The sequence below is a fragment of the Hydrogenophaga taeniospiralis CCUG 15921 genome (assembly GCF_001592305.1).
GTDB lineage: Bacteria > Pseudomonadota > Gammaproteobacteria > Burkholderiales > Burkholderiaceae_C > Hydrogenophaga > Hydrogenophaga taeniospiralis.
This window is the reverse complement of the sequence record NZ_BCWR01000025.1, coordinates 1-44,482: the sequence shown is the minus strand read 5'-3', so window position 1 is coordinate 44,482 and position 44,482 is coordinate 1. Positions and strand designations below refer to the sequence as shown.

The window sequence follows — 44,482 nt, the reverse complement described above, 5'->3', positions numbered from 1 at the left end:
AAAAAGTCTGATCCTTGATCACCGATCCCTATTTCTATCTGGTGGCGATCCCCGCCGTGCTGCTGCTGGGGGTGAGCAAGAGCGGCTTTGGCGCCGGCTTCGGTTCGCTCGCCGTGCCCATGATGGCGCTGGCGGTCACGGTGCCGCAGGCCGCGGCGATCCTGATGCCGGTGTTGCTGGTGATGGATCTGCTCGGCATGGCGGCGTTTCGCAAGAACGTGGACCGCCGGTTGCTGCGTTTTCTGCTCCCCTTCGGTCTGCTCGGCATCGTGATCGGCGCGCTGCTGTTCAAGCTGCTGGACGCCAAGGTGGTGGCCGGCATCGTGGGCGGCTTCACCCTGCTGTTCTTGGCGCAGCGCCTGCTGTTCCCGCCGAAGGCCGACAGCCCGCCGCCGCCGCAATGGGTGGGCGCCATCCTGACCGCCACCTCCGGTTTCACCAGCTTCATCGCCCACGCGGGCGGCCCGCCGATCAACGCCTATGTGATCCCGTTGCGGCTCTCGCCGGTGCTGTTCACCGGCACCATGGCCTTCTTCTTTTTCTTCATCAACATCGCGAAGTGGATTCCCTACGCCTGGCTGGGCCTGCTGGACCTGCGCAATATGCTGACCTCGCTGGCGCTGCTGCCATTTGCGCCGATCGGGGTCTGGGTGGGGGTGCGCATCGCGCACCGCATCAAGCCGCTGCTGTTTTACCGGATGGTCTACGCCGGCATGTTCCTCACTGGTGTCAAGCTGGTGTGGGACGCGTGGCGCTGAGGGGCTGGCGATACCATAGGGTCTGTTTTCAGACAACGAGGAGGTCGGTATGCCTATCGTGGTGGTTGCGAATCCCAAGGGGGGTGTGGGGAAGTCCACCCTGTCCACCCATGTGGCGGGTTACTTCGCCGCCCAGGGCCATGCCGTCATGCTCGGAGACGCCGACCGCCAGCAGTCGTCACGCCTGTGGCTGCAACTGCGCCCGCCGGCCGCGCGCCCCATCCGCACCTGGGAGGTGTCCCACGACCTGATTGCGCGCCCCCCGCGCGACACCTCCCACGTGGTGCTGGACACCCCCGCCGGCCTGCACGGCTGGCGTTTCAAGGACGTGATGCGCATGGCCGACAAGGTGCTGGTGCCGCTGCAGCCCAGCATTTTCGACATCTACGCCACGCGCGCCTTTCTCGACGAAATCGCCGGTTTCCGCAACGCCGACAAGCTCAAGATCGGCATCGTGGGCATGCGGGTGGATGCGCGCACCATCGCGGCCGACAAGCTGCAGGAGTTCGTCTCCGGCCTGGGTCTGCCGGTGCTGGGTTACCTGCGCGACACGCAGAACTACATCCACCTGGCTGCGCGCGGGCTCACGCTGTTCGACGTGGCGCCGGGCCGTGTGGAAAAGGACCTGCTGCAATGGCAGGGCATCTGCGACTGGCTGGACCGTTGAAACACCCCCGCCGCGCTGCGCGCGACCCCCTCAAGGGGACGGCATTGGCCGTCTGGCAAGGCCGGCCCGGCGGTGCCCTGGGTTGCACCGTTTCGTGCGTCGCGTTGACGCTCCGGCGACATGGACGGCTGGTGGCGACACTTGTCGCCGGGCCGACACCCGCCGCCAGCCTGGCAGGCTAGAGTCGCCTCCCATGAAAACCTTTGAAACCCTGGCCGATCTGGCGGCCTGTGTGGGCCAGGAAGTGGCGCTCAGCGACTGGGTCACGATCACCCAGGAGCGTGTCAACCAGTTTGCCCAGGCCACCGGCGATCACCAGTGGATCCATGTGGACGTGGAGAAAGCGAAGCAGGGGCCGTTTGGCGGGACGATCGCGCACGGCTTCCTGACGCTGTCGCTGCTGCCGGTGTTTCTGGAGTCCGCGTTCGTGGTGCGCCAGTCCGGCATGGGCCTGAACTATGGGCTCAATCGGGTGCGCTTCACGGCGCCGGTGCCGGTGGGCAGCCGCCTGCGTGCGCGCCTGACCCTGCTGGCCGCGGAGCCCATCGAGCACCAGGGCTTGCAGCTGACGTGGTCGGTGGTGGTGGAGCGCGACGGTGCCGACAAGCCGGTGTGCGTGGCCGAGTCGCTGGTGCGGCTTTATCCCTGAGTCTTCCGCCGGGGCATTCAGCGGATTTTGACCAGTTGCTTGCGGTCCAGGCTGCCTTCGAACGCCCGGATCAGGTCGTTGATACGTTCGGCGGCAATGGACTGGTTGTGGCGTTGGGAGATCAGCTGGTAGGCGTCGTTGCGCAACATCCAGAGTTCCTGGGGCGTCTTGGCGTTGTCGATCTTCAGGCGCAAGCGTTGCGCGGGCAGGCTGATGCAGTCTTCGATGCACGACAGCAGGGCCTGCCGGATGGTGGCCAGATCCTTCATGCTGACCGGCTTCCGTGCGCTTTGGCGCGGTGTCAGTGCGGCCTGAACGATGCGTGCAATGGTGGGAATCAAAACGGTCTCCAGGCGGCCGATCGGGTCGCGGGTGTCGGGTGGGCCACCAGCGTTCGTGACGGGTGGCGCGGATCGGGAAATGCAAGCATTGTGCGACCGTTACAGGAGATCGGGTGGGGTGTTCAGTTCAACAAGGAGTGAACTGCGTCACGCCGACGGGGTGCCAAAGCCCTGCTGTCGCCAGGCCTCGAAGACCACCACCGCCACCGCATTGGACAGGTTGAGGCTGCGCTGGCCCTCGATCATGGGCAGGCGCAGCCGCTGCGTCGGGGCGAAGCTCTCGCGCAGGTCGGCGGGCAGCCCCCGGGTTTCGGAACCAAAGACCAGCCAGTCCCCGGGCCGGAAGCGGTTGTCGAACACCGACCGCGTGCCCCGGGTGGTGAGCGCGAACAGACGGTGCGGGTCGGGCTGTTCGGCGTGCAGGAAGCTGGCCCAGTCGGCGTGGCGGCGCACCTCGGCGTACTCGTGATAGTCCAGCCCCGCGCGCCGCATCTGCTTGTCGTCCATCGAAAAACCGAGCGGCTCGATGAGGTGCAGGGTGCAGCCGGTGTTGGCGCTGAGCCGGATCACGTTGCCGGTGTTGGGCGGGATTTCGGGCGCAACGAGGACGATGTGGAACATGGTTGCGCGCAGAGGTCCGGTGTGCGTGAGAGAAATTGGAGCGGGCCAGTGGTCTGGTCTGTGGGCTCTCCCTGCAAGGCCGCGATGATAACGTTGGAATCGCACCCCACCAGACCGGGTGGTCCACCGTGGCGGGGTGGCTGTCGTTCAGTGCGGCGGCGTGCGGGCCAACACCAGCGCATCGACCCGCTGGGCACCCGCCTGCAGCAGGGCCTGGGCGGCGGTCTGAAGGGTCGCGCCTGTGGTGGTCACATCGTCCACCAGCAGCACACGGGCCTGGGCCAGCCGCTGCCGATGCAGCGGGTGGGCGGCGAACGCGCCGCGCAGGTTGTGCAGGCGCTGCTCGCGCGGCAGGCTGTGCTGGTCCGGCGCCTCGCCGATGCGCAGCAGGGCATCGGCCAGTGCGGGCGGCATGGGCGTTGCCGTTGCGGCGGCTTGCCGGCGCAGGGCTTTCACCAGCTCCCAGGCCTGGTTGTAGCCACGGTTGCCCAGGCGCGACGGGGTGAGCGGCACCGGCACCACCAGATCGTAGGGGCCGGACGGCGGTTGGGCTTGGTACGCGCGCCACATCAGGGCGGCCAGGGGACCGGCCCAGCCGGGTTCGTTCCGGAACTTGAAGCGGGCGATCAGGGTGTCCCAGGGGTAGCTGTAGTCCACGGCCGCCACGCAGCGGTGCAGCGCCGCGGGTGCCTTACGGGTCTGGCAGGCACCGCAGAGCCCCGGGCCATGGGTTGCCAGCGGTGCGGCGCAGGCGCTGCAGCGGGGTGCGGGGGCGGCAAAACGCTGCTCGCAGGCCGTACACACCGCCCGTGCCGGCCAGCCGCCACACACCTGGCAGGTGGCGGGCAGGTGGCGCGTGAGGCGGGTCCACGTGTTGAACATGGGGCCAATATACTGGGCGTGCGGGCGATGCCGCCCGTGTCCCCACCCTCCCTGGTTTTCCCTTGAACAACACGCCCGAAGCCGAAACCCCCGTTCCGGGTCTGGACCCGGTGGCCGCCCAGCGCTGGCTGAGGCATCCCCGCCACCAGAGCCCCTGGCTGCACGAAGAGGTGGCCTCGCGCATGGCCGAACGGTTGCAGTGGTTTCGCGACAAGCCCGCGAGCTGGCTGCACTGGGAACCGGTGCTGGGTGGGCTTCAGTCTCACCAGCGGGTGCGGTCCTTGTTGCCGCAGGCGCGCTGCCATGTCGCCGCACAGCAGATGCCACAAGCCCTGCTGGCCACGCGCGAACCACCGTCGGCGTCGTGGAACCCCCTGAACTGGGTGCGGGGCAAGACGCCTGCACCCGCGCAGGACGAGACCCGCGTGGCCATGTTGTGGGCCAACATGGCCTTGCACCTGGAGCCACGACCCCAGGCCTTGCTGCGGCGCTGGCACGCGCACATCGAGACCAACGGTTTCCTGATGTTCTCCTGCCTGGGGCCCGACACCCTGCGCGAACTCCGGTCGATCTATCAGCGCGCGGGCTGGCCCGGACCCACCCATGCGTTCACGGACATGCACGACTGGGGCGATATGCTGGTGCACAGCGGATTTGCCGAGCCGGTGATGGACATGGAGCGCATCACCTTGTCGTACAGCGCCGCGCCGCCGCTGTTGAAGGATCTGCGCGAACTCGGTCGCAATCTGCACGCGGACCGGTTCGAAGGCTGGCGTTCACGCGCCTGGCACGCCCGCCTGTGCGAGGCCTTGGAAAGCGAGCTGCCGCGGTCGGACGACGGGCGCTTGCAGCTGACCGTGGAAGTCATATACGGCCATGCCTTCAAGCCCGTTGCGCGGGCGCAACTGGGGTCGAACACCTCGGTTTCGGTGGACGACATGCGGGCCATGCTGCGCGCCGGGCGGCGCTGAACCAGGCGTCGCATGGCCGGTCGATGGGGTCGGTGCGGGGGTGGACGGGGAGCCCCGGCCGGCGAATCCCCCGTTTCTCGCCGCTACAATTGACATAAATCAAAGCCTTCGGGGTGTTTTCCCTGCAGGTGCGCGCGGATCTTCGGATCGGTCGCGGACATGACCAGCCATTGGTGAGTCAAACCTGCAACGCTTCCCCGTGGGCAATCCTGTCCGTCGATGGCGTGCGCTGGAGCTTGGCAGTGCAACGGTTCGGTCACGCCCGCGCAGCCCATGGCAGCGCCTGTCTTGCGGGGATGCGGGGGTTGGGTATTCCCTGAGTGGGCGGCCCTACAAAAGTTTGTTCTAATCGGCATTGATATAAATCAATACTTATATTTGAGGCGCTTAAAGTGAGTACGACGAAGAAAACGGTTGATTCCATGCGTAAACGGCTCGTCACGGTGCGCGCGGCCGCCTCCACACTGGCGCTGAGCACGGGAGTCTGGGTGACCCAGGCCGCCCATGCGGTGAACGACCTGCCCGGCGGCCCCGCCGTGAACCAGCTCAATTTCGCCCCGCCGGCCACCCGCATCGCCGAAGAGCAGCACTGGCTGCACTGGTTCATGATGGGCATCTGCGCGGTCATCTTCGTCGTGGTCTTCGGCGTGATGTTCTATTCGATCATCAAGCACCGCAAGTCGGTGGGCCACAAGTCGCAGGTGCTGGCCGAACCGATCTGGGTGGAGCTGGGCTGGACCATCGTGCCGCTGCTGATCGTGATCGGCATGGCCCTGCCGGCCACCAAGGTGCTGGTGGCCCAGAAGGACACCACCAACAGCGACCTGACCATCAAGGCCACGGGCATGCAGTGGAAGTGGGGTTACGACTACATCAAGGGCGAGGGCGAGGGCATCGGCTTCCTCTCCACGCTGGACACCACTCAGCGTGAAATGTCCAGCCAGGGCAAGCCCGAGGGCGACGACTACCTGCTCAAGGTGGACAACCCGCTGGTGGTGCCGGTCGGCAAGAAGATCCGCATCATCACCACCGCCAACGACGTGATCCACGCCTGGATGGTTCCGGCTTTCGGCGTCAAGCAGGATGCCATCCCCGGCTTCGTGCGCGACACCTGGTTCCGCGCTGAAAAAACCGGTGATTTCTACGGTCAGTGCGCCGAACTGTGCGGCAAGGAACACGCTTACATGCCCATCCACGTCAAGGTGGTCACGGCCGAGCAGTACACCGCCTGGGTGACCGAGCAGCAAAAGGCCATGGCCGCGGCCGCCGACGACCCGAGCAAGGTCTGGGCGCTGGCCGACATGGTCAAGCGCGGCGAGTCCGTCTACGCGGCCAACTGCGTCGCCTGCCACCAGGCCAACGGCAAGGGTGCCGGCCCGATCAAGCCGCTGGACGGTTCGGCCATCGTGACCGATGCCGACAAGGGCAAGATGATGGCGGTGATGCTCAATGGCGTCAAAGGCCCGGAGGCCGAGATGCCGTCGTGGAAACAGCTGTCGGACACCGAACTGGCCGCCGTCATGACCTACGCCAAGAACAACTGGTCCAACAAAACCGAGCAGGTGGTTCAGCCTGCCGATGTGGTCGCTGCCCGCAAGTGATCCGGTTACAGAAAATCATTGAGTCTCAAAGGAATCGATCATGAGTGCAGTTCTCGACCACCACGATGCGCACGGTCACGACCATGACCACCACGCCCCGTCGGGCTGGCGCCGCTGGGTCTATGCCACCAACCACAAAGACATCGGCACGCTGTACCTGCTGTTCGCCTTCACCATGCTCATGGTGGGCGGCGTGCTCGCGCTGCTGATCCGCGCCGAGCTGTTCCAGCCGGGCCTGCAGCTGGTCAACCCCGAGCTGTTCAACCAGCTCACCACCATGCACGGCCTGATCATGGTGTTCGGCGCCATCATGCCGGCCTTCGTGGGCTTCGCGAACTGGATGATCCCGCTGCAGATCGGTGCCGGTGACATGGCGTTCGCGCGCATGAACAACTTCAGCTTCTGGCTGATGATCCCGGCCGCCATCATGCTGGTGTCTTCGTTCTTCATGCCCGGCGGCGCCCCCGCCGCCGGCTGGACGCTGTACGCGCCGCTGACGCTGCAGATGGGCCCCTCGATGGACGCCGGCATTTTTGCCATGCACATCCTGGGCGCGTCGTCCATCATGGGTTCGATCAACATCATCGTCACCATCCTGAACATGCGCGCGCCCGGCATGACGCTGATGAAGATGCCGATGTTCTGCTGGACCTGGCTGATCACCGCCTACCTGCTGATCGCCGTCATGCCCGTGCTGGCCGGCGCCATCACCATGACGCTGACCGACCGCCACTTCGGCACCAGCTTCTTCAACCCCGCCGGTGGCGGCGACCCGGTGATGTACCAGCACATCTTCTGGTTCTTCGGCCACCCCGAGGTCTACATCATGATCCTGCCGGCCTTCGGCATCGTGAGCCAGGTCGTGCCCGCGTTCGCGCGCAAGAAGCTGTTCGGCTACGCCTCCATGGTGTACGCCACCGGTTCGATCGCCATCCTGTCCTTCGTCGTCTGGGCCCACCACATGTTCACCACCGGCATGCCGGTGACGGGCCAGCTGTTCTTCATGTACTCGACCATGCTGATCGCCGTGCCCACGGGCGTGAAGATCTTCAACTGGATCGCGACCATGTGGAAGGGTTCGATGACCTTCGAGACCCCGATGATGTGGGCCGTCGGCTTCATCTTCGTGTTCACCATCGGTGGCTTCACCGGTCTGATCCTGTCGGTCGCCCCGATCGACATCCAGATGCAGGACACCTACTACGTGGTGGCGCACTTCCATTACGTGCTGGTGGCCGGTTCGTTGTTCGCCATGTTTGCCGGCATCTACTACTGGCTGCCCAAGTGGACCGGCGTGATGTACAGCGAAACCCGCGGCCAGATCCATTTCTGGTGGTCGATGATTTCCTTCAACGTCACCTTCTTCCCGATGCACTTCCTGGGGCTGGCCGGCATGCCGCGTCGCTACGCCGACTACCCGATGCAGTTCGCCGACTTCAACGCCATCGCCTCGGTGGGTGGTTTTGCCTTCGGTCTTGCCCAGGTCTTCTTCTTCTTCGCGGTTGCGTTGCCTGCCATGCGCGGCAAGGGTGCCAAGGCCCCGCAGAAGCCCTGGGAAGGCGCCGAGGGTCTGGAATGGGAAGTGCCTTCGCCGGCTCCGTTCCACACCTTCGAGAACCCGCCCAAGCTGGACGCCAGCGCCACCAAGGTGATCGGCTGAGCCCGTCACGACAACGGTTGACACATGACGCCTGACCAAAAAAAGAGCAACCTGCGCCTGGGCCTGATCCTGGGTTCGGTGGCGCTCGTCTTTTTCCTCGGCTTCGTGGGCAAGCTGGTGCTGTTCGGCGGCTGATGCCCGCCGGTACGCCAGCACTTCTGAACCGGACACGCCCCATGGGACCTCGTCGCGAAAACCTCAAGATGGTGGGCAAGCTCGGCGTGATCACGCTGGGCATGTTCGCGTTCGGTTACGCCCTGGTCCCGATCTACAACGCCATCTGCGAGATGACCGGCATCAACGTGCTGGCGCTGGCCGAGCGTGAGGTGCCGGGCGCACGGCCCGCCCTGCCGGCCAACACGCAGGTGGACCGCACGCGCAGCATCACGGTGGAGTTCGACGTGAATGCCCGCGGACCCTGGCAGTTCAAGCCCGCGGTGCGTTCCCTCCAGGTGCATCCGGGCGAACTCAATACGGTGATGTACGAGTTCCAGAACGTTCAGAACCGCACCATGGCAGCGCAGGCGATCCCGAGTTACGCCCCCAAGCAGTCGGCAGCGCACTTCAACAAGCTGGAGTGTTTCTGTTTCAACCAGTACACGCTGGCCCCAGGCGAGAAAAAGGCCTGGCCGGTGGCGTTCGTGATCGACCCGAAGCTGCCCAAGGATGTGACCACCATCACGTTGTCCTACACCTTCTTCGAGGTGGGCGGCAAGGTGCCCGCTGCGCCCGAGGGCCATGCACCTCAGGTCCGCGCTGTGCCCGCTGTCTCGTTGCCGGGGGCCGTATGACGCAGCCTGTGCACCAACGCAAGGGTTCGCTCGTGGGAACGGTCAAGGCCGTGCTCTGGGGTTTTCTGGGTGTACGTCGCAATGCCGACTACCAGAACGACATCGCCAAGCTCAACCCGATCCATCTCCTGGTGGTGGGGTTGGTCATGGCCCTGCTGTTCGTGCTGGGCCTCATCCTGCTGGTGAACTGGGTCGTCGCCTGAGGCCGCACCGTCGACAGCACCACGTTTTTCTTTCAGACATTCATACAAGCGCTTAGCAATTAGGAGTGAGCATGTCAGCAGCAACACACGGCACGACGCCTTATTACTTCGTCCCCGGGCCTTCGCGGCATCCGGTGATGGCGGCCATCGGGCTGTTTTTCGTCATCCTGGGCGCCGGCCAGTGGGTCAATGGCGCGGGCTGGGGAGCGTATTCGCTGGCCTTTGGCCTGGCCTTCTGGCTGATCGTGCTGTTCCAGTGGTTCAGCCAGTCGGTGGGTGAAAGCGAAAGTGGCATGTATGGCCGCAAGATCGACCTGTCCTTCCGCTGGAGCATGAGCTGGTTCATCTTCTCGGAGGTGATGTTCTTCGGCGCCTTCTTCACGGCCCTGTGGTGGGCCCGTGTGCACTCGGTGCCCGCGCTGGGCAACATCGAAAACGCGCTGATCTGGCCCGATTTCACCGCCGTGTGGCCAAGCCGGCAAGTGGGCGCCACCGCCTCGCCGGCCGGCATCATCGAGCCGTTCCAGACCATGGGCCCGTTCTGGCTGCCCACCATCAACACCGCGCTGCTGTTGTCCTCGGGCGTGACGCTGACCATCGCCCACCACGCCCTGCAGGCCGGTGAGCGGGCCAAGACCATCGCCTTCATGTGGGTCACGGTGCTGCTCGGCATCGTCTTCCTGTGCGTGCAGGGCTATGAATACGCCCACGCCTACAGCGAACTGAACCTCAAGCTGTCCTCGGGTGTCTATGGCTCGACCTTCTTCCTGCTCACCGGTTTTCACGGCTTCCACGTGCTCGTGGGCATGTTGATGCTGCTCTTCATCACCCTGCGCCTGCAGAAGGGCCACTTCACCGCACAGCGCCACTTCGGTTTCGAAGGCGCCGCCTGGTACTGGCACTTCGTTGACGTGGTGTGGCTGGGTCTGTACATCCTCGTGTACTGGATGTGATTCACCGCCTGGGGTGGTGCGCCACCCCATCCATGCATGCAGCAAAAAAGCGCCCGCAGGCGCTTTTTTGCTGGTGGGCGGTTGCTGAACAGAATCAGCGTTGCAGTGGCAGGCCGGTGGGCTGGATCCAGCCCATCAGGTAGCTGACCAACACCACCACGAACAGCAGGATGGAAAAGCCGACGCGAAACGCCAGCGCACGCGCCATGTGGTTCTTGCGCGGTTTGTTGCCGCCGTCGGGCGAGTCCTCTTCACCCCCCCGCATCATGAAAACCAGCGCGGCCACCAGGCTGCCAAGGATGGCGACGAAGGCCGCGATGACGAGTATTTTCATGCGTGCGATTATCGGTTTCTTTTCCACCCACCCGGGCGTTCCCGCATGACTTCCCGCCGCCTGCGTTTCTGGCTCGTCACGGTCGCCACGGCCATCACCATGGCGGTGACGGCCGCCCTGGGCGTGTGGCAGCTCGGCCGCGCGGCGCAGAAGCAGGCCCTGCACGATCTGATCGACCAGCGCGGCCAGTTGGCGGCCTGGGGCGGGCCGGATCTGTTGCAGGCACCCGACCCGCAGGCCGGCCTGCACCGCCCGGTGGCGCTGAACGGGCGCTGGGTGCCCGAGGCCAGTGTGTTTCTGGACAACCGGCAGATGGGCGGGCGCTCCGGCTTCTTCCTGGTCACGCCGCTGCGCATCACGGGCAGCGAGCGGGCGGTGCTGGTGCAGCGCGGCTGGGTGCCGCGCGATTTCAACGACCGCAGCCGCCTGCCGGTCATCGACACACCCACGGGCGAAGTCCACATCGAAGGGCGTTTGGCCCCGCCACCGGGCCAGCTATACCAGCTGGGCGAGGCAGGCACCGGGACGATCCGGCAAAATATCGAGCTTGCAGCGTTTGCGCAGGAGACCGGGCTGTCCCTGTTGAACGTTTCCGTTCTGCAGACCGGCGACGCTGCCGACGGTCTGCAACGCGACTGGCCCCGTACCGGGGCCGACGTCTCCAGACACCACGGTTACGCCTTCCAGTGGTTTGGCCTGTGTGCCCTCGCGGGTTTCCTGTATGTCTGGTTCCAATTCCTTTCCCCCCGCCGATCGCGCAAACCCCATGGCACAGACTCCCGATGAACCGCTGACCCTGACCGTGCACAGCCTGCCGCAACTCGACCAGGCCAGCGCACGCGACGCAGCGAGTACGCGCGCCGGTCGCTGGAAGATGCTGGCCCTGCTGCTGGTGAGCGCCGCGCCGGTGATCGCTTCGTATGTCACCTACTACGTGGTCCGGCCCGAGGGGCGGCGCAACTACGGTGAACTGATCGACCCGCAGCGCCCGTTGCCCGCATTCAGCGGCCGCGATGCCCAGGGCCAAGCCGTGCCCCTCACCGCGCTGAAAGACCAGTGGCTGCTCATCAGCGTGGCCGACAGCGCCTGTGACGACGCCTGCCAGCAGCGCCTGTACCTGCAGCGCCAGCTGCGCGAAACCCTGGGCAAGGAAAAGGACCGGCTGGACTGGGTCTGGCTGCGCACCGGCGACACCGCGCTGCCCGAGCCGCTGCGCCAGGCCACGTCGGCGGCCCGGGTGCTGCAGGTCGACGCGCAGCAACTCGCGACCTGGCTGGTGCCCGCGCCGGGCCATCGGCTCGAAGACCACCTGTACCTGGTGGATCCGCTGGGCAACTGGATGATGCGTTTTCCCGCTCCGCTCGACCCCAAGCAGGCCAAGCGCGATCTGGACCGCCTGATGCGCGCCGCCGCGTTCTGGGACCAGCCGGGCCGGCCGAACGATGCCGCGCCGGCGCCGACCCGCTGACCCCGCCCATGCAGACCCAAGCCCTGTACGACCTCGCGCCCGTGGCCCGCATCATGCTGCTGGGTGTGGTGATCGCGCTCGGGCCGCTGGCCTGGGTGTGGCTGCGCAACCGCCGCGCCGAGCCCACGCAACGCCTGCGTGTGCTCACGCTGGTCACCCTGTTTCTCACCTTTGATCTGGTGCTGTTTGGCGCCTTCACCCGCCTGACCGATTCGGGCCTGGGTTGCCCGGACTGGCCTGGCTGCTACGGCAGCGTGAGCCCGGTGGGGGCGGGGGCGTCCATCGCCGCTGCGCAGGAGGCCATGCCCGGCGGCCCCGTCACCTTCTCCAAGGCCTGGGTCGAAATGATCCACCGCTACCTGGCCACGGCCGTGGGCGTGTTGATCCTGGTGCTGGTGATCGTGAGCTGGATTGAGCGGCGGCGTCTGGCGGTGTCCTTCGCCTGGCCGTTGCTGACCCTGTTCTGGATCTGCCTGCAGGGCGCGTTTGGCGCGCTGACGGTGACGATGAAGCTGTTCCCCGCCATCGTGACCCTGCACCTGCTGGGTGGGCTGGTGCTGCTCGCGCTGTTGCGCGCCCAGGCCGCGGGTTATGCCCATGCCGGCCCGGGCGCGGCCGCTCCGGTGTCGCTGAGCGGGCGCCTGCGCACCGCCCTGGGGCTGGTGTTTGCGCTGCTGTGGCTGCAGATCGCGCTGGGCGGCTGGGTCAGCACCAACTACGCCGTGCTTGCCTGCAGCGAGTTCCCCACCTGCCAGGGCAGCTGGTGGCCCGAGATGGACTTCCAGCGCGGTTTCGCGCTGTGGCGTGCGCTGGGCCTGGACACGCTGGGCGAGGCGATCCCCTTTGCCGCGCTCACCGCCATCCACTACGTGCACCGGCTCTGCGCCTACGGGGTGCTGGCGGCGGTGTTCTGGCTGGCCTGGCGGCTGTGGCCGGTGGCCGGCATGCGCACCACGGCGCGGCTGCTGCTGGCCCTGGCCCTGTGGCAATTCGCCAGCGGCCTGACCAACGTGGTGCTCGATTGGCCCCTGCTCGCGGCCGTGGGCCACACCGGTGGCGCCGCCGCGCTGGTGATCGTGTTGACGGGCGCGCTCTTCAGCACCCGAACCGCCACCGACCCCGTGCGTTCCGTCCCCTTCAACACCTCCCAGGCGATCCGATGAGCTCCGCGTCCTCCACCCCCGCCGCCGTTGTCCTGCCGCCCACCTGGCGGCAGTTCTATGCGCTGACCAAGCCACGCGTGATCCAGCTCATCGTGTTCTGCGCGCTCATCGGCATGGTGCTGGCCGTGCCCGGCGTGCCCACGTGGGCCGAGCTGCGGCTGGCCGCCCTCGCGTCGTTGGGCATCTGGCTGGTGGCCGGCGCGGCCGCCGCGTTCAACTGCGTGGTGGAGCAGCAGATCGATGCCAAGATGAAGCGCACCGCCTGGCGCCCGACCGCCAAGGGCCAGCTCACCAACGCCAAGACGCTCAGTTTCTCGGCCGTGTTGTGCGGCGCCGGTTCGGCCGTGCTGTACTTCTGGGTGAATCCGCTCACCATGTGGCTGACCTTTGCCACCTTCGTCGGTTACGCCGTGGTCTACACCGTCATCCTCAAACCGCTCACGCCGCAGAACATCGTGATCGGTGGCGCTTCGGGCGCCATGCCGCCGGTGCTGGGCTGGGCCGCCATGACCGGCGTGGTGTCGCCCGAAGCCCTGATCCTGTTCCTCATCATCTTCCTCTGGACGCCGCCGCACTTCTGGGCATTGGCCTTGTACCGCGTGGAGGACTACCGCAAGTCGGGCCTGCCCATGCTGCCGGTGACGCACGGCTCCGAGTTCACGCGGCTGCAGATCTTCCTCTACACCCTGGTGCTGTTCGCTGCCTGCCTCATGCCCTTCATCATGCGCATGAGCGGCTGGTTCTACCTGGTGGCCGCGGTGGCCCTGAGCATCGGTTTCTGTGGCTACGCGTTTGTGCTCTGGCGCCACTACTCCGATGCGTTCGCCCGCAAGACCTTCCGTTTTTCGCTGATCCACCTCTCGCTGCTGTTCGCGGCGCTTCTCATCGATCATTACTTGTGAAACACCCCCGCCGCGCTTCGCGCGACCCCCTCAAGGGGGCGACACCAGCGGCCCGGCAGAGCCGGTTCCGCGGTGTCCTGGGTAGCATGCCTGCCGTACTGCCATGAAACCGACATCTCTTCTCCGCCGTGGTTGCCTTGTGCTGGCTCTGAGTGGTTTGCTGCTCGCGGCCTGCTCCGACAAACCCGCCGACGCCACGGCCTCGGGCTTCTCCAGCATCGACATCACCGGCGCCGACTACGCCACCGGCTTCTCGCTGACCGACCATGACGGCAAGCTGCGCACCTTGGCCGACTTCCAGGGCAAGGTCGTGGTGGTCTTCTTCGGCTATACGCAGTGCCCCGACGTGTGCCCCACCTCGATGAGCGAGCTGGCCGAGGCCAAGCGCCTGCTGGGCGCCGACGGCGAGCGTCTGCAAGGCCTGTTCGTGAGCGTGGACCCGGAGCGCGACACGCCCGAGGTGATGAAGGCCTACATGGCCAGCTTCGATCCTGGCTTTCTGGCGCTGTACGCCGCGCCCGACGCATTGCCCGCGCTGGCCAAGAGCTTCCGCATCTACTACAAGAAGGTCGACGGCAAGACACCCACCAGCTACACCATGGACCACTCCGCGGGCAGCTACGTCTACGACACGCAGGGTCGCGTGCGCCTGTACACCCGCTACGGCAGCGGCGCCCAGGCGCTGGCCAGCGACGTGAAAAAGCTGCTGGACGAGGCGCGCTGAACCACCAGGGAGGCTGCTGGCGCCATCACTAGAATCCCTGCGGGCTCTCATGTGGAAGAGCCCTATTTTTGGGAAGCTATTGATGTCTCGTTCAATGATTCGTGCCGCTGCTCTGGTTTTGACCGCGGTGGCGTTGACCGCGTGTGGTTCCAGCCCCGACAAATCCGCGGCACCGGACCTGCCCGGCAAATACACGCATGCCTATGTTTCAACGGTCTCTGTGACCCTGCTGGACAAGAACCCCGACAACACCCGTGTGCAGGACAAACAGGTCTTTGAGAAGAGGCTGCCCGGCGTGATCCAGCAAGCGTTGAAAGAGAGCGGCCTGGAGGTGTTGAGCGAACAACCTGGTCAGCGCGAAGGCGTGGTCGTGGTCCAGGCCAAGGTCAGCTACGACCCGGGGAACCAGGCTTTGCGCTGGGTCGGCGGCATTGTGGGCGCGGGCAAAGCCACGGCCGATTTTTCCCTTGAAGCCATCGATGCCCGCTCGGGCCAGGTGGTCGCGACACAGCAGGAAAGCGACACCAAACGCGGTGGCGCGTTCGGTGGCAACTTCTACGAAGACGCGGCCGAAAAGCTGGGAGACGTGACCGAAGAACTGGCCGAGAGCCTGGCGCTCATCAAGCGCTGATCCCTGAGGAGCGGGGCCGGCCCCGCTTCCCGGTCCCCTTCAATCCACCTTCGCGCCGCTGAGCTTGACCATGCGCTGGTATTTGGCGCGCTCGCGGTTCATGAATTCGCTGAAAGCCTCGGGCGTGCTGGGGGCGGGCTCGGCCATCAGGTTGGCGAAGCGGGTTTTCACCTCGGGCGACTTCAGGGCCTCGCTGAAGGCCGTGTTGAGCTTGCGCACCGTCTCGGCCGGCGTGCCGGCGGGCACGACCAGGCCCCACCAGGTGTCGATCTCGAAACCGGGCAGGGTGGCGGCCACGGTGGGCACGTCGGGCACCACGCTGCTGCGCTGCGCGGTGGTCACGGCCAGGGCCTTGAGCTTGCCCGAGCGGATGTTGGCCGCGGCGGTGGCGAGGTTGTCGAAGTTGAAATCGACCTGGCCCGAGAGCAGGCCCAGTTGAGCCGGGTTGCCGCCGTTGTAGGGGATGTGCACGGCGTACACGCCGGCCTGGTTCTTGAACAGCTCGCCCGCAAGGTGGCCGGCGCTGCCGTTGCCACCCGAGCCGTAGTTGAGCTTGCCCGGGTTGGCCTTGCCGTAGGCGATCAGGTCGGCCAAGCTGTGGATGCGCAGGCGCGTCGCCGTCTCGGCGTTCATCACCAGCACGTTGGGCACACGCAGCATCTGCGTGACGGGCGCGAAGTCCTTGGCCGGGTCGTAGGGCAGCTTGCTGAACAGCCAGGGGTTGATGCCGTGCGAGGCAGTAGTCGCGATGCCCAGCGTGAGGCCATCGGGTGCGGCCTTGGCCACGGCGCTCACGCCGATGTTGCCGCCCGCACCCGGCTTGTTCTCCACGATCACGGTGCCCAGCGATCCCTTGACGGCATCGGCCAGGATGCGCGCCGTCACGTCGATCGGGCCACCGGGGGCGAACGGCACCACGATGCGTGTGGTACCACTGGCTTGGGCGTGCGCCAGCGTGGGCAACGCCAGCACCGAGGTGGCCAGGGCCATGGAAGTGATGAGCTGGCGGCGGTTCAGCATGGTGTGGTCTTCTGAGGGGTGGGGTCGGTGAGAGGACGCGGATGTCACGAACAGCGGGCCGCTGCCGGGACTCACACCTTGTCGGCGGCGCTGGTGAACGCGTCGGCGAAGAAGGCTTCTTCGGGCAGTCCGGCCTGCGCCACGTAGTCGCGCTTGGCCGACTCCACCACGATGGGCGCGCCGCAGGCATAGACCTGGTGGCCCGAGAGGTCGGGGAAGTCCTGCAGCACGGCCTGGTGCACGAAGCCGGTGCGCCCGCTCCAGCCGTCTTCGGGCAGGGCGTCGGAGACCACCGGCACGTAACGCAGGTTCGGCATGCTGGCGAGCTGCGCCTCGATCCAGGCGCTCTGGTACAGATCGGCCGGGCGGCGGCCACCCCAGTACAGGGTGGCGGGGCGCGTGATGCCCTTGAATTGCATGTGCTCGATGATGGCCTTGATGGGGGCGAAACCGGTGCCCGAGGCCAGCAGGATCAGCGGCAGCTCGCTGTCTTCACGCAGGAAGAAACCGCCGTAGGGGCCCTCGATGCGCAGGATGTCCTTTTCCTTCATCGCGCTGAACACGTGGTCGGTGAACTTGCCCCCTGGCATGTGGCGCAGGTGCAGTTCGAGGCCGGGCTGCGTGGCCTGGGTGTGGGGCGCGTTGGCCATGGAGTAGCTGCGGCGCTCGCCGTCGCGCAGCAGGAACTCCACATACTGGCCAGCGTGGTACTGGAAGGTGTCGCTGGCGGGCAGTTGCAGGCGCATCACGATCACATCGGGCGAAACCCGCTCCAGCGTGTTCACGCGCACCGGCATTTTCTTGATGGGGAAGGCGCCGGCCTCGGTGACCTGGCGCGATTCGAGCACCACGTCGTTCCGTGCCACGCCGCAGCAGGTCAGCACGTAGCCGGCGGCTTCTTCTTCGGCGCTCAGGGCTTTGGCCTGGTGCGCCCCGTGGACCACGTTGCCACTGAGCAGCTTGCATTTGCAGGAGCCGCAGGCGCCGTCCTTGCAACCGTAGGGCAGGCCGATGCCCTGACGGATGCCGGCGGCGAGGATGGTTTCTTCGGGGAGGGCTTCGAACGCGCGTCCACTGGGCTGGACGGTGATGGTGAATGTCATACTGGCGGTTCTGGGTGAGGTGGTGCACAAGCGGGCACCACAGCGCGCAAGCAAACAAAGATTGTCGCAAATTCGGAACTCGCATGAGCCTCATCGGCGCTTTGCCCGCACGCTTCCGGCGTGAACGGGTCTTGATCATTGGCTGCGGCGACGTGGGGCTGCGCGCGGCGCGTGCGCTGGGCGGCGGTCGGCGTGTGCGCCTGCTCGCCCTGAGCTCCACGCCCGAGCGCCAGGCGGCGTTGCGGGCGCAAGGCATCACGCCCTTGTCGGGCGACCTGGACGATGCGCGCAGCCTGCGCCGCCTGGCGGGGCTGGGTACACGGGTGCTGCACCTGGCCCCGCCGCCCTCGGGCGAGCTGGCCGACTGGCGGCTGGACCCGCGCACCCGCGCCCTGGTGCGGGCGCTGGCGCAACGCTCCTTGCCCGCCGCGCTGGTGTACGGCTCCACCAGCGGGGTCTATGGCGACCGGCAGGGCCGCTGGGTGAGCGAAGCCACTCCCGCCCAGCCGCTCACGCCGCGCGCCTGGCGCCGGGTGGACGCCGAAGCCGCGGTGCACTGGCTCGGCCGCGCCACCGGCGTGCGCACCACGGCGCTGCGCATCCCCGGCATCTACGCGCCCGACCGCGAAGGCGGCACGCCGCGCGAGCGCCTGCTGCGCGGTACACCGGTGCTGCGGGCCGAGGACGACGTGCACACCAACCACATCCACGCCGACGACCTGGCGCGCGCCTGTGTGCTGGCGCTCTGGCGCGGGCGGCCGCAGCGCAACGTCAACGTCTCGGACGACACCGAGCTGAAGATGGGCGACTACTTCGATCTCGCGGCCGATCTCTACGGCCTGCCCCGGCCGCCCCGCGTCGCGCGGGACGCGGCGGGCGACCAGCTGCCGCTGGTGCTGCTGAGCTTCATGAGCGAGTCGCGCCGGCTGCACAACCAGCGCATGAAGACCGAGCTCGGTCTGCGCTTGCGTTACCCCACGGTGGCCGAGGGGCTGCGCGGCTGATGGGCCTTGGCGGGGTCGAGTGCGGTCACGGGCTCATGGACCGCAGCACGACCACGGTGTAGATCAGGTACGCGGTCAGCAGCACCCCGGCTTCCACCCGGTTGATGCGCCCCGGGCCGCGAAAGCCCCAGCCCATCAGGAACAGCAGCACCGTCAGGCCGGCCATCACGGGCAAGTCCCGGATCAGCACTTCGGTGCCCACGTCGATCGGTGCGATGACCCCGGCCAGGCCCACCACGGCCAGGGTGTTGAACAGGCAGGAGCCCAGGATGTTGCCCAGGGCAATGTCGTCTTCCCCCTTGCGTGCGGCCGCCACGCAGGACGCCAGCTCGGGCAGCGAGGTGCCGACGGCCACCACCGTCAGGCCAATGACGAGGTCGCTCACACCGAGCGACTGCGCGATGTCCACCGCGCCCCACACCAGCATGCGCGAGCTGCCCACCAGCACCAGCAGCCCCACCACGAGCAGCACCAGCGCGCGCCGCAAGGGCATGGCGTGCGCGCGCAGCTCGGTGGCCGTCTCCCTGGCCAGGGTGTCGCCCTTGTTGCGGCGGGCCTCGACGATGGACCAGCTCACCAGTCCGGCGAACACCAGCAGCAGCCCGGCCGCGTCGAGCCGCGACAGCACCCCGTCCCAGACCAGCAGGGCGGTCAACGCGGTCACCGCCATCAGGATCGGCAGCTCCTTGCGCAGGATCACCGACTGCACCAGCACCGGCGCGAGCAGCGCCGTCACGCCCAGGATCAGCGCCATGTTGACGATGTTGGAGCCCCAGGCGTTGCCCAGTGCCAGCCCGGGATTGCCCTGCGCAGCCGCCAGCACCGACACCACCATCTCGGGTGCCGAGGTGCCAAAGCCGACGACCAGCATGCCCACCAGCAAGGGGGGCATGGCGAAGTGCCGGGCGGCGGCCGAGGCGCCGGCCACGAAACGGTCGGCGCTCCAGACCAGCAGCAACAGACCGGCAAGGATGGCAAGCGATGGCAGCAGCATGGCGGGTCGGGCGGGCGTTGTTGGACAATGCCGGGATTGTGTCAGTTGACCCACACCCCGGCCATGAAGAGACCAGCACCCCGACCGCCCAGCCGCCGGGCTTCTGGGACTCGCCCCTGCGTTCGCGGCTGGCGCTCACCGCAGGCGCTGTGGTGCTCATGCTGCTGTTGCTGTGGTGGTGGCGGCCGCTGCTGCTCATCCCCGGCACGCAGCCGCTGGTCATGTCCGGCGGCGATCCCTACCTGCGGGCCCTGATGCGCACCATCTCCGCGAGCGAATCCAACGTGCTGCGGCCCTACCACGTGCTGCACGGCAAGGACTACGTGTGGACGCTGGACGTGCACCCCAACCGCTGCGAATCCATCGGCCGGGGTCCCAACCGCGGCAACTGCTCCACCGCGGCCGGCCGCTACCAGCTGCTCTACAGCACCTGGCTGGAACTGGCGGCCCGCCACCATCCGCAACGCACGGACGACCCGCTGGACGCGACCGGCCTGAGCTTTGCCCCCGTTTACCAGGACACGGTGGTGCACGCCTGGCTCTCCGACGCGCGCTGGGGCAACCTGTCGGCGCAGCTGCGCGCGGGTCGGGTGCAGCCGGTGCTGCGCCGCCTCTCGGGCACCTGGACCAGCCTCGGCTACGGCATCGAGAACAACAGCATGAGCCGCGAACTGCCGCGCATCTACCGGGAATTGCTCAAGGAAGAACTGGCGCAGGCTGCGCAGGACGAGGCGCCGGGGCCGAAAAGCAATAAGGCCGCACAGCGTTGACTGTGCGGCCTTATTTGTGACTAGGCCGGGTTCTGCTCGCTGCCACCGCATCGCCACCGACCATTTTTGAACTTGATCTTTGATGTGCGATGACCATACGTTGCACGTGCATCCTGGCCAGTTGCAATGCCGCTTCGTGGGTGTTTGCTGATCCGGTCGCCTTGAATGGGTGATCGACCTGTCTCGACTGATACCAACCAGCGACATGGACGAGGGGCAGGAACACCCCTTCCGGTGCTTCCGCTACGCAGGGTGTGAAGGTGGTTTGCATGGCTTGCCTTTCAAGTCAGGTACTTCAACCAGGGCAATCCTATCGACGGACCGCTTCGGGATGTGCACCATGCGAAGCGCTGCGAGCCGCCACCTGACAACACAGCTCAGAGCGCACTGCTTGGTTGCTTTCGTTCCTAAGCTACAACAGCAACCGCGTGTCTCTCCCAGCCCTCGGTCATCACCCGCCAGCTTCTCTCCGGTTTCCTGACCTTGTGGAGTCAACGCAGAGGGGCAAAACACCGCCCTGTTCGATCGCAGTGCCCCCAAAATGGCCCGAATTCTGGCAAGCTTCTCCAAGTCTTGCAGCACTATCAAAGTGCCATTTTCATCGGGAAAAAGAAAAAGGCCGCACGTCCTTGGAACTGTGCGGCCTTATCTGTGGTGCCCGGGGCCGGAATCGAACCGGCACGCCATCTCTGGCGGGGGATTTTGAGTCCCCTGCGTCTACCAATTTCACCACCCGGGCTGGAATATGGGAGACGGAAATTATGGCACAGTGCGGCGTATGAACTACCCAACGATTGAAGACGCCATTGGCAACACACCGCTGGTGGCGCTGCAGCGGATTGGCGCGGCGGACAACCAGGCCCGGGGCAATGTGGTGCTGGGCAAGCTCGAAGGCAACAACCCGGCCGGCTCCGTGAAAGACCGGCCCGCGGTGTCCATGATCCGGCGCGCCGAGGAGCGTGGTGAGATCCAGCCCGGCGACACGCTGATCGAAGCCACCTCGGGCAACACCGGCATCGCGCTGGCCATGGCGGCGGCCATCAAGGGCTACCGCATGGTGCTGATCATGCCGGAGGACCTGTCGATCGAGCGCGCCCAGACCATGAAGGCGTTTGGCGCCGAACTGCTGCTCACGCCCAAGAGCGGTGGCATGGAATACGCGCGCGACCTGGCCGACAAGATGGAAAAAGAGGGCAAGGGCCGGGTGCTCGACCAGTTTGCCAACGCCGACAACCCGCGCGTCCACTACGAGACCACCGGTCCCGAGCTGTGGGAGCAGACCGGTGGGCGCATCACGCACTTCGTCAGCGCCATGGGCACCACCGGCACCATCACCGGCGTCTCGCGCTACCTGAAGGAAAAGAACCCCGCCATCCGCATCGTCGGCGCGCAACCCAGCGAAGGCTCGCGCATCCCCGGCATCCGCAAGTGGCCGACCGAATACCTGCCCAAGATCTACGACCCGAGTGCGGTGGACGAGCTGGTCTACGTGAGCCAGTCCGATGCCGAGGAGATGTGCCGCCGCCTGGCGCGCGAGGAAGGCATCTTCGGCGGCATTTCAGCCGCTGGCGCCTGCTGGGTGGCCCAGCAGATCGCGGCCCAGGTCGAGAATGCGACCATCGTCTTCGTGGTCTGCGACCGGGGCGACCGCTACCTGTCCACCGGTGTGTTTCCAGCCTGAACCCGTGAGTGCCGACTACCGTTTCTGTCCCCGCTGCGCCACGCCGCTGGCACTGATCGGCAGCGAAGAAGATGGCGGTTTCAAGGAGCGGCTGCGCTGTCCGTCCTGCGACTTCACCCACTGGAACAACCCCACGCCGGTGCTGGCGGCCATCGTTGAGGTGCAGGGTCGTGTCCTGCTGGCGCGCAACGCCGCCTGGCAGCACCGCATGTTTGGCCTGATCACCGGTTTCATGGAAGCCGGCGAGACGCCCGAAGACGGGATACGGCGCGAGATCGCCGAAGAAACCAGCCTGGAAGTGACCGAACTGCGGCTGGTGGGTGTGCATGACTTCCAGCGCATGAACCAGGTCATCGTCACCTACCACGCCGTGGCTCAGGGCGAGGTCCGGCTCTCGCCCGAACTGGTGGAGTACCGGTTGCTCGCGCCCGAGCAGGTCAAATGCTGGCGCGCCGGCACCGGCCTGGCGCTGGCCGACTGGCTGCGCAGCCGGGGTATCGAGCCGGTGTTCATGGATTGGCCGCCGTCCGACACCCCCGCAGCGCCGGCCGATCGGGCCGACTGAAGCACGACGGATCTCGCGCGCCCGTGCCACCCCGGCAGGCCGTGGCGCGGCTTAGAATCAGCGATCCAGAGGAAACCCCCATGCATGCCGACAAAGAACTTGATGCCCGTGGCCTGAACTGCCCGCTGCCCATTCTGAAGGCCAAAAAAGCCCTGGCCGACATGCACAGTGGCCAGGTGCTGCGCGTGATTTCCACCGACGCTGGATCGGTGCGCGATTTCCAGGCCTTTGCCAAACAGACCGGCAACGAGCTGCTGGAGCAGCAGACGGTGGGCAGCGATCACTTCACCCTGATCAAACGCCGCTGAGCCGCCCCTCCGCGGCTCCCCCTTCGGATCGCAGCCCACGCACCTGCCTGCGCCATGGACGTCCTGCTGGTTGATCCCCTGGTTCCCGAAGCCTTGTCCTGGTTGCAGGAGCGCCATGACGTCAGCTACCGGCCCGAGCTGGGCGACGACCCGATCAAGCTGCGTTCGCACACCTACAAGACGCGCGCCATCGTGCTGCCGCCGCATGTGGTGGTGTCCCGCGAATTTCTCGATTTTTCGCCCAAGTTGCTGCTGATCGCGCGCATGCAGATCTCCAGCGATAACACCGACCTCGAAGCCTGTGCCCGGCGCCAGGTGCGTGTGGTCCAGGCGCGCAGCGCCACGGTGCGTTCCAACGCCGAGTACCTGCTCTACGGCCTGCTCATGCTCTACCGCCGCGGCATGATCAGCGCCCTGCTGGGCCGCCAGCTCGCGCAGGTGCGCATGGGGCGTGAGCTCGCCGGCAGCACGGTGGGCCTGCTGGGGCTGGCGCCGGTGGCGCACACCCTGGCGCCCATGCTCAAGGCCATGGGCGTGCGCCTGCTGGGCTACGACCCGGCCGTGCACCACGCCGCACCGATCTGGGACAAGCTCGGTGTGGAGCCGGTCAGCCTGCCCGAGCTGTTGGCGCGCTCGGACGCGGTGTCCTTGCAGGTGGTGTACGCCGTGCGCTTTCGGGGCTGGCTCAACGAGCATGTGCTGAACCACTGCAAGCCCGGTCAGCTCTGGGTGGGCGTGAGCCGCAGTTCCCTGTTCGATCCCGCGGCGCTGGCCCACGCCCTGACCGATGGCCGCATCGACGCCTGCCTGCTCGATGGGGCGAACCCGAACTTCGCCGCCGAAGGCTCGCCGCTGTTCGGCATCCCCAACCTGCACCTCACGCCGCGCCTGGGTTCACACACGCGCGAGGCCAAACTGCGCTCCAGCTGGTACGTGGCTCACCGCGTGCATGAAACGCTCACGCCTTCGACCACCCGTGGTGACCCCGGCATCCGGGCCAGCGACTTTGCCTTGCTGGACAGCCTGGACATCGTGGGCAACGACGATCCCCAGTCGATCTCGCCCTCGCAGTGGGGTTCGCTCGAACCGCCCCGGCGATAAAGCTTCGCCGCCTGGCGGCGGCGCAGCAGCCTGTCCCGTTCCTCAGGCCCCGAGCCGCGCCAGTTGTTCGCGCACCTTGGCCAGCGTGGCGCCGAAGTCGGTCACGCGCTTTTTCTCTTGCTCGATCACGGCCGGCGGCGCCTTGGCCACGAAGGCCTCGTTGCCGAGCTTGGCGTTGGCCTTGGTGATCTCGCCTTCCAGGCGCGCGGCTTCCTTGGACAGGCGGGCCTTTTCGGCGGCCACGTCGATCTCCATGAACAGGCACAGGCGGGCCTCGCCCACCACGGCGATCGGTGCGGCCTGCGCGGCGGCGGCCCAGGCGGCCTCGTCGGTGAACACCTTCACTTCGCTGAGTTTGGCCAGACCCTGCAGCACGGCGGCGTTGGCCTGCATGAAGGCCGTGTCGCCCAGCACGTACAGTGGCAGTCGCTTTCCCTCCGGTACCTGCAGTTCGCCTCGCAACGCGCGGCAGGCGTCCACCAGGCCCTTGAGCTTGGCCACGGCCGCTTCAGCGGTTTCGTCGATGCGCTCGGGCTGGCTCACCGGGTAGGCCGCCACGCTCACCGACTCGCCGGCACGACCTGCGACGGGTGCGACCTTCTGCCACAGCTCTTCGGTGATGAAGGGAATCACCGGGTGGGCCAGGCGCAGGATGGTTTCCAGCGTGCGGATCAGGGTGCGGCGCGTGGCGCGTTGCTGCGCCTCGTTGCCGGTGTTGATCTGCACCTTGGCGATTTCCAGATACCAGTCGCAGAACTCGTTCCAGACGAAGTCGTAGACCGTGTTGGCCACGTTGTCCAGCCGGTATTCGGCGAAGCCCTGCGCCACCTCGGCCTCGACGCGCTGCAGCTTGGAGACGATCCAGCGGTCCGCGGGGCTGAAGCTCAGGTAGCCGTGCGCCTTGCCGCCCACGTCGCAGTCGGCTTTGGTGTGCTCCAGCAGGCCGCAGTCCTGGCCTTCGCAGTTCATCAGCGTGAAGCGGGTGGCGTTCCAGAGCTTGTTGCAGAAGTTGCGGTAGCCCTCGCAGCGCTTGCTGTCGAAATTGATGCTGCGGCCCAGCGAGGCCAGCGCCGCAAAGGTGAAGCGCAGCGCGTCGGCGCCATAGGCCGGGATGCCTTCGGGGAATTCCTTTTCGGTCTGCTTGCGCACCTTGGGCGCGGTCTCGGGTTTGCGCAGGCCTGTCGTGCGCTTGTCCAGCAGGGGCGCGAGCGCGATGCCGTCGATCAGGTCCACCGGGTCCAGCACGTTGCCTTCGGACTTGCTCATCTTCTGGCCCTGCGCGTCGCGCACCAGGCCGTGGATGTAGACGTGTTTGAACGGCACACGGCCGGTGAAGTGCGTGGTCATCATGATCATCCGGGCCACCCAGAAGAAGATGATGTCGTAGCCCGTGACCAGCACGGTGCTGGGCAGGTACAGGTTGTAGTCGTCGGTGGCGCTGGTGCCCTGCTCGGGCCAGCCCATGGTGGAGAACGGCACCAGCGCAGAGGAGTACCAGGTGTCCAGCACGTCTTCGTCGCGCGTCAGCGTCTTGCCCGCGCCGGCCTGGACCTGTGCCTCTTCCAGATTGCGTGCCACATAGACCTGGCCCTGCTCGTCGTACCAGGCCGGAATCTGGTGGCCCCACCAGAGCTGGCGACTGATGCACCAGTCCTGGATGTTGTTCATCCACTGGTTGTAGGTGTTGACCCAGTTCTCGGGCACGAACTTCACCTCGCCCGATTGCACGGCGGCAATCGCCTTGTCGGCGATCGATGTGCCGCTGGTGTTGTGTTCATTGCCCTTGGAGGTCATGGCCACGAACCACTGGTCCGTCAGCATGGGCTCGATTACCTGGCCGGTGCGCGCGCAGCGCGGCACCATCAGCTTGTGCTTCTTCACCTCGACCAGCAGGCCGGCGGTTTCCAGGTCGGCCACCACGGCCTTGCGCGCCACGAAGCGGTCCAGGCCGCGGTACTTCTCGGGTGCGTTGTCATTGATGGTGGCGTTGAGCGCCAGCACGCCGATGATCGGCAGTTGGTGGCGCTGGCCCACCGCGTAGTCGTTCGCGTCGTGCGCAGGCGTGACCTTCACCACGCCGGTGCCGAATTCGCGGTCCACGTAGGCATCGGCGATCACCGGGATCTCGCGCTCGCACAGCGGCAGCTTCACGTACTGGCCAATGAGCGCGCTGTAGCGCTCGTCTTCCGGATGCACCATCACGGCCACGTCACCCAGCAGGGTTTCAGGCCGGGTGGTGGCCACGGTCAGGTGACCGCTGCCGTTGACCAGCGGATAGGCGATGTGCCAGAGGAAGCCGTCTTCCTCTTCACTCTCCACTTCGAGGTCGGACACGGCCGACATCAGCACCGGGTCCCAGTTCACCAGGCGCTTGCCGCGGTAGATCAGGCCCTGCTGGTACAGCTTCACGAAGGTGTCGGTGACGACCTTGCTGAGCTTCTCGTCCATGGTGAAGTACTCGCGGCTCCAGTCCACGGAATCGCCCATGCGGCGCATCTGCGTGGTGATGGTGTTGCCGCTTTCTTCCTTCCATTCCCAGACCTTGGCGACGAAGTTCTTGCGCGCCTCGGCGGGCGTGGGGCCCATGTCGTGGCGGCTGATGCCCTGGGCCTGCAGCTGGCGCTCCACCACGATCTGCGTGGCGATGCCCGCGTGGTCGGTGCCCGGTACCCAGACCGTGTTGGCGCCGCTCATGCGGTGGTAACGCGTGAGGCTGTCCATGATGGTCTGGTTGAACGCGTGGCCCATGTGCAGCGTGCCGGTCACGTTGGGTGGCGGCAGCTGGATGGCGAAGGACGGCGCGCCTTCCTTGGGAGCGCCCGTGCCGCGGTAACCCGCCACGCCGTGGCCCTGCTGTTCCCAGAACGGTCCCCAGTGGGCCTCGATGGCCGCGGGTTCAAAGGATTTGGACAGGCTGTTGAGGCCGGGTTGATCGGGGGTGTTTGACATGCTGGTTCCGGGGGAGGGTTGCCGCGCCGAGCATGGCCCATGGAATGCAGGGCCACGCGGCGGAACCCCCGATTTTACGGGCCCGCCCGCGCTGCCACCGGGCACGCGCTGGCACTGTCAGACTTCAGCGCGCCGGTCCGGCTGGGGCTGAGCCATCGGGCAGAATGGCCCGCTTGGTGGCGCCGGCCCGCTGGCCGCGCCGCGCACACCCGGGAGACACACGATGAAGAAGGCTGGAATCGCTCTGTTGCTGCTGCTGGCGCTGCTGGTGGTGTATCTGCTGCTCTGGCCGGTGCCGATCGCTGCCGCGAGCTGGGCGCCCCTGGCGCCTCCGGGTTACCAGGGCGCGCATGCGGCGAACACCCGGCTGGCCGGTCTGCGTCTGATCGATCTGGGGGGTGAGGAAGGCCCCGAGCATGTGCGGATCGGTCCCGACGGCCTGCTCTACACCACGGTGGTCAGTGGCAAGGTGCTGCGCATGGCCCCCGATGGCTCGGGCCTGCAGACCCATGTGAACACGGGCGGGCGGGTGCTGGGCTTCGATTTCGACCGCGAGGGCCGCCTGATCGCGGCCGATGCCATGCGCGGGCTGCTGCGCATCGGCGCCGGCGGCGAGGTCCAGGTGTTGAGCGACCGGCTGGGCGAGGATCCGATCCGGTATGCCGACGCGGTGGTGGTCAGCCGCGACCCGGCCGCGCCGCAGCAGATGTTCTTCACCGACGCCTCCACCCGCTTTGGCGCGCGCGAGTGGGGCGGCACCTTCGAGGCCAGCGTGCTCGACATCCTGGAGCAGTCGGCCACCGGCCGGGTGCTGGTCTACGGTGACGCCGATGGCCGCACCGCGCTGGTGGCCAAGGGCCTGTCGTTCGCCAACGGCATCGCACTCTCGGCCGACGAGCAGACCCTGTTCGTCGCCGAAACCGGGCGCTACCGCATCTGGGCCATTCCCGCCTCGGCCCGAGGTCTGGACCTCAGCGGCGGCCCCACGGGCGGCGCGCGCATATTGCTCGACAACCTGCCGGGCTACCCCGACAACCTGATGCGCGGCGACGCTGGCCGCCTCTGGGTGGGCCTGGTCAAACCCCGCAACCCGGTGATTGACAACATGGCGGCCAAACCCTGGCTGCGCGAGATGACACTGCGCCTGCCGCGCTCGCTGTGGCCGGTGCCCAAGGCCTACGGCCACGTGGCGGCGTTCACCGAAGACGGCCGCATCGTGGCCGACTGGCAGGACCCCTCGGGCCAGTACCCGGACACCACGGCCGTGACCGAAACGGCCGACCGGGTCTACATCCAGAGCCTGCACGCCCACAGTCTGGGCTGGATGCCGCGCCCGTCCACGCTGCCCTGAACTCGGGCTCTCGGCCTCGCGTTCAGGCGGTGGTAGGAGGCAGCTGGCGCGCCGCGTCGATGCACTCTTTCAGAACGCGCGCTTCGCCCACCTGGTTGGCCAGCAGCAGGATGAGCCGGGCGTTGAACAGCTCGGCCTCTTCGCGGCTCAGGCCCGCGTGGGCATCGAGCAGCTGTTCGTAGAAGGCGTCGGCGTCCTGGAAATGGGGGTTCTGTTTCATGGGGTGTCTCCGCGCAGACCCAGGGAGCGCTCAATGGCCGACACCAGGTGGCCGTCGACCGATTCACCGGTGGCGGCCAGGTAGCCATCGGGCCGCACCAGCGCCCAGGCATGGCCGAACACGTGGCAGGCCCCCTGCAGGTGGCCGTGTGGGTCGCGCACATGTTCGAGCACCTGCGCAGGGGCGTCGGGGCCGAGCACCTGCACGCTGCGCACCGGCGAGTCGAAACACAGGCGGCGCAGGCGCTGCAGGGCCGCGGCCGAGACGTCGCCAAACACCAGCACCAGCAGGTCGCCCAGGGCCCAGTCAAGCAGGTCGTTCACGCAGCCGTGATTGCCGTCGGCCCAGGCAAAACGCACGTTCTGCACCGACAGACCGGCACCGCCGCCGGGCGCGTAGGTGCAGGCGCTGGAATGGCTGTAAGGGTTGGCCACTGCCATGCGGCCGGTGTTGATGAGCGAGCGGGCGAACGGGAACTGCCGGGCCAGGCCGATTGCGGCCTGGCGGAACAGGCGCTCGGCGCCGTCGGCCGGGCGCAGGAAACGCGCGGTGCGGTTGGTCACGCACACGTTCTGCTGCGCGGCTTCCAGCCGCTCGTCGTTGTAGCTCGTCAGCAGCGAGGCGTCGGCCTTGCCGCGCAACACGGCGGCGAGCTTCCAGGCCAGGTTGTCCGCGTCGGCCACGCCGGTGTTGCCACCGCGTGCGCCAAACGGACTCACCACCTTGGCCGAATCACCCATCAGGAACACACGGCCGTGGCGCATGGCGTGCACGCATTCGCTGCGGTAGGCGTAGGGGCCGACCCAGACGATCTCCACCGCCACGTCGGGCCCGAACTGGCGCGCCAGCCGCTCGCGCACGGCCGACTCGCGGCCCACCTGCTCGGGGTCGCTGTCGGGCGCCATCTGGTAGTCGATGCGCCAGACGTCGTCGGCCATCAGGTGCTGCCAGACCGCGCGGTTGTCGTTGAACGGCGCTTCGATCCAGGTGTGGCGCTCCACCGGCGGGTGCCGGGAGAAGCGCACGTCGGCGATGCACCAGCGGTCGTCGCCTCGGCGCGAATCGAAGGGCACCTTCAGCCACTGGCGCAGCGGGCTGTGCGCGCCCGTGGCGTCGATCACGTGTTCGGCCTCGATGCGATAGCTGCCGGCGGGGGTTTCCACCGTGAGCGTGGCGCAGTCGTCGTTCTGCTCGAAGGCCACCAGCCGGTTCTTCCAGCGCAGTTCCACGTGGCCGAGTTCCAGGATGCGCTCGACCAGGAAGCCCTCGATGTAGAACTGCTGGATGTTGATGAACGGCGGCTGGCGCGAGAGGTGGAAATTGCCCTGCTGGCGCAGATCGAAGCTGTAGATCTCGTCGGCGCCGGCAAAGGTGCGGCCCACGCTCCACTGCACGCCCCTGGCCGCGATGCGCTCGTAGATGCCCAGTCGCTCGAAGATCTCCAGCGACTTCTGCGTGTAGCAGATGCCGCGCGATGACGCGCCCTTGACGCCCACCGTGTTGTCCTCGTCGATCAGCACCGCGCGCACGCCCAGGCGCGCCAGCGAGCAGGCCAGGGTCAGGCCGGTGATGCCACCCCCGACGATCACCACCGGGTGGCGCACCGTGGTGCCGCTGTGCAGCTCGGGCGGTGGCTCGAACGGGTATTGCGGCAGCTCGTACCCGGAGCCGCTGGTGAACTGGTAGCCGCTGGTGTGGGCCGTTTCCCGGTAGGCTTGGGGTGTGCTGCTCATGGGGGGCTCCCGCCTCAGTGGGGGGTGTGGGCGCGCGCCGCCACCTCGGGGCGGTCGTTCTGCTGCGGCTTGAGCGGCGCGCTGGCCTTGCCCTCGGCGCGCTCGCGGCGCCACTGCTCCTTGCGCGCGTTCCAGGCGGCCAGCCGGGCATGGGCGGTCTTGCTGTCTTCGAGCATCTCGAACGCGTTGGCCAACTGGGCCGTGAGCTCCAGCCGGATGCCGTTGGGATCGAAGAAATAGATGCTCTTGAAGATGTGGTGGTCGGTCACGCCCAGCACCTCGATGCCGTTGGCCTCCAGGCGGGTCTTGGTGTTTTCCAGCTCTTCGACGGTGTCGACACGAAAGCTGATGTGGTTGACCCATTTGGGCGTGTTGGGGCTGGGCAGGGCGGCCTCGTCGTCGCCGAGGTCGAAGAAGGCGATGAACGAACCGTCCTGCAGGCGGAAGAAGAAGTGGGTGTAGGGGCAGTACTCGCCGGTGCTGGGCACAAAGTCGCTCTGGATGATGTGGTAGAGCGGCAGACCCAGGATGTCTTCGTAGAAGCGGCGCGTTTCTTCGGCGTCGCGCGCGCGGTAGGCGTAGTGGTGAAGCTGCTGGATGGGGGCCGGCGGGGGCAAGGGGGTGACGGTGGTCATGGCGGTCTCCTGATATTCACCTATGTGTAATTGATTTAACCCATCGAAATTCTAGAGGGGTGGTGAAGTGCTGTCAGTTTGAGGGTTTCCGGCGGCGCTGTCGATGATGTTGAGAATTGTTATCAAAGCTATCGCGTTCATAGTCATGAACAATGTGTCACATAGCCCAGAACAATTAGACGGCCCCGTGCAAGGGGCGTAAGGTTTGCCGGTCCCATCGGGCTGGGCCTGTTCCGGGTCTCTCGCTGGGCGCTTCGTTTCTTCAACCACGACTAGGAGATACCCCATGGCCGCATTGAAAGGCTCGAAAACCGAGCAGTGCCTGAAAGACGCCTTCGCCGGTGAATCCCAGGCCAACCGCCGTTACCTGTATTTCGCGAACAAGGCCGACGTGGAAGGCCAGAACGACGTGGCGGCCCTGTTCCGCTCGACCGCCGAAGGCGAAACCGGCCATGCCCATGGCCACCTGGAGTTCCTGGAGCAATCGGGCGACCCCGCTACCGGCCTGCCCATCGGCCCCACGCGCCAGAACCTGGAATCGGCCGTGGCCGGCGAAACCCACGAGTACACCGACATGTACCCGGGCATGGCCAAGACCGCGCGCGAAGAAGGCTTCGACGAAATCGCCGACTGGTTCGAGACCCTGGCCAAGGCGGAGCGCTCGCACGCGAACCGATATACCAAAGCTCTGAACGAGTTGGTGGACTAACCCCCCGCGCCGCGCCTAAGGGCGCGTCACCCCCCAGGGGGCGACACCTGCGGCCCGGCAAAGCCGGTTCCGCGGTGTCCTTGGTTGAACTCCCCCTCACTGCGGGGGAGTTTTTGAAAGCGCTGCAATGGAGCGCTTTCAAAAACCCACGATCAAACCCGCACAGACGAGGAGCGAGCATGGCCACCGAAGGCAACCTGCAGGCGCCCACCCGGCACGCGCTGGACTGGAAGAACCCCGACTTCCACGACGAGCAGAAGTGCTTCGTCGAGCTGGAACGCATCTTCGACATCTGCCACGGTTGCCGGCGCTGCGTGAGCCTGTGCGGCGCCTTTCCCACCCTGTTCGATCTGGTCGACGAGAGTTCGACCCAGGAGGTGGACGGTGTCGCCAAGGCCGACTACTGGAAGGTGGTGGACCAGTGCTACATGTGCGACCTGTGCTACATGACCAAGTGCCCGTACACGCCGCCGCACGAATGGAACCTGGATTTCCCGCACACCATGCTGCGCGCCAAGGCCATCAAGTTCAAGCAGGGCGGGGTCAAGCTGGCCGAACGTTTCCTCGCCTCCACCGACGTGCACGGCCAGTTCGCCGGCATTCCCATCGTGGTGCAGGTGGCCAACGCGGTGAACAAGACCCAGGCCATGCGCAGCGTGATGGAAAGCGTGGCCGGGGTGGACAAGAACGCCTGGCTGCCCGAGCTGGCCACGAAAAAATTCCGCTCCGGCACGCCGCAGGCCACGGCCCGCAACGTGATCGATGGCGAGAAGACGCCCGGCAAGGTGGCGATCTTTTCCACCTGCTACATCAACTACAACGAACCCGGCATCGGCCTTGACTTGCTCAAGATCCTGAACCACAACGCCATTCCCTACGTGATCGTGGACAAGGAAAAATGCTGCGGCATGCCCAAGCTGGAGCTGGGCGATCTGGACTCGGTGCAGGCCAGCAAGGAAGCCAACATCCCCGTGCTGGCGAGGTACGCGAAAGAGGGCTACGCCATCCTGGCCGCGGTGCCCAGCTGCGCGCTCATGTTCAAGCAGGAAATCCCGCTCATGTTCCCGGGCGACGCCGACGTGCAGCTCGTGAAGGAGCACCTGTGGGACCCGTTCGAATACCTCATGGCGCGCAAGCGCGACGGCCTGCTCAAGACCGAGTTCCCGCAGCCGCTGGGCAACGTGAGCTACCAGATCCCCTGCCACGGCCGGGTGCAGAACATCGGCCGCAAGACCGAGGAAATGTTCAAGATGATTCCCGGTACCACGCTCAACACCATCGAGCGCTGCTCCGGCCACGCCGGCACCTTCGGTGTGAAGAAGGCCTATCACCAGCAGGCCATGAAAATCGGCAAGCCGGTGTTCAAGGCCATGGCGACCATGAAAGATGGCGCCAAACCCGACTACATCAGCTCCGACTGCCCGCTCGGCGGCCACCACATCGCGCAGGGCTTTGAAGTCAATGGCCTGGGCGCGCCGGAGCTGCAGCACCCCTTGTCATTGGTTGCCAAAGCCTATGGCCTGAAGTAAGCGAGAACACCATGCAACGCACCGGACACATCACCCCCGACAGCCTCATGAGCCTGGAGGCCTACAGCAAGTGGCGCAAGGCGCACAAGCCCGAGGTCATCGCCCACCGCAAGCTGCGCAGCGTCCAGCTGGGCGAACACATCAACCTGCAGTTCGAGAGCGAGACCACCATCCGCTACCAGATCCAGGAGATGCTGCGCATCGAAAAAATCTTCGAAGAAGAGGGCATCCTGCAGGAGATCGAGGCGTATGCGCCGCTGGTGCCCGATGGCAGCAACTGGAAGGCCACGGTGATGATCGAGTACACCGACGCCAACGAACGTAAGCGCGAACTGGCGCGCCTGATCGGTGTGGAAGACCGCTTGTTCGTCGAGGTCGACGGCCAGGCCCGTGTCTACGCCATCGCTGACGAAGACCTGGACCGCGAGAACGACGAAAAGACCTCGGCCGTGCACTTCGTGCGCTTCGAGTTCACGCCCGCCATGTGCGCGGTCATCCAGGCCGGCGGCGCCGTCAAACTGGGCTGCGACCACACCCACTACCCGGCCCACACCCAGATTCCGATGGAAACCCTGGCCAGTCTGGCGGGGGACCTGAAGTGAGCCCGCTTCAGCCGCCCATGGCCCGGCGCGAGGCAACCACCACCGGCCACAGTTCGGCCAAAGACATGGCCAGCAACAGCGGCGGTGGCGTGGGGGCGTCCAGGGTCTGCAGCAAAGGCCGACCATCGTCTTGCAGCACGCGGCCCTGTTCGTCCAGCACGGTCGCGCGCGCCGCCAGAGCGCGCAAGCGCCCGAACGGGCCGGTGCTGCCCATGACCTTGTGGCCCGCGCGTGCCCAGGTCGCCAGCGCCAGTTCACAACCTTGCATGAACCCGGCCGCCCAGGCAAACACCGCCTCGTCTGACGGGCAAACCACCGCAAGCAAATCGTCCAGCGGTGGTTTGGGGTCGCCCAGATGGTCCAGGACCCCTTGGTTGATACTGTTGTAAAGCTGGGAGGTCACGCCCAGCGCATCGTTGAGCGCCTTGGTCGCGGTGGCCTCGGTGCGGCTGTTGGGCATGCGGTCGTGCAGGTCCATCGCTTGCGCCAACCAGGTGCTGGGCATCAGAACGTTTGGGGTCCAGGCCACCGCCTGCAACAGGCCGTGCAGGCGCGGGTAGTTGCTGCAGGTCTTCTTGAGCCGCTTTTCTTCCTTCTCGCCAAACGCTGAGCTCAACGCCTTCATGCCCAAGGGGCCACTGGAGGCGGTCTTGCGCGCGGCGACCGGCTTGGCCGGTTTGCGCGTCTTGGGCGGTTTCGGGGGCGGTGGCTCGGGCAGTTTCAGCGCCCGGGCCCAGGCCAGGGCGCCGCTACGCACCCACATCGGGCGCCACTCCACCCGGTGGTACCAGGCCGCCATGGCTCCGCCGACCCGTATGCCCGGGCCGGGCTCATCTGCTGGTGCGTCCATGGTCTCGGGCAGCAGGGTGTTCAGATACACCGGATGGCTGTGGTGCGCCGCACGCAACACAGCCTCGGCTTCTTTACGTTGCCCCAGTCCGAACAAGGCCACCGCGCGCATGTGCTCGCTGGGAGGCATGTCCTGCGGGTATTGGTCCATCAGGTCCAGTGCCGCCTGATGAAGCCCCTGTTCAATCAACAGGGGCGCGAGCCGCCAGCGCCAGCCGTGGTTGTCGTGGGGGTTGAACGCCAGTCCCAAGCGCATGAGTTCCGCCATCCGCGCATCGTCGCGCGCCATGCGGGCGAGCTCCACCGCCACCGCCAGGCAACGCAGCAGTGGCCGGTTGTCGGCTTCAGCCCAGTGGAATTGCCCTTCGCCCACTATTGCGCGCAACACACCCAGCGCATGGTCCGCCACACGCCTTGCGGCCTTGAGCACCGGGGTTGGCGGGTCCATGTCACACAGCGTGAACGCCGCCATCAGCAGATCGTCCAGCACCTCCGCGCTCAGCCACCCCGAGGGGGCCTTCTGCAGGAAGCTCAGCGCCTCGGGCAAGGCCTCCAGCAGCAGCTCCACGTCGCCGTCCAGCCAGGTCATGTCGGGCTTGCCCACCTGGAAACGGCGACGCCAGCGCTGGTTCAGGCCGGCCAACTTCTTCGCCGGCCGCATCGAGACGGCGGTGATGGTCTTGCCGTCTTGTTCGATATCGTGCCGGTCCACCCGGTAGAGCGCTCGCAGCGCTTCGGTGTCCGGCGCCTCGGGCGTGGCGTCTGCCAGTGCGATCCATTCCAGATCGGTCTCATCGTCCACCGCCGCGTGCATGGCGTCATGGACCGCCCCCATGCCCTCCTCAGCCATGCGCACCAACTCGCTCGCCAGATCGTCCAGGCCCGCTTGTCGCGCCCGAGCCGCCAGCAGGGGCGCGCGCAGCCGCGCTTCGTCCTGTCGTTCATCTACCAACAACAGCGTCAGCTCCAGCGGCCACAGCTGCGGGTCGTTGGGATTGAAGCGGCTTGTTTCATGAAACAGTTTCCAGGCCTGCTCCATCTCGCCCTGGTCGGCCAGCACACTCACCAACCGGCAACGCGCCGCCGTCGCCAGCGCCTTGTCCGGGTGCTTCGCCATGCGATCCAGCAGCTCTCGGCGCGGGCGGTCCTGCGCCAGTCGCAGCATCGCGTCCACCAGCGCATCCAGGGCCACCTCGTGGCGAGCGTCCAGCCCCTTCGGGTCCGCGAACAGCGGTCCGATCACGGCCACCGTCTTGTCTGCCAGACCCGCGTCGTTCCAGTTCAGCGCCGCGTACCCGAGCGCCTGGGCCGGCACCTGCCGCAGTTTTTCGCCCGTCAGCCACTGCGGCCCTGCGGTGTCCAGCGCCAGCACCAAGAGCGTCTCGGGCTCCAGCGGCAAGGGCATGTGCTCGAACTCCGCGCAACACTGTTTGTACTTGCGACCCGAGCCGCAGTGGCAAGGCGCGTTGCGCTCCAGCTTGGGAACGCCGCGCGCGCGCCAGCGGTTCGACGGTACCGGCATGTGACCCCACAACTGCCGCGCCACATGGTGCTGGTAACGCAAGGCCCCCGCTACGTCTTCGGGCCCTACCGGGTGCGTGGCTTGCGCATCGGCCGCCATCGTGGGCGCAAACCAATCGCAGAAATCAGCCAGCGGCGCGTTGTCCAGCAGGCGGTGGATGGCTTCTTCAAATATGGCGTTCATCGTGGGTACGGTGGGAATGAGTGCGGAGCATGCCGTGGGCGTAAGCGCCAGCGGCCAAGCGTTGTTCGAAAGTCTATGCATTTTGGGTACGCCTCCCGCAAAGGTCGGGGTGCATGGCATCCGGCGCTCCAGCCCATGGGCTCGGTCCGTGTCAGAACTTCTCGATGGCCTGAATTATCCAATTCAGGCAAAATAGCAACTTCGGAGCATCCAACCATGTTGACCTACACCTCTGCAGACGCCCAGAACCACTTTGGCGAAGTGCTGGACAAATCCCAGCGTGAGCCCGTACAGGTCACGCGCCGGGGCCGCCCCGTGGCCTTCATTGTCAGTGCCGACGACATGGCGGCCTGGCAAGGCCTGGCGCAGCGCCGCGCCGAAGCCGCGGCGTGGTTCGAGAGCTGGCGCTCCCAGGCCAGCGCCCAGCTCAGCCCAGAAGCCCAAACCCTCACCGATGAAGACGTGAACGCGCTGGTGCATGAGCTTCGCTGAGTGCATCGTCGTCGACACCGGCATCTGGGTCAGCGCCGCCCTGCGTCCGGCGAGCCTGCCCGCACAGGCCGTGGCGCTGGCTTTCGCACGCTACGAGGTGTGTGCCAGCAGCGCCACGCTCGACGAACTCCAGCGAGTGCTCGCCCGCGACAAGTTCGACCGATACCTGCCCAAGGCTGCGCGCGAAGCGTTCTTTGACGGTGTCCAGCAGCGCGTGCTGCGGGTCGAGGTGCACAGCGAAGTGACCGACTGCACGGACCCCAAAGACAACCCCTTCCTGGCGCTCGCGCTCGACGCCCGCGCCAGCCTGCTGCTCGCCAGCGACCCGCACTTGTGCAGCCTGCATCCCTGGCGCGGCATCCCCATCCTCAACCCCGCCGCCTTCGTCGCGGCGCTCGCCGCAAAACGCTGAAACCCCTGCGGCACAATGCCCAGACCAACAAGGGGGCAGGGCAACATGGCGGACGACACGGCAGGCGAACCGGGCAATCAGCAACCAGACACGACCAACGCCAACGGCGACTACCTGGGCTATGGCGTCTATGCGCAGACGCTGTTGGCGCGGGTGGAGGCGGCGTTGAACAAGGACCTCGCGCACCGCGAAACCTGTTTGCGCGCCGACAAGACGCCACCACCGCTGGGCGACGACCCGCTTGTGGTTGGCATTTTTGGCGAATGGGGCGCGGGCAAAAGCAAGCTGCTCTCGCTGGTTCAGAAGCTCGCGGAAGAACAGCGCGACCGACAGGTCAAGGAACACAAGCTCGACGGCTATCAGGCCATCACGGTGCCGGTGTTCTTCCAACCCTGGAAGTACGAACACGAGAAGCACTTGTTGGTGCCGCTGCTGTTGCACATTCTGGGCGATCTTGAGAAAACGCTGGCCGCTGCCCGCACCGGGGAAGACAAGCTGACCGGAGCCGCCTTGGCGGTGGTGGACGGCACAAAGCGCGTTCTCGGTACTGCGCTGAGCAAGGTGGGGGACCTGGCCCAGGCGGTTGGTCAAGTCATGGGGGTGGCCGATCCGGTGGCGACCGCGCCCATGGCGACCATGTTCCAGATGCTCGCCCACGGCATGGGCGACATGCTCAGCGGCAAAACCAAGCGAAAAGCCGTTCGCGAGTTTGTGCACAGCGACAACGGCCGCGCCTACTACGACATGCACCGCATCCTCAGCGAAGTCACCCGCCCGGCCAAGAACCCACACGTCACCGGCGACCAGCACCACGACAAAGACTTCTGCCTCAACTTTGTCATCTTCATCGACGACCTCGACCGCTGCCTGCCCGAAAAAGCCGTCGAGACCCTGGAACTCATCAAGACCGTCTTCAACCTGGAGAGCTTCGCCTTCGTGCTCGCGCTGGACGAGGAAGTGGTCGAGCGCGGCATCGGGCACCGCTACAAGGACTACGCGCTGAACAACAAGAAGCCCGAGATGCCGATCACCGGGTTCGAGTACCTGGAGAAGATCGTTCATCTGCCGTTTCGGCTGCCCGCGCTTCCCAAGTCTCAGGCAAAAGCGTTTTTGCAGAGGTATGAGGCGGAGGTACTGGCGCCCAACAAGCCGGAGATGTGGTGGTTCGCGATAGATCCCAACCTGTTGAAGTTTCCAACGCGTGGAGCGGGCTTTGTTCGTGGACAGCGTGACGGACTCGGCCATGAGATACGGCGCGGGAGACCCATGTTGGACCGACCTGTGGCAATGGATTTGTCCGATCTCGCGCTGAGTGGGTTTGACTCCTTTGTTCCTCGCAAGTTGGTGCGTTTGGTCGAACTGCTACATCAAGTTGCTGCGGTGATGACGGCCCGCGGCAGGGTGCTCAACTGGCAACCGGCTCGCGCGAGTGATCCCAGCGCGGTGGATGTGCGTGTGGTATTGGTCGTGCTGATGATTCAGCTGTTCCAGCCGGAGCTTTTCCGCTTGATGAGAAGGCGACCCAATGCCTTCAGCGAACTTCTCTCGGCGTTTGCGTTCGCCAGCAAGGAAAAAGCAACCACGTTGCCGAGCCCCGATCTGTCCGACGGGGATCTGTTCCGCTGGGTCGCTTGTGAGAGCACCCTCCCTCACGCCATCGACCGGGGACGCAGGAGCTCGAGAGAAGCGCCTGACCCCCTTGTTCGCATACAGAAAATAGTTGACCGCTCGTCGCGGGCGACGGCGCAGCAGGTTCGCCTGCCCCTGGTGGAACAAATCGTGCAACATCGAGCGGCCCAGCGACACCCATTTGATGCACTGAAGTTGATGTATGCGTTGGCTCAAAAAATGGACGCCACCCAGAGTGGCCCCGAGGGGGTAACCATCGGAACATACTGGAGCTTGCTAGCTCCGCAGGAATCGATGGCGTCCGTAGGCTCATCTGCAGACATGAGCACGTCGCTAGACACCCATACTGATGTTGCCCACGAACACCCTGCAGATGCATCGCTGATCACCGATGCCGACCGTCCACGGAACGATCACGCCAATGCCCAAAAGCTGTTCGACGAGCTGACATCGCCTTTGTCGTCGGTTCAAGCCAATCTGGCTGAAAGCAATGGGCTGGAATTGGGCAGCGTGTTGGGCAGTGCTGTGGTGCAACAGCTACTGGTGCTGTGTGAGGGCACCCAAGACTCAGAAGGGTTTAAGGAACGGCTCCGCTCGGGATTGCCCTATTTGGCGCCTTACCTTTCGCGGGCCGACGGCCCCAAGTTGGCCGCTTTTCTGGGTCACGACTTTGCCACGCATATCCAGGAAGGCGCAGAGGCGTTTGATGATCTCGAACAGCTCCTGCAAGCCGGAGCCGCCGCCGATTTGCGCAGCACATTGGGGTTGGATGATCGTTTCGACCCAGGGTTTTTTCATCTGCCCAAGACGCGTTATGGCGACAACAACGAGACGCAGGAACCTATCCCAGGTTTTGTGCGCGTGGTTGACCCGTCATCGGAACCGTTTCAACCGTTCGAAGGCCCAGAGGTCAAACTCAGTCGGTTTTACATGGCCCGTTACCTCACGACGGTGGATCAATACGCACAGTTCATTGCTAGTGGCGGTTACGGAAAGGCCGGCGATAGCAAGCCTGATTGGTGGGACACCTTGGGCTGGCGATGGCGAACAGGCCTGTGGGACTCTGCGTTCAATGAAGTTCCCTACAAAGGCATCCGGTATGAACGCGGTAGATGTGACGAACCGATGTTTTGGGCCCAGCAGCGAGCGCATGGGAGTCGCCCTGTGACGCTCATTAACTGGTTTGAAGCACGGGCTTACGCAGGTTGGTTGAGCGGGCAACTTCTATCTGCTGGGAAATTGATGAGTGGTTATGTTGTGCGTCTACCCACCGAAGCGCAATGGGAGCGTGCCGCGCGTGCAGCGGGTGCAGCGGGTGCAAACGTTGCCGACATGCGTCAGTACTCTTGGGGGAGTAACGATACATCCGCCCATCTCCACGCCAACATTGCGGACAGTCGCATCGGTCGTGCAAACACGGTAGGGTTGTTCGCACCCAATCCGCTCGGGATTTTCGACCTGAACGGTTGCGTCTGGGAGTGGCAAAACAATTTGTACAGCCGTGCCAAAGATCTGAAGTGTCAGAGTTTTGATGGGGACGTGGCGGCGCTCAAAGTTGGTGACACGTGGGAAGATTCCGATAGACCGTCTTTGTGTGGTGGCTCATGGGAAAGCTCAGCCATCAACGCGCGAGTGTCATCGCGCGAAGGATTTCAGCCTGTTGACTGGTATGAAGACGTCGGTTTTCGGCTGGTGTTATCTCTGGCCAAATCGACCCCTGAAGCCTGATCTGGGCACGCCCTTCATGCTGCCGCCACGGTAAGCACTTGGCCAGGTTCAGGTCGAGCGGTGTGTTCCAGGGCGTTGTCGGCGAGCCATGGCCTTGCGCCCGCCGTGCCAAAATTCGCCGCATGCTGTTCCTCATCTCCCCCGCCAAGGCGCTCGATTTCGAGACGCCGGCCCACGTGGCCACGCACACCCAGCCGCTGTTCGTGAAACAGGCGGCCGAACTCATCGCCGTGATGCGCGACAAGTCGCCGCAGCAGATCGCCGATCTCATGGGCCTGTCGGACCAGCTCTCGGGCCTGAACGCGGCGCGTTACCAGGCCTGGGTGCCGAAGTTCACCGCGAAGAATTCCAAGCAGGCGGTGCTGGCGTTTGATGGCGACGTGTACGGCGGCCTCGACGCGAAGAGCCTGGGCGAGCCCGAACTCGACTGGCTGCAGCAGCACCTGTGCATCCTCAGCGGCCTCTACGGCGTGCTGCGCCCGCTGGACTGGATGCAGCCCTACCGGCTGGAGATGGGCACGCGCCTCGTCACATCCCGGGGCAAGAACCTCTACCAGTTCTGGGGCAGCCAGATCGCCGACTACCTGAACCAGCGTGCCCGGGCCGACAAGAGCCCGGTGGTGATCAACCTGGCGAGCGAAGAGTATTTCAAGGCGGTGGACCGCCGTGCGCTGCAGCCTCGTGTTGTCAGTTGCGTGTTTGAAGAGCGCAAGGGCGACGGCTACCAGATCATCAGCTTCTTCGCCAAGCGCGCGCGCGGCCTGATGGTGCGCTACGCGGTGAAACACCGCCTGAGCACGCCCGAGCAGCTCAAGGCGTTTGACCTGGATGGTTACCGTTTCGTGCCCGCCGCGTCCGAGGCCGACCGGCTGGTGTTCCGCCGCGAGCAGAAGGCCTGAGCGAACGAAGCCACGGATCCTTGCCATGAGCCAGCAGTCCATCACCCCCGAGTTGCGCCAGTGGGTCGCCGAGCAGATTCGCGTCGGGCACCTGCCCGAAGCGGTGATCGAGGCCATGGTCCAGGCCGGTTGGAAAGAGGACCTGGCCGCGTCGGCCCTGGACGGCGCGCTGCAGGCGCGGCGCGGGCAGGCCCCGACCTCCGCCGCGCTGGCCGCAGGCCCGGCGGGCGGGATGGTCGGTACGGGTGTGCGCATGCCCGGGTTGGACTTGGCGCAGTCGCCGCGCCGCGTCGACGCCGGCGACCGCTGGGTGGACGTGATCGCGGCGCTCGGGTTGCCGCGCGTGGTGCTGCTCGGCGGTCTGCTGAGCGCCGAGGAGTGCGATGCGCTGGTGGAGGCCGCGCGGCCCCGCATGGCACGCTCGCTCACCGTGGAGACGCGCACCGGGGGCGAAGAGCTCAACCCCGACCGCACCAGCCATGGCATGTTCTTCAACCGGGGCGAGGGCGAGTTGGTAACCCGCATCGAGCAGCGCATCGCGCACCTGCTGCGCTGGCCGGTGGAAAACGGCGAAGGCATGCAGGTGCTGCAGTACCGCCCCGGGGCCGAGTACAAGCCGCATTACGACTATTTCGACCCGGTCGAGCCGGGCACGCCGACCATCGTGAAACGAGGAGGGCAGCGCGTGGCCACGCTGCTGATGTACCTCAACGAGCCCACGCGCGGCGGCGGCACCACTTTCCCGGACGTGGGTCTGGAAGTGGCGCCGGTGCGCGGCAACGCGGTGTTCTTCAGCTACGACCGCCCGCACCCGGCCACGCGCACCCTGCATGGTGGCGCGCCGGTGATCGAGGGGGAAAAATGGGTGGCCACCAAGTGGCTGCGGGAACGCGAATTTGTATGAGACACCCCCTGCGCCGCTGCGCGTCTTCCCCCTCTCCTGCGGGAGGGGGACGCAGCCTGTGGCCGGGCAGAGCCCGTTCCCCGGCTGCCCTTGATCGCACCTCTTCATTTCATGCGTCGTGGGTACGGCGCAGCACCCGGACAACCCGATGAACCAGAACACCCCCGAATACTCCCAGCTCGGCAAGCCCTCGGCCTATGTCGACCAGTACGACGCCTCGCTGCTGTACCCGCTGCCGCGCGAGCCCAAGCGGCGCGAGATCGGCATCACCGGGAGCGTGCCTTTTCTCGGCGCCGATCTGTGGACCGCGTTCGAGCTGAGCTGGCTCAACCCCAAGGGCAAGCCGCAGGTGGCGCTGGCGCACATCACCGTGCCTTGCGAGAGCACGCACATCGTCGAGAGCAAGTCGTTCAAGCTCTACCTCAACAGCTTCAACAACACCGCGTTCGCCAGTGCCGACGCGGTGCGCGACCGCATCCGTGCCGACGTGAGCGCGGCCATCTGGCACGGCGGCCCGGTGCAGGCCAGCGCCGGTGTGCGGGTGCTGCTGCCCGAGCTGTTCGACTGCGAACCGGTGCACGAACTTGACGGCCTGTGCATCGACCGGCTGGACGTGGAGTGCACCCGGTACCAGCCCGCGCCCGAGCTGCTCACGGCCGTGTTCGACGAAAAGCCGGTGGAGGAAACGCTGGTCAGCGACCTGCTCAAGAGCAACTGCCTGGTCACGGGCCAGCCCGACTGGGGCAGCGTGCAGATCCGCTACAGCGGCCCGCAGATCGACCAGGCCGGCCTGCTGCAGTACATCGTGAGCTTTCGCAACCACAACGAATTCCACGAGCAGTGCGTCGAGCGCATCTACATGGACATCATGGCGCGCTGCAAACCCGCCAAGCTGCTGGTGTACGCGCGCTACACGCGCCGCGGCGGACTCGACATCAACCCCTGGCGCGCCAGCCACCCGCAGCTGCCGCCGGCCAACGTGCGCACCGCGCGGCAGTGAGGCCGGTCAGATCCGCCGCCGGGCCGCCCCAAGGCGGATCAGCCCCCTCGGGGGGCAGCGACCCGCGCAGCGGCGGAGCGTGGGGGCTCAGCAGGTGCGCTGGAACCCTTCGAGCAGGTTCACCGCGTTGGTGCCCACCGCGTCCACCGCGTAGCCACCTTCGAAGGTGAACACCGTGGGCAGGCCGGCGCCGGCCAGCGCCTCGCCCACGGCGAAGTAGTCGGCGCTCTGCAGCGTGAAGCCCGAGATCGGGTCGCCCTCGAAGGTGTCCAGCCCCATGGGCACCACCAGCGCGTCGGCCCTGAAGGCTGTCACCGCGTCCAGCGCCTGGCCCAGCGCGGCACGCCAGGTGGCGAAGTTGGTGCCGCGCGGCAGCGGCAGGTTGAGGTTGAAGCCTTCACCGGCCCCGGCGCCCCGCTCGTCCGCGTGGCCGAGGAAGAAGGGGTATTCGGTGGCCGGGTCGCCGTGGATCGAGACCGTGAGCACGTCGGCGCGTTCGTAGAAGATGGTCTGTGTGCCATTGCCGTGGTGGTAGTCCACGTCCAGCACCGCCACGCGCTGTTGGCCGCCGTCGCGCAAGGCCTGCGCCGCGATCGCGGCGTTGTTCAGGAAACAGTAGCCGCCCAGGAAGTCCGACCCGGCGTGGTGGCCCGGCGGGCGGGTGAGGGCGAACGCCGAGCGTGCACCGCCCAGCACCTCGTGTGCCGCGGCCAGCGCGCAGGCCGCGCCACCGCGCGCCGCGGCCCAGGTGCCGGCCATCAGCGGCGAGCCCGAGTCGAACGCGAACAGGCCCAGGCGCGCCGCGAAGTTGCGCGGCAGCGCGTCGGTGCGGAAAGCGTGCCGGTTGCCCAGCGGCCACACCGACGGCAGGGCGTCGCGCTGGGCATTCGCCGGGTCCATGGCCACCCACTCGTCCCAGGCGCTGGCCAGGAACTGCGTGTAGCGCGCGCTGTGCACGCGGGCGATGGCGGCGTCCAGCGCGGCGTCGTCAACGGCCGGGGTTTCCAGCGCACCGAGCGGGCGGCGCTGCAGTTCGGTCAACACGAAGTCCAGCCGCGCCGGCACTTCGTGGCAGGGGACCAGACGTCCGCGGAACATTTCCTGCTGGCCCTGGTGCAGGGTATGGTGGGGGTTGTGGAAGGTTTTCATGGGCAGTGACATGGGGTGAGGAAAGGCAATGTACATTGGTCTCCCTAGGGTTTGTCCTGACCGGTTGGACAGCGAAGTGACAGCTTGCGGCCAGATCATCGCCTTGTCCAATCACTCCCAAA

General features: G+C 66.2%; 46 protein-coding genes and 1 tRNA gene. 32 read left to right on the top strand and 15 right to left on the bottom strand.

The window, feature by feature from the left end:
* The first annotated feature begins 14 nt into the window (after nucleotides 1-14).
* The 3 genes from HTA01S_RS23835 (at nucleotide 15) to HTA01S_RS23825 (ending at nucleotide 2,074) form a co-directional block, all read left to right on the top strand.
* A complete protein-coding gene (locus HTA01S_RS23835) occupies nucleotides 15-758 on the top strand; it encodes a sulfite exporter TauE/SafE family protein (protein ID WP_068176349.1) in 744 nt (247 codons plus the stop codon).
* A 49-nt stretch (nucleotides 759-807) separates the two neighbouring features.
* Nucleotides 808-1,425: a ParA family protein gene (locus HTA01S_RS23830; protein WP_068176346.1), complete on the top strand. Its 618-nt coding sequence runs from the start codon at nucleotides 808-810 to the stop codon at nucleotides 1,423-1,425.
* A gap of 193 nt (nucleotides 1,426-1,618) precedes the next feature.
* Complete coding sequence (locus HTA01S_RS23825) at nucleotides 1,619-2,074, top strand: MaoC family dehydratase (RefSeq protein ID WP_068176341.1); 456 nt, start codon at nucleotides 1,619-1,621, stop codon at nucleotides 2,072-2,074.
* Nucleotides 2,075-2,091: 17 nt separating this feature from the next.
* On the opposite strand, the gene HTA01S_RS23820 is transcribed toward HTA01S_RS23825, so the two are convergent.
* The 3 genes from HTA01S_RS23820 to HTA01S_RS23810 form a co-directional block, all read right to left on the bottom strand.
* Complete coding sequence (locus tag HTA01S_RS23820) at nucleotides 2,092-2,415, bottom strand: hypothetical protein (protein WP_068176338.1); 324 nt, start codon at nucleotides 2,413-2,415, stop codon at nucleotides 2,092-2,094.
* Between the two features lie 147 nt (nucleotides 2,416-2,562).
* Nucleotides 2,563-3,036 carry a tRNA (uridine(34)/cytosine(34)/5-carboxymethylaminomethyluridine(34)-2'-O)-methyltransferase TrmL gene (trmL, locus tag HTA01S_RS23815; protein WP_068176335.1) on the bottom strand — a complete coding sequence of 158 codons (474 nt, stop codon included), beginning with the start codon at nucleotides 3,034-3,036 and terminating at the stop codon, nucleotides 2,563-2,565.
* A gap of 147 nt (nucleotides 3,037-3,183) precedes the next feature.
* Complete coding sequence (locus tag HTA01S_RS23810) at nucleotides 3,184-3,918, bottom strand: ComF family protein (RefSeq protein ID WP_068176332.1); 735 nt, start codon at nucleotides 3,916-3,918, stop codon at nucleotides 3,184-3,186.
* Between the two features lie 62 nt (nucleotides 3,919-3,980).
* Between HTA01S_RS23810 and HTA01S_RS23805 the strand changes: the two genes are divergently transcribed.
* The 7 genes from HTA01S_RS23805 (at nucleotide 3,981) to HTA01S_RS23780 (ending at nucleotide 10,097) form a co-directional block, all read left to right on the top strand.
* The gene (locus tag HTA01S_RS23805; RefSeq protein ID WP_068176327.1) at nucleotides 3,981-4,889 is read left to right on the top strand and encodes a methyltransferase domain-containing protein; all 909 of its coding nucleotides are present in this window, start codon (nucleotides 3,981-3,983) and stop codon (nucleotides 4,887-4,889) included.
* A gap of 422 nt (nucleotides 4,890-5,311) precedes the next feature.
* Nucleotides 5,312-6,490 (top strand): cytochrome c oxidase subunit II, encoded by a 1,179-nt coding sequence (gene coxB / locus HTA01S_RS23800; protein WP_068176324.1) that lies wholly within the window; start codon nucleotides 5,312-5,314, stop codon nucleotides 6,488-6,490.
* Between the two features lie 40 nt (nucleotides 6,491-6,530).
* Entirely contained in the window at nucleotides 6,531-8,150 is a 1,620-nt protein-coding gene (gene ctaD, locus HTA01S_RS23795; protein ID WP_068176321.1) for a cytochrome c oxidase subunit I, read from the top strand.
* A 24-nt stretch (nucleotides 8,151-8,174) separates the two neighbouring features.
* Nucleotides 8,175-8,285, top strand: a complete 111-nt coding sequence (locus HTA01S_RS25790) for a cytochrome oxidase small assembly protein (protein WP_218017389.1) — start codon at nucleotides 8,175-8,177, stop codon at nucleotides 8,283-8,285.
* Nucleotides 8,286-8,326: 41 nt separating this feature from the next.
* Entirely contained in the window at nucleotides 8,327-8,941 is a 615-nt protein-coding gene (locus HTA01S_RS23790; protein WP_068176318.1) for a cytochrome c oxidase assembly protein, read from the top strand.
* Entirely contained in the window at nucleotides 8,938-9,144 is a 207-nt protein-coding gene (locus tag HTA01S_RS23785) for a DUF2970 domain-containing protein (RefSeq protein ID WP_068176314.1), read from the top strand. The genes HTA01S_RS23790 and HTA01S_RS23785 overlap by 4 nt, the downstream gene beginning before the upstream one ends.
* A 71-nt stretch (nucleotides 9,145-9,215) precedes the next feature.
* Nucleotides 9,216-10,097, top strand: coding sequence for a cytochrome c oxidase subunit 3 (locus HTA01S_RS23780; RefSeq protein ID WP_068176311.1), 882 nt, complete (start codon nucleotides 9,216-9,218; stop codon nucleotides 10,095-10,097).
* A gap of 94 nt (nucleotides 10,098-10,191) precedes the next feature.
* On the opposite strand, the gene HTA01S_RS23775 is transcribed toward HTA01S_RS23780, so the two are convergent.
* Nucleotides 10,192-10,431, bottom strand: coding sequence for a twin transmembrane helix small protein (locus tag HTA01S_RS23775; protein ID WP_068176308.1), 240 nt, complete (start codon nucleotides 10,429-10,431; stop codon nucleotides 10,192-10,194).
* A gap of 45 nt (nucleotides 10,432-10,476) precedes the next feature.
* Between HTA01S_RS23775 and HTA01S_RS23770 the strand changes: the two genes are divergently transcribed.
* From HTA01S_RS23770 to HTA01S_RS23745, 6 genes are all read left to right on the top strand, one after another.
* Nucleotides 10,477-11,217, top strand: a complete 741-nt coding sequence (locus HTA01S_RS23770) for an SURF1 family protein (RefSeq protein WP_068176305.1) — start codon at nucleotides 10,477-10,479, stop codon at nucleotides 11,215-11,217.
* Nucleotides 11,198-11,899, top strand: coding sequence for an SCO family protein (locus HTA01S_RS23765; protein WP_068176302.1), 702 nt, complete (start codon nucleotides 11,198-11,200; stop codon nucleotides 11,897-11,899). Before HTA01S_RS23770 ends, HTA01S_RS23765 begins: the two co-directional genes overlap by 20 nt.
* Before the next feature lie 8 nt (nucleotides 11,900-11,907).
* Nucleotides 11,908-13,062, top strand: coding sequence for a COX15/CtaA family protein (locus tag HTA01S_RS23760; RefSeq protein WP_068176299.1), 1,155 nt, complete (start codon nucleotides 11,908-11,910; stop codon nucleotides 13,060-13,062).
* Nucleotides 13,059-13,964 carry a heme o synthase gene (cyoE, locus tag HTA01S_RS23755; protein ID WP_068176296.1) on the top strand — a complete coding sequence of 302 codons (906 nt, stop codon included), beginning with the start codon at nucleotides 13,059-13,061 and terminating at the stop codon, nucleotides 13,962-13,964. Before HTA01S_RS23760 ends, cyoE begins: the two co-directional genes overlap by 4 nt.
* Nucleotides 13,965-14,067: 103 nt before the next feature.
* Nucleotides 14,068-14,688, top strand: coding sequence for an SCO family protein (locus HTA01S_RS23750; protein WP_068176293.1), 621 nt, complete (start codon nucleotides 14,068-14,070; stop codon nucleotides 14,686-14,688).
* A 220-nt stretch (nucleotides 14,689-14,908) separates the two neighbouring features.
* Nucleotides 14,909-15,319 (top strand): DUF4410 domain-containing protein, encoded by a 411-nt coding sequence (locus tag HTA01S_RS23745; protein ID WP_068176290.1) that lies wholly within the window; start codon nucleotides 14,909-14,911, stop codon nucleotides 15,317-15,319.
* Nucleotides 15,320-15,358: 39 nt separating this feature from the next.
* Here the strand turns inward: HTA01S_RS23745 and HTA01S_RS23740 are convergent, their stop codons facing one another.
* Together HTA01S_RS23740 and HTA01S_RS23735 are read right to left on the bottom strand one after the other, a co-directional pair.
* The gene (locus tag HTA01S_RS23740; protein ID WP_068176287.1) at nucleotides 15,359-16,339 is read right to left on the bottom strand and encodes a Bug family tripartite tricarboxylate transporter substrate binding protein; all 981 of its coding nucleotides are present in this window, start codon (nucleotides 16,337-16,339) and stop codon (nucleotides 15,359-15,361) included.
* A gap of 71 nt (nucleotides 16,340-16,410) precedes the next feature.
* Complete coding sequence (locus HTA01S_RS23735) at nucleotides 16,411-17,442, bottom strand: CDP-6-deoxy-delta-3,4-glucoseen reductase (protein WP_068176284.1); 1,032 nt, start codon at nucleotides 17,440-17,442, stop codon at nucleotides 16,411-16,413.
* 83 nt (nucleotides 17,443-17,525) lie between these two features.
* On the opposite strand from HTA01S_RS23735, the gene HTA01S_RS23730 reads away from it, so the two are divergent.
* Nucleotides 17,526-18,446 carry an SDR family oxidoreductase gene (locus tag HTA01S_RS23730; RefSeq protein ID WP_068176280.1) on the top strand — a complete coding sequence of 307 codons (921 nt, stop codon included), beginning with the start codon at nucleotides 17,526-17,528 and terminating at the stop codon, nucleotides 18,444-18,446.
* A gap of 25 nt (nucleotides 18,447-18,471) precedes the next feature.
* On the opposite strand, the gene HTA01S_RS23725 is transcribed toward HTA01S_RS23730, so the two are convergent.
* A complete protein-coding gene (locus HTA01S_RS23725; RefSeq protein ID WP_068176275.1) occupies nucleotides 18,472-19,440 on the bottom strand; it encodes a calcium/sodium antiporter in 969 nt (322 codons plus the stop codon).
* A gap of 38 nt (nucleotides 19,441-19,478) precedes the next feature.
* On the opposite strand from HTA01S_RS23725, the gene HTA01S_RS23720 reads away from it, so the two are divergent.
* A complete protein-coding gene (locus HTA01S_RS23720; protein ID WP_218017388.1) occupies nucleotides 19,479-20,210 on the top strand; it encodes a glycoside hydrolase family 24 protein in 732 nt (243 codons plus the stop codon).
* A 10-nt stretch (nucleotides 20,211-20,220) separates the two neighbouring features.
* On the opposite strand, the gene HTA01S_RS25455 is transcribed toward HTA01S_RS23720, so the two are convergent.
* Nucleotides 20,221-20,481, bottom strand: a complete 261-nt coding sequence (locus HTA01S_RS25455; protein ID WP_157572253.1) for a hypothetical protein — start codon at nucleotides 20,479-20,481, stop codon at nucleotides 20,221-20,223.
* A 381-nt stretch (nucleotides 20,482-20,862) separates the two neighbouring features.
* Nucleotides 20,863-20,949 (bottom strand) — tRNA-Leu (locus tag HTA01S_RS23715).
* 39 nt (nucleotides 20,950-20,988) lie between these two features.
* Between HTA01S_RS23715 and cysM the strand changes: the two genes are divergently transcribed.
* From cysM to HTA01S_RS23695, 4 genes are all read left to right on the top strand, one after another.
* Entirely contained in the window at nucleotides 20,989-21,891 is a 903-nt protein-coding gene (gene cysM, locus HTA01S_RS23710) for a cysteine synthase CysM (protein ID WP_068176272.1), read from the top strand.
* Nucleotides 21,892-21,895: 4 nt separating this feature from the next.
* Nucleotides 21,896-22,456 (top strand): NUDIX domain-containing protein, encoded by a 561-nt coding sequence (locus HTA01S_RS23705; RefSeq protein WP_068176268.1) that lies wholly within the window; start codon nucleotides 21,896-21,898, stop codon nucleotides 22,454-22,456.
* A gap of 80 nt (nucleotides 22,457-22,536) precedes the next feature.
* Nucleotides 22,537-22,764 (top strand): sulfurtransferase TusA family protein, encoded by a 228-nt coding sequence (locus HTA01S_RS23700; RefSeq protein ID WP_068176263.1) that lies wholly within the window; start codon nucleotides 22,537-22,539, stop codon nucleotides 22,762-22,764.
* Nucleotides 22,765-22,818: 54 nt separating this feature from the next.
* Nucleotides 22,819-23,865: an NAD(P)-dependent oxidoreductase gene (locus HTA01S_RS23695; protein ID WP_068176259.1), complete on the top strand. Its 1,047-nt coding sequence runs from the start codon at nucleotides 22,819-22,821 to the stop codon at nucleotides 23,863-23,865.
* A 42-nt stretch (nucleotides 23,866-23,907) separates the two neighbouring features.
* On the opposite strand, the gene HTA01S_RS23690 is transcribed toward HTA01S_RS23695, so the two are convergent.
* Nucleotides 23,908-26,814: a valine--tRNA ligase gene (locus HTA01S_RS23690; protein WP_068176256.1), complete on the bottom strand. Its 2,907-nt coding sequence runs from the start codon at nucleotides 26,812-26,814 to the stop codon at nucleotides 23,908-23,910.
* Between the two features lie 223 nt (nucleotides 26,815-27,037).
* Between HTA01S_RS23690 and HTA01S_RS23685 the strand changes: the two genes are divergently transcribed.
* On the top strand, nucleotides 27,038-28,165 hold the full coding sequence (locus tag HTA01S_RS23685) for an SMP-30/gluconolactonase/LRE family protein (protein ID WP_068176254.1): 1,128 nt from the start codon (nucleotides 27,038-27,040) through the stop codon (nucleotides 28,163-28,165).
* A gap of 22 nt (nucleotides 28,166-28,187) precedes the next feature.
* On the opposite strand, the gene HTA01S_RS23680 is transcribed toward HTA01S_RS23685, so the two are convergent.
* The 3 genes from HTA01S_RS23680 to HTA01S_RS23670 are packed head-to-tail and all read right to left on the bottom strand — an operon-like array spanning nucleotide 28,188 to nucleotide 30,753.
* Nucleotides 28,188-28,385 (bottom strand): DUF2783 domain-containing protein, encoded by a 198-nt coding sequence (locus HTA01S_RS23680; protein ID WP_068176252.1) that lies wholly within the window; start codon nucleotides 28,383-28,385, stop codon nucleotides 28,188-28,190.
* Nucleotides 28,382-30,118, bottom strand: coding sequence for an FAD-dependent oxidoreductase (locus tag HTA01S_RS23675; protein WP_068176247.1), 1,737 nt, complete (start codon nucleotides 30,116-30,118; stop codon nucleotides 28,382-28,384). Before HTA01S_RS23675 ends, HTA01S_RS23680 begins: the two co-directional genes overlap by 4 nt.
* Before the next feature lie 14 nt (nucleotides 30,119-30,132).
* Complete coding sequence (locus HTA01S_RS23670) at nucleotides 30,133-30,753, bottom strand: VOC family protein (RefSeq protein WP_068176243.1); 621 nt, start codon at nucleotides 30,751-30,753, stop codon at nucleotides 30,133-30,135.
* A 286-nt stretch (nucleotides 30,754-31,039) separates the two neighbouring features.
* On the opposite strand from HTA01S_RS23670, the gene HTA01S_RS23665 reads away from it, so the two are divergent.
* The 3 genes from HTA01S_RS23665 to HTA01S_RS23655 all read left to right on the top strand — a co-directional run bounded on the left by HTA01S_RS23665 (nucleotide 31,040) and on the right by HTA01S_RS23655 (nucleotide 33,593).
* Nucleotides 31,040-31,462, top strand: coding sequence for a rubrerythrin family protein (locus HTA01S_RS23665; protein ID WP_068176239.1), 423 nt, complete (start codon nucleotides 31,040-31,042; stop codon nucleotides 31,460-31,462).
* A 179-nt stretch (nucleotides 31,463-31,641) separates the two neighbouring features.
* Complete coding sequence (locus tag HTA01S_RS23660; protein ID WP_068176236.1) at nucleotides 31,642-32,991, top strand: (Fe-S)-binding protein; 1,350 nt, start codon at nucleotides 31,642-31,644, stop codon at nucleotides 32,989-32,991.
* Nucleotides 32,992-33,002: 11 nt separating this feature from the next.
* Complete coding sequence (locus HTA01S_RS23655) at nucleotides 33,003-33,593, top strand: DUF3501 family protein (protein WP_068176232.1); 591 nt, start codon at nucleotides 33,003-33,005, stop codon at nucleotides 33,591-33,593.
* Between the two features lie 7 nt (nucleotides 33,594-33,600).
* Here HTA01S_RS23655 and HTA01S_RS23650 read toward each other — a convergent pair whose 3' ends face one another.
* Nucleotides 33,601-36,147 (bottom strand): UPF0149 family protein, encoded by a 2,547-nt coding sequence (locus tag HTA01S_RS23650; RefSeq protein ID WP_068176218.1) that lies wholly within the window; start codon nucleotides 36,145-36,147, stop codon nucleotides 33,601-33,603.
* A 216-nt stretch (nucleotides 36,148-36,363) separates the two neighbouring features.
* On the opposite strand from HTA01S_RS23650, the gene HTA01S_RS23645 reads away from it, so the two are divergent.
* From HTA01S_RS23645 to queF, 6 genes are all read left to right on the top strand, one after another.
* Complete coding sequence (locus HTA01S_RS23645; RefSeq protein WP_068176198.1) at nucleotides 36,364-36,639, top strand: type II toxin-antitoxin system Phd/YefM family antitoxin; 276 nt, start codon at nucleotides 36,364-36,366, stop codon at nucleotides 36,637-36,639.
* Entirely contained in the window at nucleotides 36,626-37,051 is a 426-nt protein-coding gene (locus HTA01S_RS23640; protein WP_068176192.1) for a putative toxin-antitoxin system toxin component, PIN family, read from the top strand. Before HTA01S_RS23645 ends, HTA01S_RS23640 begins: the two co-directional genes overlap by 14 nt.
* 45 nt (nucleotides 37,052-37,096) lie before the next feature.
* The gene (locus HTA01S_RS23635) at nucleotides 37,097-40,408 is read left to right on the top strand and encodes an SUMF1/EgtB/PvdO family nonheme iron enzyme (RefSeq protein WP_169804808.1); all 3,312 of its coding nucleotides are present in this window, start codon (nucleotides 37,097-37,099) and stop codon (nucleotides 40,406-40,408) included.
* Nucleotides 40,409-40,530: 122 nt separating this feature from the next.
* Nucleotides 40,531-41,307 carry a peroxide stress protein YaaA gene (yaaA, locus tag HTA01S_RS23630; protein ID WP_068176187.1) on the top strand — a complete coding sequence of 259 codons (777 nt, stop codon included), beginning with the start codon at nucleotides 40,531-40,533 and terminating at the stop codon, nucleotides 41,305-41,307.
* Between the two features lie 25 nt (nucleotides 41,308-41,332).
* Complete coding sequence (locus tag HTA01S_RS23625; RefSeq protein WP_068176184.1) at nucleotides 41,333-42,211, top strand: 2OG-Fe(II) oxygenase; 879 nt, start codon at nucleotides 41,333-41,335, stop codon at nucleotides 42,209-42,211.
* 148 nt (nucleotides 42,212-42,359) lie between these two features.
* On the top strand, nucleotides 42,360-43,211 hold the full coding sequence (queF, locus tag HTA01S_RS23620; RefSeq protein WP_068176181.1) for an NADPH-dependent 7-cyano-7-deazaguanine reductase QueF: 852 nt from the start codon (nucleotides 42,360-42,362) through the stop codon (nucleotides 43,209-43,211).
* An 87-nt stretch (nucleotides 43,212-43,298) separates the two neighbouring features.
* Here queF and HTA01S_RS23615 read toward each other — a convergent pair whose 3' ends face one another.
* Nucleotides 43,299-44,360, bottom strand: a complete 1,062-nt coding sequence (locus tag HTA01S_RS23615) for a histone deacetylase family protein (RefSeq protein WP_174545218.1) — start codon at nucleotides 44,358-44,360, stop codon at nucleotides 43,299-43,301.
* Nucleotides 44,361-44,482 lie beyond the last annotated feature (122 nt).

Bases quoted from the DNA above. Each gene is read 5' to 3' on its own strand.
- HTA01S_RS23760 (WP_068176299.1), top strand. From the start codon at position 11,908: ATGCAGACCCAAGCCCTGTACGACCTCGCGCCCGTGGCCCGCATCATG.
- HTA01S_RS23775 (WP_068176308.1), bottom strand. From the start codon at position 10,431: ATGAAAATACTCGTCATCGCGGCCTTCGTCGCCATCCTTGGCAGCCTG.
- ctaD (WP_068176321.1), top strand. From the start codon at position 6,531: ATGAGTGCAGTTCTCGACCACCACGATGCGCACGGTCACGACCATGAC.
- HTA01S_RS23750 (WP_068176293.1), top strand. From the start codon at position 14,068: ATGAAACCGACATCTCTTCTCCGCCGTGGTTGCCTTGTGCTGGCTCTG.
- HTA01S_RS23740 (WP_068176287.1), bottom strand. From the start codon at position 16,339: ATGCTGAACCGCCGCCAGCTCATCACTTCCATGGCCCTGGCCACCTCG.
- HTA01S_RS23825 (WP_068176341.1), top strand. From the start codon at position 1,619: ATGAAAACCTTTGAAACCCTGGCCGATCTGGCGGCCTGTGTGGGCCAG.
- HTA01S_RS23685 (WP_068176254.1), top strand. From the start codon at position 27,038: ATGAAGAAGGCTGGAATCGCTCTGTTGCTGCTGCTGGCGCTGCTGGTG.
- HTA01S_RS23615 (WP_174545218.1), bottom strand. From the start codon at position 44,360: ATGAAAACCTTCCACAACCCCCACCATACCCTGCACCAGGGCCAGCAG.
- HTA01S_RS25790 (WP_218017389.1), top strand. From the start codon at position 8,175: ATGACGCCTGACCAAAAAAAGAGCAACCTGCGCCTGGGCCTGATCCTG.
- HTA01S_RS23730 (WP_068176280.1), top strand. From the start codon at position 17,526: ATGAGCCTCATCGGCGCTTTGCCCGCACGCTTCCGGCGTGAACGGGTC.
- HTA01S_RS23765 (WP_068176302.1), top strand. From the start codon at position 11,198: ATGGCACAGACTCCCGATGAACCGCTGACCCTGACCGTGCACAGCCTG.
- queF (WP_068176181.1), top strand. From the start codon at position 42,360: ATGAACCAGAACACCCCCGAATACTCCCAGCTCGGCAAGCCCTCGGCC.
- HTA01S_RS23690 (WP_068176256.1), bottom strand. From the start codon at position 26,814: ATGTCAAACACCCCCGATCAACCCGGCCTCAACAGCCTGTCCAAATCC.
- coxB (WP_068176324.1), top strand. From the start codon at position 5,312: ATGCGTAAACGGCTCGTCACGGTGCGCGCGGCCGCCTCCACACTGGCG.
- HTA01S_RS23725 (WP_068176275.1), bottom strand. From the start codon at position 19,440: ATGCTGCTGCCATCGCTTGCCATCCTTGCCGGTCTGTTGCTGCTGGTC.
- HTA01S_RS23700 (WP_068176263.1), top strand. From the start codon at position 22,537: ATGCATGCCGACAAAGAACTTGATGCCCGTGGCCTGAACTGCCCGCTG.
- HTA01S_RS23695 (WP_068176259.1), top strand. From the start codon at position 22,819: ATGGACGTCCTGCTGGTTGATCCCCTGGTTCCCGAAGCCTTGTCCTGG.
- yaaA (WP_068176187.1), top strand. From the start codon at position 40,531: ATGCTGTTCCTCATCTCCCCCGCCAAGGCGCTCGATTTCGAGACGCCG.
- HTA01S_RS23650 (WP_068176218.1), bottom strand. From the start codon at position 36,147: ATGAACGCCATATTTGAAGAAGCCATCCACCGCCTGCTGGACAACGCG.
- HTA01S_RS23645 (WP_068176198.1), top strand. From the start codon at position 36,364: ATGTTGACCTACACCTCTGCAGACGCCCAGAACCACTTTGGCGAAGTG.
- HTA01S_RS23670 (WP_068176243.1), bottom strand. From the start codon at position 30,753: ATGACCACCGTCACCCCCTTGCCCCCGCCGGCCCCCATCCAGCAGCTT.
- HTA01S_RS23660 (WP_068176236.1), top strand. From the start codon at position 31,642: ATGGCCACCGAAGGCAACCTGCAGGCGCCCACCCGGCACGCGCTGGAC.
- HTA01S_RS23640 (WP_068176192.1), top strand. From the start codon at position 36,626: ATGAGCTTCGCTGAGTGCATCGTCGTCGACACCGGCATCTGGGTCAGC.
- HTA01S_RS23810 (WP_068176332.1), bottom strand. From the start codon at position 3,918: ATGTTCAACACGTGGACCCGCCTCACGCGCCACCTGCCCGCCACCTGC.
- HTA01S_RS23655 (WP_068176232.1), top strand. From the start codon at position 33,003: ATGCAACGCACCGGACACATCACCCCCGACAGCCTCATGAGCCTGGAG.
- HTA01S_RS23675 (WP_068176247.1), bottom strand. From the start codon at position 30,118: ATGAGCAGCACACCCCAAGCCTACCGGGAAACGGCCCACACCAGCGGC.
- HTA01S_RS23635 (WP_169804808.1), top strand. From the start codon at position 37,097: ATGGCGGACGACACGGCAGGCGAACCGGGCAATCAGCAACCAGACACG.
- HTA01S_RS23785 (WP_068176314.1), top strand. From the start codon at position 8,938: ATGACGCAGCCTGTGCACCAACGCAAGGGTTCGCTCGTGGGAACGGTC.
- trmL (WP_068176335.1), bottom strand. From the start codon at position 3,036: ATGTTCCACATCGTCCTCGTTGCGCCCGAAATCCCGCCCAACACCGGC.
- HTA01S_RS23770 (WP_068176305.1), top strand. From the start codon at position 10,477: ATGACTTCCCGCCGCCTGCGTTTCTGGCTCGTCACGGTCGCCACGGCC.
- HTA01S_RS23790 (WP_068176318.1), top strand. From the start codon at position 8,327: ATGGGACCTCGTCGCGAAAACCTCAAGATGGTGGGCAAGCTCGGCGTG.
- HTA01S_RS23735 (WP_068176284.1), bottom strand. From the start codon at position 17,442: ATGACATTCACCATCACCGTCCAGCCCAGTGGACGCGCGTTCGAAGCC.
- cysM (WP_068176272.1), top strand. From the start codon at position 20,989: ATGAACTACCCAACGATTGAAGACGCCATTGGCAACACACCGCTGGTG.
- HTA01S_RS23625 (WP_068176184.1), top strand. From the start codon at position 41,333: ATGAGCCAGCAGTCCATCACCCCCGAGTTGCGCCAGTGGGTCGCCGAG.
- HTA01S_RS23830 (WP_068176346.1), top strand. From the start codon at position 808: ATGCCTATCGTGGTGGTTGCGAATCCCAAGGGGGGTGTGGGGAAGTCC.
- HTA01S_RS25455 (WP_157572253.1), bottom strand. From the start codon at position 20,481: ATGCAAACCACCTTCACACCCTGCGTAGCGGAAGCACCGGAAGGGGTG.
- HTA01S_RS23665 (WP_068176239.1), top strand. From the start codon at position 31,040: ATGGCCGCATTGAAAGGCTCGAAAACCGAGCAGTGCCTGAAAGACGCC.
- cyoE (WP_068176296.1), top strand. From the start codon at position 13,059: ATGAGCTCCGCGTCCTCCACCCCCGCCGCCGTTGTCCTGCCGCCCACC.
- HTA01S_RS23780 (WP_068176311.1), top strand. From the start codon at position 9,216: ATGTCAGCAGCAACACACGGCACGACGCCTTATTACTTCGTCCCCGGG.
- HTA01S_RS23680 (WP_068176252.1), bottom strand. From the start codon at position 28,385: ATGAAACAGAACCCCCATTTCCAGGACGCCGACGCCTTCTACGAACAG.